Below are 57,671 nucleotides of genomic sequence, written 5' to 3' on the forward strand. Positions count from 1 at the left end.
CGTCCGGACAGGTCCGCACCGCATGCGGGAAATGACCGTTGCGACGTTCAATGTCGATAAAGGTCCGGTAACGGCCTTCGTCATGCAGCCTGGCAATCGCTGTATCGAGCTTAATTGCGTCTTCTGTTCTCATCACCACGCAGACCCTTTCATCGGCTCACTCAATGCAAACTATCGGTTGGTCACTTGTTCACTTGCCAAGTCAGCCCGGCAGCGACCACGCCGGGAAGGGCTTTTACAAACAAGTGTTTGTGAACAAATTGCACCCCTGCAATGGGGATGAATTTCCCAAGATGGTATTCAAACTCAGTACCCGCATTTCCATAGTACGCAGTCCCGGCAAACAGCGTCCAAGACTGACCAAACCGGCGGCCCAAGGTCGCCGACACCGATAGATCACCATAGCTGTTGCGAAAAATTCCAATTTCCATATCCCGTTTTGCGGTCAACCAAGACACAAACAGACCCGGGTTCACCTCTTCGAATTCTTCGTCCGAGAAATGATGCGAACCCAGCAATAGCGAAATCCGATCCGGATCTGCCCCGGCCTCGCCAACCATGAGGCAACACAACGTGCTCAATGCGGACAAGGCGATCCAGACCTTCGATCTGGACCGCATTCGCGCGTTCCTTCTCAGGACGAAAGAAGAAACGCCCGACATCAGTAGACGGCTAGACCGTATGTGCCCAATTCAGGCAATCCGCCAAGCGTTTGTTTCAGTTCAAGATCACCGTCAGGCCGGATAGTAAACACCATGACCTCACCGCGATTTCCGACCAACTGGTAGATTTCCGTGCCATCAGCGCTGACTTCGATATCACTGAAGAACAGCTTTTCGGATGGATCTTTGAAAGCGCGCGCATTCAACAATGCCGCTGTTCTGTTCTCGCGAACCCGAAAGCTGCTGATTGAACTGGATAGCGCATTTGCGGCCCACAAAGTTTTGCCATCATGTGAGATCGTGACCCAGCAATTTGCAATTTCTCCGCCTTCAACGCCCGCGCCGGTCAGGACATCGCCCGAGACCAGCGAAAGCGCTCCGTCCGATGACAGCTTGTATGTCGACAGCGATCCGGTCTGCCAGGAATAGAGCGGGCTAAGTGCGACCTCTCCACTGCCTTCGCGCAACATGAAATCCGGCGTCAGAAAGCGGGCTTCTGACATCAGGATCGTGTCGCCTGAAACCGCAAAGCCAACCGGGATCGCCTGGAACCGGTCATCGTCGTCGCGAGGCGAGGATACTTGTGAGACAGGCTGCGCCGAAAGTGACCCGTCCTGAACGCCGAAAATCTTGACCTCTCCGGTCACCAGCTCATTCACGATAACGAAATCGCCGGTATCAGAGAATGCGATGGTCGACGGGCGTGCCTTGAGATCGCGGACTGATCCGGTGACTGGTTGCAGCTTGCCGTCCGCGATACGGTACATGCCGATGCTTCCGGCACTGTTGTTCATCCCAACACCTGCAACAGCGAGCATATCATCGTGAAATGCGAGGCTGATCGGGAACTGATCGGGGGCAGGAACGCTGTTGATCACGCTCAGTGCGCCGTCTTTGCCAATCGACATCAGTGACACGGTCGCATCGCCAGGGTTGACCACTGCCAGGAAGCGGCTATCTGCGGTCATCGCAAGCGAGTTTGCGGATATCAACGGATCGTCGCCATTGGCGAGTGGGTGAGAGGGGTCTTTCTTCAGATCAGGGATTTCCAGATCTCCGGTCCCCTTGCCACCGGTGAGATATTCACCGGACATCTTGTAAACACCGGACTCGTCGGCCTGGTACCCGACAACCGAGTTCTCATCGGCCTTGTTCGTTACGACAAAGAAGCCCTTGGTTTCCGCTTGCGCCACGCCTGCAAATACCAAAGCTGAAGCCAAAGAAAGAGAGTACAGAGTTCGCATCGCGCTCCTCCCGTTTAGTTTAGTTTTTTGGGTGGTCCGGCGCGGATTTGTTGTTTCAAATAGCGCGCCAGAATTGGTCAGATTTGCTTAGTCCGTGTGCAGCACCGGATATCCTTCAAGGAAAACCCAATCCGTCTGCTTGGCTGGGACGTGGCAGGTTTTGCATTCAAACCGATAGTCGGTCGTCGTCGTGGTTTGCCGGTCATCGACGTCAAAATATGCCCATCCCCAGCCTAATCCCCACAGATCATTGCCGTCGAAGCGATTTTGCTTGTCCTTGACCATGACAAACCAGCCAGTGACATCCGTGGCAAAGGCGGCTGTACCAGTATTGTATTCGTCAGTCTTCGCTTCCAGCAGTTCCTTGATCAGAACGGCGCCATCCGGGAATGATCCAGTTTCCAGATACTCTTCGATGACGCCGGGCTGTGTGTAGACGACGTGTTGGCCCGTGGCTTCTCCTTCGTCCAGTAGCGTCCAGGTCCCAAGGACTGGCCAGGTCGCGCGAAACTCGCCTTCAGGCATGTGGATACTGCCCTCTGGTCCTACGACCCCATAGGTCGGCACAGAAAAATTCTGCGCCGACCCGGGGAGCGCTCCGATCGGGCCAATCAGAGCGAGGCACCATACAAGACGTTTCACGCCTTAGTTCCCCCGCACCGCGCGCAGTACCGGATAGAACTGCGTAAATACAAAATCCGTGTCCGCGTTGGCTTCGTGGCACGAGTTGCAGGATTCAGCCGGAAAAGCCTGCGCGGTTTGCGCATAAGGCTCTCCATCATGCCCAAAGCTGTAATAGACCCAGCCGCCTGGCTCGTCCGAGAATCGATCCGTATCTTTGACGGTCAGTTCGAGCCCGACAAATTCGCCTTGGAAATAACCGTTCCCGGACGCTTCAAAACAGGCGCCATCTTCTTCGGTGCAGTTGTCACCTTCGCGGATCATCACCAACTCCTTGGCGATTTGAGTGCCGTTTGCCCATTCCCCAGTTTTGGCGAAATGATCAAACGCAGAAGGTTCAACATAAACATTATGGAACTCGGGAAATGGCGCTTCACCATCATTCAACGCGTTGGGGGTCAAAGGTGATCCGATAAAAACCCAGCGGCGGTAATCGGTGGGAACATTGACTGACCCATCGCTGTTAAAAGTGGCTTCGGCAATGGCATCTGAGGAGGATTGTGCAAGAACGGCCCCGGTCAGTGCAGTGGCGGCAATCCCGATCGCGGCGGCAAATTTGGTTATTTTCATCAGAGGGGTCTCCTTTTTGGCTGACCCCAAAGTTAAGTCCCCCATTCATTCATTATGGTTATAAAATACATAACCGATGCTCCAAAGACTTTTGGATATGAGGACACATGGACCTACGCCGTATTCGATATTTCCTTACTCTTGCGCGCACGCTGAACTTTTCCGAGGCCGCGCGCGAACTTAAGGTATCGCAACCCGCCCTGAGCAAGGCGATCCAGCAACTTGAGTCTGAGGTTGGCGGCTCTCTGATCCGCCGCGAAGGCCGATTGACCCATTTGACACCATTGGGTGAGCGCATGCGCGCCTCTTTGCAAGATGTCGAGGATGCGGCGCTGCGCGCTGAACAACTGGCATCGCGCCTGTCCAATTCCGAGATGACGAGCATTCGGATTGCCGTGATGTGCACGATCGATCCTGGAATGGTGGGGCAATGTCTGGCGCAGTTTCAGCAAAAGCATCCCAAGCTTGGAATACAGCTGATGGATTTCACGGCCACATCGATTCAGGAAGCGTTGCTGCAGGGAAAAATCGACGTCGCAATTATCGGCAGCCCGGTCGAAGCTGTTCCGAGGCTGCGCACCTACGAGCTGTTTCAAGAGAAAATGGTCGTCTCGTGCGGGCTACAGAACCGGCTGGCCGCGCGGGAATCCATTCCGCTGAAGATGATTGCCGAATTTCCCTATATCGACAGAATGCGGTGCGAGTTCCGCGACATGATTTTGTCGATAGCGGACAAAAATGATATTGACCTCAACATCGTCGCCAGCAGCGAGCGCGAAGACTGGATCAAATCGCTACTATCGCAAGATCACGGAATTTCAATCATGCCGTCAAGTTCCGCAAAATCGGCCGGATTGAAATCTGTTGCGTTGCAGGATCAGGATCTGCTCAGATCGGTCTATCTTGCGATACCCAGTGGGCGAGAGGACCAAACTGCTGTCCGTGCATTGGTCAGCTACGTAAAATCCTATGACTGGAGTGGAAACCAGTTGCAGAACGAAATTGTTTGAATTGAAGAAGTCGACCTTTTCGTGCCGATGATATTGAAAATGCTATCGAAATGTTTGGCGGAGATCACGTTTCTTATATCTGTTTTAAAGAAGAACTTTTTCAACGCTGACGAGATCCTATTTGCTGTCTCGTTCGATATCCAAGGATGATCGTAAGCGGACTTTCGAAAACAGAAAACGGAATACCATGCGCTCTCAGTATTAGCAGGCGCCAACTGCCAAAAGCTTGCGACAGCTCCAGTTGATGCATGTCACGGGTTTGCCGTTTCCGCGATCAAGGCTGGTTTTGCTGAATTGTTTCCGGCAGCCAAGTCGCTGGGTATCGCAGCGACGGGGGTTCACAATTCTTACAATGCGGCCAATTTGGGATATCACACAGGTGTTCTATCGCCTTCGGTCTCGTGTTTGCAATTCGTGGTCCTCTGTCTCCTAAACGTAAAGATGGACCTGTTCGGTTGGTAAAGCTCAGCTAGTTCGATCACGCCATGCTGAACCATTGATTTAGCAACATTCTCACGCAACAATTCCCGAACGAATTGAAAAGGCAATCCTCGGTGACAGCACCATTTTGTCTGATCCAAAAAACTCAGCGATTGTAAATGCTCGCTACGACCATCATGTTGTACAACATCAACTTGGCATGTCTTCAGGGTTTCCAGAAACTGCACTCATACGGTCGTAATTGTCGATCACCCAGTTATCCAATGCGCTAATCACCGTTGCCAATGAATGGCCCAAGGGTGTCAACCGATAGTCCACCCGCGGCGGGACTTCACCGTAATCATGACGGTCAACGAGGTTATAGTGTTCCAGCCGTTTCAACGTCTGGGTCAGCATTTTTTGCGATATCCCCTCGATCCGTCGCAAAAGCTCGGCGTTGCGTTGGGGGCCTTCCAACAGCAGCGGCACAACCAGCAACGACCATTTGTCACCAATCACTGCGATAATTTCGCGTGAAGGACACAAGGCGGCATATGGATCCGGTTTGACATCAAACATTTGTTATACCCCGATAGGAACCAAAAGGTGCGTACTTTCCCAAGCGTACCCAGAACAATAATTAGCTTACAGGCTGGCGCAACCAAATTCGCTCAGAACATGTGCAAGCCAGATAACAACCTGCTGAGCACGAAACACCTACGCAAATGGCCGTCACAAGATCGATTGGCCGGATGGAGAAGAACATGGTTCAAATTACGAGAAGACAAGTTCTGGGTTCCGCCGCAGCTGCCGCATCCGCAGCTGTGCTGCCTGCGGCGGCTTCGGCCAAAGCGCCCTTGGCGACTGGTCAGGCCCCTGGCTTCTATCGCCGCAAGGTAGGCGACACGCAAATCACTGCATTGCTTGATGGATACATCGATGTAGCGCACGGCTTTTGGGTCGGCATCGAAACCGCAAAGGTGGAAAATCTGGTGGCCAAGGCCGGTCTGCCTGCAAATGACGCGATCCGTATCGGCATCACATCTTATCTGATCAACCAGGGTGATCGCCTGATATTGGTTGATACCGGTTCGGCCGATTTCTTTGGACCGACCGCAGGTAAGTTTCTGTCGGCTCTGGCTGCGGCTGGTTATACCCCCGATCAGGTGGATGACATCCTGATCACGCACATGCACCCCGACCACACCGGTGCGCTGGTCGAAAGTGGCGCAATGGTATTTCCCAACGCGCAAATTCACATTTCAGGAACCGAGTTCGACTATTGGACCTCGACCACGGAACAGTCGAACGCCCCGGATTTTGCGAAACCATGGTTTGATGCCGCGATTGGCGTCAAGAAAGCCTATGGCGATCAGATCAATGTGTTCACGGGCACTTCTGACGTGATCCCGGGTTTCACTCCGGTTCCGCTTTATGGCCATACACCGGGCCATACTGGATATCGCCTGTCGTCGGGTGGCGAAGATCTGTTGATCTGGGGCGACGCCTGCGGCGTGGCGTCGGTTCAGTTTGAACACCCGGAAGCGGGCCTTGCGTTTGATGTGGATGGTGCAACCGGCAAAGTCACCCGCGCCAAATTGCTGGACATGGCCGCAGGCGAGGGTGTTCTGGTCGCATCCGCTCACCTACCTTTCCCGACCTTTGGCCGTGTACTCCGCGCAGGCGATGCCTTTGACTGGCAACCTGACGAGTACCGCTTCGAGGTCTGATAGGGCATCCTTCGTCGAATGCCGAAATCTTACAGTTGGAGCGAGCCTTGCGCTTGCTCCAATTTATTATCGAGGAACCGAGAGTGAGCAGCATTCCAAGTCGCGGCCTATATAAGGGTCAATGGCACTCGGACCTGAACGTCGTTCCAGATCGCAATACAGATAAACGCGTGGACGACGCGTTCCGTCAAGGCGCGATTGACGGGGCCTATTGGCTGCGCAAACCTGGTCCGAATTGTGAGGTTGTGATTGCCTATCGGTTTTGTTGCAAAGATTTGAGCCCATTGAGTTGTCATCCGTTACGTCCAAATGTGCGAACGCGACCCGTGCCCGCGTTTCTCCCAGCCCCTGCAGCGCAGCCCGGCCGCGTTCTTCTGAGCGCGCAGTCAGGTAAACGATATTGTCAGGGTTCAACCGGTTGGCAAGTCCTTTGGCCAATGCCAGCCTCAGACTCTGATTTGCACGGGCTACGACAGCAGTTTTGGACATAACGGATGCTCCTTACGCGATGCTCAGAACCAGTTTCCCGGTGGTTTCGCCCGCCTCAAGCCGGCGATGCGCTTCGGCGGCTTCGTCCAGCGGCAGAGCTGTGATCTGGGGCCGCAGAACGCCTTGGCCCAGCAGGTCGAATACCTTGGCCAGATCAGCGTTGAACGCGTCCGGACGGTTCGCGAAATAGGTGTAGATATCCGAGACACGCACCGCGACCGACTTTTGGAAATGGGCCGCCAGGTCTTCTCCGAACGTGCCGGCGGGCGGGCCGGCGAGGAAGCCAAAGAGGACGACTGTACCCAAGGGGGCCAGCGCGCTCAGGTCGGATTTCAGCGTTTCGCCCGAGATCGGGTTCAGCGACAGGTCAACGCCACGGCCCTCGGTGAGTTCCAGCACGCGCGCGGCAACATCTTCCTTGCGATAGTCCACGACATGGTCCGCGCCCTGTGCTTTCGCGTAATCCAACTTGTCGGTGCTGGCCGAGGCAATAACCGTCATGCCCAAATGCTTGGCGATGTGCTGGATCATGGTGCCGACCCCGCCTGCTGCGGCATGGACCAGAACTGACTTGCCTTTGGCCGCGCCGCCCAGGTTGACCAGCATGTGATAAGCGGTCATCGCGTTCACCGGGATCGAGGCGGCGGTCTCAAAGTCGACGCTGTCGGCGATACGGGTGACATAAGGCGCGCCGATCACCGAAAAGGTGCCATAACCGCTCGCCCCGATCGGGCCCATCCAGGTAACACGGTCGCCAACGGTGAACCCGTCAACGCCTGTGCCGATCGCTTCGACAACGCCTGCACCTTCGACGCCGGGCACATGCGGTAGCTCTGGCATCATGCCTTCGGGCATTTCGCCACGGCGGATAATGGTGTCGATAAAGTTGACCGCAGCCGCGTGGTTGTGAATCAGGACCTCTCCTGCACCGGGAACGGGTTTGGGCTGATCCTGTTTGGCCAGAACTTCGGGGTCGCCGGTCTCGGGGATGACGATTGCGTAAGACATTCCTGAACTCCTTGTTTCGCTTTGAGCGGAAGGTAGCAATTGCCCATTTGTATGATAATATCCACAAATGGCATTCATCTTCTCACAGGCGGGATAATGGTTTACAACGATCTGGCGCTATTTACATCTGTCGCCGAGAACATGGGATTTTCCGCAGCGGCCAGCCAGCTGGGCATCCCGCTCAGCCGGGTCAGCCGCAGAATTGCCGAGCTTGAGGAGCATCTTGGCGTAAAACTTTTTGAACGCACCACTCGACAGGTCAGATTGACCGAAGAAGGCAGGCGTTTGCTGGACCGCTGCAAGGACCCGATCGAAGCGTTGCAAAACATCGTCGGGCTGGCGGATGACACGCGCGTCCACACGATCCGGGTCACGGCGCCATCGCTTGCGGCGCGCACCACGATTGGTCCACAGTTGCTGGAGTTTGCGCAGGCCAACCCTGATGTGAAGTTTGAGCTGACGACTACGAATGCCAACCTCGACTTTTTCAGGGACAATATCGATGTGGCGTTTCGACTTGGACCTCTGCAGGATTCCACGCTTGTCGCCCGCAAATTGTCGACCGTATCCTACTATTTCTGCATCAGTACAGATCTGGCTCAGGAACTTGACCTGAATGGTCCGATTACCGCTGAACGTCTGGCACAACTGCCTGCGATCACATCGCGACAGCCCTGGTTGCTGGAAGATGGCGGTCAGGTCCGCCCGGTGAATGTTCGGCATGAGCTGGATGACCTCGAATTGGCACAGGTGGCGGCACTGGGAGGCATGGGCGTCGCGATGTTGCCGCAGTCGCTTGTGATCGAAGGGCTGCAAATTGTGCCTCTGATCAACACCGCCCCCGTCGCGCGGGATATGTTTGCCGTTTATCCCAGCAAGCGCTTACTGCCGGAAAGAATTAGAAATCTCATAAAATTCCTCGCCGCGGAATGAGGGCGATGATACCGGCGCGCATTAAACACATGGCATCCCAAACCGATCCATACCAGTGTTCTGCTGCGTCTTCATCGCGATCAGATCTTGGCGATATTCGGCCTCGGTTTTTTGGGTTACCCTTGCCGAAACCGATTTCGGAACTTCTGACTGTTAGGGAAAATTCGAAGAGCGTGTAGTGCCTTCTCAGCTGGTAAAGTGCGCGTGGCCATTGAAGACAGCCAGAAATGATCGATGTTGGTGCAGTCACTCAGCGTGCCATTGATGTTCTGAAAACAAACGATCGGGGCAGCTACACCATCCCGACCGGCGGTCTTTATTCCTATCAGTGGAACTGGGACAGCGTGATCTCCGCACCGGGAATAGCCGCATTTGACCTCGACCGTGCCTGACAAGAAATCGAGACGCTGATGTCCGGGCAATGGGATTGCGGTATGGTCCCGCAAATCCTGTTTCATGAAAAAGCAGATGGGTCTTTCCCTGGGTCCGACGTCTGGGATTGCCAGGGGTTGGTGCCGTCATCAGGGATGTGCCAACCCCGTGTTGCTGTGACCGCCGCTCGCCTGATCTGGGAAAAGGATAAGGCATTTGGCCAAAGCCGGATGGAAGCCCTGCTGCCCAAACTGCGCGGCTGGATTGACTGGTTCATGCGGTGGCGATTTGACGATAAAGGCGCGGTATTCACCAGACATCCGTGGGAAGCAGGCCGTGACAAAGCATAGGACTGGGACAAGTCCGCCACCCGTATCGATACCTCGGGTGTGCAGTGTTACACGCGGGAAGACACAAAACATGTAAACAGCGCGCATCGTCCGACCCAGAAAGACTATGATCTGGATGTTTGGCTTTTTCAGATCGGTCGCGATGCCAGCTGGGAAGACAGCGCGATTACCGAGAAAACACCCTTTAAGGTGGCAGGCCCGTTGATGACTTTCATCACCTTGCGCGCCGTGCGGGACCTGCATGCTTTGTACGAAGCGCTCGGCCAAGACACGAAGCAATTGGCCGAATACATCTCGGTGCTTGAAGCCGGTGTCAAAAGCCTGTGGAATCCGCAGATCCAGGCTTATGATGCGCGCGATGTCGAAACCGAAGAATTCGCGGGTTCGCTGAGTAGCGGGTCATACCTGTGTTGGTATACGGGCGTGGACCGCCCAGAAATGCGCGACCAGTTGCAAAGAGCTCTGTTGGGCACATAGAGTCCAATCGCCAGCTATGACATCCACGGCGTTTGGTTCGATTAACATTGTTATTGACGCGGTCCGACATGGCCCTGCATGAATCTGTTGATCGGCATCGGACTGGCAGGCATGAAGGCACCAGAAGAAGCAAAGCTCCGGGCCCGTATCCGAGAGCTCGTGGCAGCGCAGGGGTTCTCAGAGTATTTCGACCCCAGGACCGGGGCTCCAGCAGGGGGCACATCTTTCTCGTGGACGGCAGCGGCTTGGCTGCAATGGGCAAGGCATGACGCATGATCTGCACCTAAGGATGCCGCCAAAAGGGCTGTGTAGCACTCTGCTATCCTGAATGCTTAGGATATTCGTGCCGGGGCAAATTGATCCGAGCCGACGCGATCAATGCCCTGAGGGTCTTTTCATGCTTCGTCCCGTTCAGCGAAATATTGCCGTGTTGATGATGCGGATTTGAAGTCTCATCGGCGCATTTGAACTGTTTTATTTCGTAGCCACCGAGCGATATTTCCGTAACCTTGTCGATCCCGTTTTTTTTGAGCCAACACAAGCTGAATTTCGTAATATGGGCGAGCCTGGTCGCGAGATTCCACAGGATACCTGCAAAATCGATAAGCGGTTCTGCATAGTAGGCGATTGTAGGGCGGCAATACCAGAAGCGGCGCGGGCCTGCCTGAACGGCGCGATTGAAGCACTGATCCGGCTAATCCGCCAGTTTCGAGGGCTGGATCAGGAGATAGCTCGCCGCGCTGTGAGCAATGAATTGTCGCGCCGATTGATGACAGTGCCGCGTATTGGGCCGTTAATCGCTACTGCGCTAGTGGCCCCTTCACCGCCACTAAAAAAATTTCGCCGTGACCGCGATTTCGCTGCATGGCTCGGGCTGGCTCCGATGTGGCATTCTACAGGGGGAAAACTGCGCCACCGGTCAACGACAAAGATAAGAGAACGTTTGCTGTGGCTGACGGCCATTGTTCCAATTAGTTGCAACACGAACAACAAACCCTTGCGGGCTCCTGAAGCTGTCAACCCAGTGGAAAACAATCCATTCAATCACTGGCAATCAAGTTGGGCAACGCAGTTGAGTTTGATCAAGGTAGCGACATTCAAATGTGACAAGTGGAAATTGAGCCTGCGGTAAGACTTGGATGGCTTCCCAAACATTAGCTCGCCCATATCGAATATTTTGACTGTGTAAACTAGTTCATTTAAGCTATAGCTTTCATTTCATACTGTACTCGCATAACTGTGTTTGGCGGTTTTTTGTGTTTTGTTGAGGAGGCTTAAGATGCGTTTTGCAACTATTGCTACTTTTGGTTTTTGTGCTGTTTCAGTTGCCGGATGTACCACGCCCTGGTCGCAGTCCGAGGCCATAGATACACCGGCTTCGGTTCCGCAACAGACCGTTGTTGAGACCTCAAAACCAGCAACAACTACGACCTCCTCGTCTGCTACAACTTCAAATCTTTCCGGTGAGGAACGAGAAGGAGGTGGCGAATCCGATGGTGGCGGTGGCGAATCCGACGGCGGCGGCAGCGGTGGCGGAGCTGGTGGCGGCGGCGGCGGAAGCTGGGGCTAAGGTTGATCTGAAAGGATCGGTAGATGTTTCTGCGTGTGCTCAAAACGAAATCCGGCCAGGTTTTGGCCGGGCTTATTGTGTTGTTTCTAAACACCCAATTGTTGCTGGCGCAGACTGTAGCTGTAGGCAAACAGTCAGACTTGGCCTCGGTTCGCGTGGCCATTGTGATCGGCAACCAAAACTATACGACCGTCGGAGATCTGACGAACGCGAGGAAAGATGCACAAGATATCGCGGATATGCTGCGCGAATTTGATTTTCGCGTATACGACGGGTATGACCTGAGCAAACGCGAGTTCGAAGACCTTATCAGAACTGCAATCTTGAATATTCCCGATTCTGCTGATGTGCTGTTCTACTATGCCGGACACGGTATTCAGATCGGTCGCCGGAATTATCTTCTGCCCGTGGATGCGAAGTTTGAGAGTGTTTATGATGTTCCCTTGGTAACCATGACACTGGACCGCGTAATAGACGCTCTTTCAGCACGCAGCTCCGCCCATGTCGCGATCCTCGATTCATGTCGTGACAATCCTTTTCACGACCTGAGATTGGCTGCTGACCTCGACGCCAACCTGTTCGAGACCCGGGAAGGTTTCGACGTCTTCAAAACTCCACTGAACTCACTCATTGCCTATTCAACATCACCCGGCGCGGTGGCTAGCGATGGCGCTGAGGGCCAGAATAGCCCTTACACTGCGGCTATTCTAAAAACCGCACAATCCTCTCCTTACGAGAACATCCAGCAACTGTTTCCCGTCATTCGGGAGCAGGTCCACATGTCCACGGCGGGCAAACAAATCCCTTGGGAGAGCTCGACTCTGGTGCGCCCGTTCTACCTGGCGCAACAAAAAACGGAGACGGATCAGGAGCCGGTGTCAGACGCACCTCCCAAATCGTTGAGCTTAAGTCAGCAATTCGACAAAACTGTCCAAGTGACTGAAGATCTGAAACAGCAGCTTGGAGATGATATTCTAAGCTTGCGCCTTGTTAATACTCCGCAGCGTGGCGTCGTCAGCGCAGATAACCAATCGTCGAACAGACTTCTCACTTACTCTCCGGAAATATCTGACACGCGGGCAGTCGAGGTTGTTGATACCGAATTCAGCGACACGTTCTCGATCGAAGCTGTCACAGCGAGTCAAACGAAACATCTGGTGGAGGTCTCGTTGCAGCTGGAGCTGAACGCCTGCGATTTGGAGGCTGGAGATGCGTTGGACTTGAATGGGGTTGGCGTTTTTCGACTCCCGAATGAGTTGAACATCCCCAAAGGCTTGGCGGCCTGCACGCAGGCAGTCGCAGAGTATCCTGGAAACGCGCGTTTCTTGTATCAACTCGGACGCGTTCAACAGGCGGCGGGTCTCGTTCCGGATGCATTTGACAGTATCTCAGCCGCCGTCGATGGCGGCCATATCCGCGCGAAATATGCCTTGGCAACGTTGCTGGAGACGGATCGCATTGATCGCGCTGTGACCAAAACGCCTTATGATCCGGAAAAAGCACGTATGCTGCTGGAAGAGGCCACCGCTGAACAGGATCCTTACGCGATGCACAGTCTTGGTAAGCAATTGCTTCGGAAAGGGCAAACAGAGGTTGAAAAGCAGCGCGGATTTGAACTTTTGGAGCGTTCCGTCGAACTCGGCCACACATTCTCAATGAACGAGCTTGGGCTCTATTTCCTGCGCGATAAATCTGATCACTATATCCCTGAGCGCGGAATGCGCTATCTGCGTGCGTCAGAATTGCGCAAGGACATCTATGGCTACGATAACCTTGCTTACGTTTCTTTGCTCGGGCTTGGTGGCAATCCGGTTGAGTTCAACAAGGCCGAAGAGTATTTTCTGGCCGCAGCTGAGGGCGGACATCCGACTGCACCTGCTAGCATCGCCCGAATGATTCTCAATGACCAACTGCAAGGCAGGTCGAGCGCTGAGGCGCTGGATTGGTACGACAAATCGCTGGAACGCGGTGATGCGTGGGGTGGTGCGAATGGTGCATACATCATTTTGGATGGGCAAGTGGCCAATCGCGGACCCGCCGATGCTGCGCTGCGTGCTGCCAAGGCCGCTCTGTTGCCAAATGAAGAGCCCGCTGCGCAGGCAAGGGCGCAATTAGGCCAAATTTCTCAAGCGGACCTGAACCGCGCATTGCAGATGGCGATGAATGAGCTGGGAGAAAACATTGTCGTAGATGGCCAGATTGGACCAGCAACCCAGCTTGCGCTGGAGAATGTGAGTGCCGAGTTCGGAGTGCCCGTTCCATTTGCGGCGACAACTGACCCCGCTGAAAGACTACTGCTTGCAGCACGCATCTACTGGGCACAAAATCCGGTCCGCTTTGATTTGTTCTGAAAGTGATCAACCAAGAAACCCACGCTTTGGAAATGATTGCGTTAACTGTGCCGAACAGTAGATGTCTGAATCTATGAAGCAGCAGAAAGGCCTTCGCGCATCAGACTTAATTCGAAGGACACATTGGGGTCATATGCGAAATCCGCCAACAGACACCGCGGTTGAATTCCACGGTCTAAATCTGTTGGTCCGCCCCGCGGCGCTGGCATTAAAAAACAAAATGTTCAATCCAAGTCTTTGCAACCGGTCCAGCACATACGTTAACGTAGCGGCATGTACTTGATGCGCCCGTTCCCTAAGAAAATTTGGGTTTTGAGTTTTGCTGCCTTCTGGTTGGCCCTGGTGACCACGCAGGCTCAAGCCTCGAACCGCGTTGCTCTGCTGATAGGCAATTCCGACTACGCGGTTTCTGACATGGCGCTGCGCAACCCGGTGAATGATGTCACTGCATTGGCCGCAGCGTTGACTGAGCTGGGGTTCAGCGTAACCGAAGCAACCAACCAGAACGCAGAAACGATGCATCGCGCATTGGATCAGTTCGGCGCTGATGCGAAGGGCGCCGAGATGGCCGTGTTTTTCTATGCTGGTCATGGTGTTCAAATCGGTGGTGAGAACCACCTGATCGGTACGGATTTCAACGGCAGCGATCTTGATGCGCTTAGAAGCAGTTCTTTGACGTTGGATCGCGTGCGTGATGTGATCTCCAAAGCGGGGCCAAAGGTTGGGATCCTGCTGCTGGATGCATGCCGGAACAATCCATTTTCCGACAGCGGTCTGGTGGCACAGGGGCTGGTGCGCATGCAGGGTGGCGCCGGTCTGCTGATTGCATATGCCACTGATCCTGGCAATGTGGCGTATGATGGCCTTGGTGATAACAGTGTCTTTACGACAGGTCTTCTCGAACATATTGCAACCCCAGATCTGGACGTGCGTCTCATGCTTGGGCGGGTTCGCCAGCAAGTTGTGCTGGAGACAGGCGGTCGTCAGATACCTTGGGTGGAAGAATCCGTACTGGACGAACACAGCTTAGCGCCGGGTCTATTCCAAGAGGAGCCGCTGGATCCAACCACTGCCGACCTGGCGCATTGGCGTAGAATTTCGTCAAGTTCGGATAGTGCGGTCTTCGAGGAATATCTGCGGGATTATCCCGATGGGCTGTTCGCCGATTTCGCGCGCGATCGGATTACCGCTTTGGCGCTCCACTCAACCGGCTCATTGGCTTCTTTAAGCGATTCACTGCACGAGGCGAATTCGGAAAAGCTGGCTAACGCTTTGATAGCTCTTGGTCATTTGAACGATGGCCAAACGCGGGACCTTAGCCCGGCATTGGACAGCTATCGCCGCAGTTTACCAGCGCAGGAGACCGCCTCGGCCGAACGGCTTTACGAAGATGCGGCGCAGTTGTCGATATTTCTCGCCGCGACCACTTTGCAACGGCTGCGCACGGATATTATCGCGCTGCGCAGTGTCGAGCGTACGCTTAGTATTGCCGAAGATGCGCTTGGACAGATTGAGGATATCGCCCGTTCGAATTCAGACGCTTTACCTGTGCTGCAACAGGCGCGAAATGATGTCTACGAAATCTATCGATCCCGAGGCATTATTCTGCGTAGGCTGGACCAAAGCCGCAGTTATTACGATGAGGTGTTGACGCGCTCTGTCGTTTTCTTTCCATCCGACATTGATAAATCGATTATCAGCTCGGTGTCGGGATCAAACCAACTGGGCGGTGGTACCGCGCAACTGAACAATGACGCTGCTCTTTTCCTGCGCCATGTCGCGCAAGAACAGGACAGCAGAAAAGGGAGTTACCAATGGCTAGCCGATCTCATACCACCCGAATAAGCGCTGCACTGCTTGCGGTATCGTTGGCCCTGTCTGCCTGTGGTGACACCAGCACATCCACCGCGCCTGTGGCCGGTGCAGGTGGTGCAACGCAAGCCGAAGCCGATCTTGCCAAACAAGCGGCTGCGATGCAGAAGACCATTCTGCAAGGTGCAATTGCCGGAGGTGTCACCGGCGGGGCGATCGGTTTCGGACTAGGTGGCAGCGATGATGCCGGTACTGGAATATCGATTGGTTTGGGCGCAGGGGCACTGGCGGGAACTTATGTAGCTTTTGTCCAACGCAGCTATGCAGGGCGTGAGTCAAGGCTTAGGCAGATCAAAAAGGATCTGGATCGCAACGCATCAGAAATGCAGACGACTATTAATGTAATGAACCAAGTTCTGGCAGCCCAAAAAGCTGAGCTTGATGCGCTGAACGCGCAGGTTGCTTCGGGGACGGTTGATCAGGCGACGCTGCAGCGCGAGCTGACCGAGGCAAATGGTAATTTGGCTCAGATGGAACTGGCCATCGATGGTGCAACCAAGCGTCAAGCTGAGTTCGCCGAGGCACGAAACCTGACGATAGCCCGAGGTCAAACTGCCTCGCCGATAGATGGCGATCTTGCTGCTTTGTCTAATCAGGTCTCCCAAATGCGCAGCATCGCTGGCGATCTGGCCTCATCGATTTAAGGGGCGCACATGATGATCCGTTTTGCAGCTTTTTCATGCTTGATTCTGGCCGCGTGCCAAACGACCACCGACCCCGCTGACGGCGGGTTCTTCGCTGGGGTATCAGGCATAGCGACTGGCGCCTATGATGACCGCATCACAACCGCCGAGGGTGAGGTCGCCACGGCCCAAGCACGCAACGAAGCCCTGGCTGCGCAAATTCAAACCTCTGAATCAGAACTGGCACAATTGAAGCTTGGTATTCTGCAGCAACGTGATGCGCTTGAAGGTGAAGACCCCGCCACAAGGAAGCGGATCGATCGGGTTTTGAACAGCAGCCCTGCCGGCGCGACCCCGGACGCCAAACTCGCCGCTTTGCAACGCAGCATCGCCGAGGCCCGTGCACTAAGCAACGATCTGGCAAAACTGACCAATTGACGCTGGAGCGATGAGCAATTTTGTCCAGCCGTGCGATCAGTGCGCGAAATCTGTTTCGGTTCAGATGCTTATGCTAGCATAAGCATCGGTCATTGGTCGCGCACCCACCACGAGACCCAATACCAATTTAGTTCCATGCGAGATCGAGCGTTTCACGGCCCGAAGAGCCACTGCGGTTTGTCGTTTGCCCATAAATAGCTACTGGAAAAGCATACCGCGGAAAAACCTGCACATAAGGTTTGACATTGTTTGGGGTATGAGGCCTTTTTATTCAAAAGGCAGCGGATAGTACGCAGAGTTATTACCAGTTTCCTGACCGTGTGAACAAATTCATACACACGATCTCGAAAATTGGGTTAATCGGTGCGAATACAACAACGACAAGCTGACAGGCAAAAGGTTATCGGGGACAACATGGACCTATCTTCATATCTGGAACCCAGGAGCGACGAACCTCCCAGCGGAGAAAATCTAGAATATGATCCGGCATTTACCGATCTTGAGATCGCGGCACAGCCTGGCGAAGAACGTCAGATGGGTGACGAAGTTGTCGCCGCCGAAGAGCAGGATTGGGGTGATGTCGAAGCCAAATCACTTGCCGTCATGGACAAAAGCCATGATTTGCGCGCCGCAGTTTATCTGGCTGAAGCTGTTCTTCACACCAAGGGATTGCCCGCTTTCGCATCTTCGTTGGGTTATGTGAAATCCCTGCTCGAAGATTTTTGGGAAACCTGCCATCCCGAGCTAGACGAAGATGATGGTGATGCGACCATGCGGATCAATGCGGTGCGCGGGTTGGCTTCGTCGGATCGCATGGTGCGGGCGTTGCGCCGGACCGGCCTGACCGACAGTCGCATGTTTGGCAACATGACTCTGCGCCATCTGGACGTGGCAGAAGGCCGGATCAACATGCCACCGGACCTGGAAGATATTCCTGACGCAAGCAGTGTCGCGGCCGCCTTCAAAGATACCGATGAAGAGGTTTTGTCGGCCAATGCCGATGCGATTGCCTCTGCGCTAGAAGATGTGTCTGGGATCGATGCAATCTTTACCGACAAGACGCCAGGGGAAGGACCTGATCTTGAACCGCTGACCGCAGCCCTAAAAAGCATCAAACAGGCGCTTGCCCGCTATGCTGATATCGGTGAAGAGGCGGCTGAAGAATTGAACGAAGATGCAGTGCCCGTCCGAACGGCGGCGGCTGCGCCCTCAGGCGGAGGGGCGATTAACTCCCCCGAGGATGTCACAATGATGCTGGACCGCATCATGGACTATTATGCACGTTGCGAGCCTTCCAGCCCGCTGCCCATTTTGCTGGAGCGCTCCAAGCGCCTTGTTAATGCCGACTTTCTGACAATTATCGAAGATATGGCGAAGGAAGGTTTGGATGAGGTGCGGCAAATCGGTGGTCTCAAGCAAGACGACGATGATGGATATTGATCCGTTCCGGCTGCCCGGAATACCGGATCAAGATGATAAACTGATGGATGAATCGAGGAGCATCAGATGGCTGACAGTTCACAAAAATTCATAGCCCGGAATAGGGCTCCGAGAGTTCAGATCGAATATGATGTTGAGCTGTACGGTGCTGAAAAAAAGGTTCAACTGCCCTTCGTTATGGGTGTGATGAGCGATCTAGCGGGTAAATCCGAGGTTGAGCAACCGGCCGTTGCTGACCGTAAATTTCTTGAGATCGACGTCGACAATTTTGATGATCGAATGAAATCAATGGCCCCGCGCGCGGCCTTCACGGTTCCGAACACTCTGACAGGCGAAGGCAATCTGGCCGTCGATATTACCTTTGAAAGCATGGACGATTTCAGCCCTGCGGCGATTGCGGCAAAGGTAGAGCCGCTCAAGGAACTGCTGGATGCCCGTACTCAATTGTCCAACCTTATGACGTATATGGACGGTAAAACCGGGGCCGAAGATCTGATCGCAAAAATCATGCAGGACCCGTCGCTGCTGAAGACACTGGCAGCCCAGCCCAAGCCGGGCGGCGACTCTGCCGAGGAGGAGTAAAAGATGGCCGAAGAAGAAGCCAAGGTAGAAGCCGCAGAAGGCGCAACAGCGTTTGGATCTTCCGAGTTCGAAGAACTGCTGCAGAAAGAATTTCGCCCAAAATCCGATCAGGCGAAAACCGCTGTTGAAAGCGCGGTCAAAACGCTGGCCGAACAGGCGCTGGCGAACACCGGTCTGATCTCGGACGACGCGCTGCGTTCGATTGAAGGCATCATTGCCGAGATCGACAAGAAGCTGACGGAACAGGTCAACCTGATCCTGCATCATGCAGACTTTCAGCAGATGGAAAGCGCGTGGCGCGGTTTGCATTACCTAGTGAACAACACCGAAACCGACGAGATGTTGAAAATCCGCGTGATGAACATCTCGAAGAAAGACATGCACAAGACCCTGCGCAAATTCAAGGGCACCGCGTGGGACCAATCGCCGATCTTCAAGAAGCTCTATGAAGAAGAATTCGGTCAGTTCGGCGGCGAACCTTATGGCTCGCTGGTCGCCGACTATCATTTCGACCACAGCCCGCAGGATATCGAGCTGTTAGGTGAGATGTCCAAGATTGCTGCCGCCGCGCACGCACCGCTGATCACTGGCGCCAAGCCAAGCCTGTTCCAGATGGACAGCTGGTCGGAACTGGCCAATCCGCGCGATCTGACCAAGATCTTCCAGACCCCGGAATATGCTGCCTGGCGGTCACTACGTGAAAGCGAAGATTCCAAATATGTGGGCCTGGCAATGCCGCGCTTCTTGGGCCGTCTTCCCTATGGCTCGAAAACCGAACCGGTCGAAGAGTTCGCATTCGAAGAAGACACCACCAGTGCCAACAGCGATAGCTATAGCTGGGTTAACGCAGCTTATGGCATGGCGGTGAACATCAACCGGTCCTTCAAGGAATATGGCTGGTGCTCACGTATTCGCGGCGTGGAAAGCGGCGGTACCGTCGAAGGTCTGCCCGCGCATACATTCCCAACCGATGACGGTGGAGTAGACATGAAGTGTCCGACCGAGATTGCAATCTCGGACCGGCGTGAGGCAGAGCTGGCCAAAAACGGCATGATGCCTTTGATCCACCGCAAGAACAGCGATTCTGCGACCTTCATTGGCGCGCAATCGCTGCACAAGCCTGCGGAATATGACGATCCGGACGCAACTGCGAATGCTAATCTGGCCGCACGTCTGCCCTATCTGTTCGCAACCTGTCGCTTTGCGCACTATCTCAAGTGCATGGTTCGCGACAAAGTCGGGTCGTTCAAAAGCCGCCAGGATATGGAATCCTGGTTGCAGGACTGGATCAACCAATATGTCGATTTCAACGCTGACATTTCAGCCGAAGCTGAGAAAGCACGCAAGCCATTGGCATCGGCTGAGGTTGTGGTTGAAGACGTAGAAGGGAACCCGGGCTACTACACGTCCAAGTTTTTCCTGCGTCCGCACTATCAATTGGAAGGCCTGTCAGTCTCGTTGCGTCTCGTTTCGAAACTTCCGTCAGAAAGAGCGGGATAAATCGAAAAAAATGGTGGCGAGTGAAGTGTTTCACTGCCGCCCGAATCACAGTTTCGTATACCGATGACACAAACTTTAGAGGAAGACCAAAATGGAAAACGTATTTGTAAAGATTGACGGAATCCCGGGTGAGGCGCGTGAGAAAGCGCACAAGGAGTGGATCGCATGTAAGTCATTTGCATGGGAAGTCGCCCGCACCCTGGACATGTCGGATCTGGGCACCACACAGCGTGGATATGCCAACGCAAATTTCGGCAAGATCAGCATGTCAACAGAGCTGAGCAAAGCGTCGCCGAAGCTGATGACCTATGTCGCGTCAGGTAAGGCGACAAAGGAAATGGTGATGCACCTGTGCCGGTCAGGTGATGACGAAAAGAAGGGCATGGAGCCTTATCTGATCATCACCCTTCGGCATGCGATCATCGACAGCTATTCTGTTGACGGTGGCGAAGACTCGATCCCGTCGGAAACCTGGACCATCGCATATCGCGGCATTCAGATTCAGTACAAAGAGGCTGACTTTGAAACCGGCAAGCTTGGCAGCCCCAAAGAGTTCCTGTGGAACTTGGAAACCGGCGACGTCAGCTAAATCTCTTACATCTTATGGTCTCGGCGGTATTGGCCGCCGGGGCCTTTGCACTCACTCCATCCTGACTGCGCGAGGATAACATGACGCCGGAAGAGCATCTCAAATCAGGCGATCTGGCGGCCACGTTGGCCACGCTGCAAGACGATATCCGGGCAAATCCCGCAGACGCCAAGCTGCGAATTTTTCTGTTTCAACTGCTTTGTGTCATGGGCGATTGGAAACGCGCAATCACGCAGCTGAAACTCAGCGCGGAAATGGATGAATCGGCCACGATGATGGCCAAGACATATCGCGAAGCGATCATCTGTGAGGTCTACCGCGAGAAAGTATTTGCAGGTGAAAAAACCCCGATGATTTTCGGTGAGCCTGAGGAATGGCTGGCTCATCTGATCGAAGCACAAAAACTGACGGCTGGAGGGCATTTTGATCAGGCCGCCGAGTTGCGCGCCCGAGCTTTCGATGCCGCACCTATGACATCGGGCACCGTGAACGGTGAGGCGTTTGAATGGATTGCCGATGCGGATATGAGGCTGGGACCTGTCCTTGAAGTCATCGTTAACGGCCGTTACTTCTGGCTGCCTTTTGCGCAGATCGTGCGCCTTGAAATCGAGGCACCATCCGATCTGCGCGACGCGGTCTGGACGGCGTGCACGCTGACCGTTGCAAGCGGTGGAGAGGTCGCCGCGCTGGTTCCGACACGTTATGCTGCGACCACCGAACGAGGGGATGATGCAGCACGTCTGGCACGGGCAACCTCATGGGTTGATGCCGGGTCTGAGACATTCGTTGGCCTTGGCCAGCGTCTGCTGACCACCAATACGTCGGATGTCGCCTTGCTGGACATCCGCGAACTGGTATTGGACGTGGCCGTGGAGGACGGGGAAGCGGAAGGAGATGGCTGAGAAGACACTCGTTGAACGCCTACAGCCTTCGTTGCTTGACAGACTGACCGATGATGCGCCGGATCAGATGAAAGAAGGTCGCGATGCGCGTGTCATCAATGTCGGACGCCTCAGAGAGATCATCCAGCGCGACTTGTCCATGTTGCTCAATACCACGGATCAATCAGATCTGATTGATGAAGACGTTTATCCATACGCTGCAAAATCCGTATTGAATTATGGTATCCGAGAGACGTCCGGGTCATTCTCGACTTTGCGTCAAGCACAGCGCATCCAGAAATCAATTGCCGATTCAATCGAGGTTTTTGAACCTCGGATCATGAAAGGCTCGGTCGCGGTTGATTTACGCTCGGAAAAACGATCAGGCGAAATGCATGTTGAGTTTGATATTCGCGCCGTAATGTGGGCACAGCCGATGCCGTTGGAGCTTTATCTGCGTAGCAGGGTTGATGTTACCACCGGCGAAGTCGCAATTGAGCGGAGTTAGACGCCATGGATACGCGGCTGCTAAAACACTATGAAACTGAGCTTGCCTTCCTAAGGGAAATGGGTGCCGAGTTCGCCAACGCCTATCCAAAGATCGCCTCGCGGCTTGGGATGGAAGGGATTGAGGTTGTCGACCCATATGTCGAGCGTTTGCTGGAAGGTAACGCCTTTCTGGCTGCTCGGGTGCAGCTGGAACTTGAGATGCAGTTTCCAGCCTTCACCTCGAACTTGCTGGAAATTGTTTACCCGCATTATCTGGCCCCGACACCATCGATGATGATTGCGCAATTGGAGCCGGATGTGGGCAATGCCGCGCTCAAAGAGGGCTATCCAATTGCTCGTGGCACAGCTTTGCGCGCCCGGCTCGCCGAAGATGAACAAACCGCCTGCGAGTTTGCAACGTCGTCAGACCTGACCCTTTGGCCGATCGAGATATCCGAGGCTGAATACATTGACGGTCGCGGAGAGCTGGTTGCCGCGGGTGTTGCGCGCGACACCGAAGCGCGTGCTGGTATCCGGCTCCGTCTGAACCGCACGGATGGCGAACCGATGGCAGAACTGGAGATGGATAGCCTTGTTCTGCATCTGGACACGCAAAGTGGCAAAGCTTGGGGGCTGCATGAATTGCTGTCCATTCAGTGTTTTGGTCTAACCGGGCGGTCCACCGACCGGCGCGCGGATTGGACGATAAGCCTGCCCGACTCTGACGTGATTCCAAAAGGATTTGAACGGGATGAGGCCCTGTTGCCGATCCCGCGCCAGTCTTTCGATGGGTATCGCCTGTTGCAAGAATACTTCGCGATGCCGGAACGATTCCTGTTTGTCGAACTGACAGGGCTGAAACCTGCGCTCAAGAAATCGGCTGGCACGGATGTCGATATTTATATCTTGCTGAAGGACGGTATGCGCGACGTGGCGCCCGCGGTGACTCCCGCAGCCTTTGCCCTGAACGCGGTACCGGCTGTAAATCTGTTTCACCGCCGCTGCGACAGGGTGCATATCACGCAGATGGACACCCAGCACCATGTCGTGCCGAGCCGAACGGCGGGGCTGGATTACGAGATATTCTCGATTGAACGGGTGACAGGCATTCGGTCGGATGAAGATGGTGACATCCCATTCCGCCCCTTCTACAGCGATACCGACCTGACTGCGGCAGGTGACAATCACCCGGCCTATTATACCGTTAAACGGCGAATGCGGCAGCGGAATGAAAAAGAGCGTCTGCGCGGTGTTCGAACCTCGTATCTGGGGTCCGAGGTATATCTGACCTTGGTGGACCGCTCCGAAGCACCGTATCCCGGATCGTTGGATCAGCTGGCGGTCGAAGCGATGTGTTCCAACCGCGATTTGCCAATGCTGCTGGCTGCTGGTGGGGACGATGTATTTCACCTGCCCGATGGTGGGCCAGTCAAGACCGTGCGCACTCCGGTGAGTCCAACGCGCCCGCATGCCACTTTGGCGCAAGGCGACGCAGCGTGGAAATTGATCAGCCATCTGAGTCTCAATTACCTGTCAATCGCCGGAGACGGCAAAGAGGGTGGGGCAGGCGCACTGCGCGAGCTTTTGGGCATCTATGCTCCTTTGGGCAACCGCGTGACCGAAAAACAGCTGGAGGGCGTCGTTTCAGTTAGCAGCCGCCCCATCGTGCGGCGCATGAGCGACGAGGTGCTCAGCACCGCAGTGCGCGGATTGGAGATCACCCTGGGCTTTGATGAGAGTTTTTACGAAGGCACAAGCGTTTACGTATTGGGTGCGGTGTTGGAGCGCTTCTTCCGCAAATACACAACGATTAACAGTTTCACGGAAACGGTGCTGAAAACCGAACGACGAGGAGAGATTGCCAGATGGCGACCGGCAGCCGGCCTGGGCAGGATCATCTGAGCTTGCTTGCCGCGCTAGCGGCCGACCCTGAAAGGCATCATGTCTTTCAGGCGCTGAGGGTGATCGAAGCGCATTATTCAGATGCGCCAAGGCTGGGGGAATCACGCCGTCCGCGTGAAGATCGTGTGCGATTGGGGCAGGATGTTTCACTAGCGTTTCCCCCGAATACCCTGACGCATTTCGAACCTGCGACGGAAAATGCACCTGGTAAACTCAACAACCTGTTTTTTGGCTTCTTTGGGCCACAAGGCCCTTTACCACTGCACCTGACCGAGTTTGCACGTGATCGGCAGCGCAATCATCGTGATCCGACCTTTGTTGCCTTTGCCGACATGCTAACCCACCGGTTCATGAGCTTGCTTTACCGTGCCTGGGCGGCGGCGGAACCAGCGCCTAGTTTTGATCGCGGCGATGATCCGTTCGAGCAGCGTGTGGGGGCCTTGGCCGGGTTCAAAGGCGAGAGTTTTTCCAATCGAGACGCAATGCCCGATATGCTGCGCCGCTTTTTCGCGGGGCATCTAGGGTCGGGGACCAAGACCGTCGAGGGTCTGATTGCAATCGTGTCAGACTATTTTGGCGCTGAGGTGCATGTTCAACAATTCGTCGGATCTTGGCTTGAGCTAGAACCTGACGATACCTGGCAACTTGGTGGGCCTGCGCGACTAGGGCAATCGACCAGCATTGGAAACAGCGTTTGGTCGCGTTCTGCCAAGTTCCGCATTCGCATCGGGCCTTTGTCGTTTGAGGATTACAAACGCCTTTTGCCAGGTGGTGTCTCACAGCGTCGACTAGAAGCCATCCTTCGCAACTATGTCGGAGATACGCTGGATTACGAAGTCAATCTGGTGTTGGCCGGTGACGAGGTGCCCCGCGCCTCGTTGGCTGGGACCACGCAGCTGGGTCATACAAGCTGGATCAGAACCCGAGACGACCCGGACAAAGACCGTCCGGATGCAGATGATCTGGTTCTTTATCCCGGATACGCAACACAAGAATTCGAGGCCGAAGAACTGGCCCACTCTGAGAGGTAATGAAGATGACGGAAATCAGCCGCGTTTCGCTGTTTGGCAAGTTGAACAAGCTGGGCTACCAGGCAATCGAGGGGGCCACCGTATTTTGCAAGATGCGAGGCAATCCCTATGTCGAAATCCAACACTGGCTGCATCAAATACTGAACGGCCAGGACAGTGATATTCACCGCATCATCCAGCACTATGATCTGGACCCAGGGAAAATCGCGTCGGAACTGACCCGTAGCTTGGATATGCTGCCGCGCGGGGCATCTTCGATCTCCGACCTGTCTGACCATCTGATGGACGCCATGGAGCGTGGCTGGGTTTGGGGCTCGTTGCTCTATTCGGATAGCAAGGTGCGAACCGGATATCTGATCTTAGGCATGCTCAAAACGCCTGCATTGCGCAACATTCTGGCCAGCATGTCGCCGGAACTGGCCAAGATTGGCGCCGACGATCTGGCCGATAATTTTGCTGAAGCAACCGATGGTTCACCCGAAGATTCGTTGGGTGCACAGGACGGCTCGACCGTGGGCGGTGGCGCAGAGCCGGGTGAGGCAAGCGGCGCGATGGCCCCGGGCGCGATGGGCAAGGGAGAGGCGCTCGAGCAATTCTGTACTGATCTGACCGAACAAGCACGCAATGGTGAGATTGATCCAATTGTGGGTCGGGATGAGGAAATCCGCCAGATTGTCGATGTGCTGATGCGTCGTCGCCAAAACAACCCGATCCTGACGGGTGAAGCGGGCGTTGGTAAAACCGCCGTGGTCGAAGGTTTTGCTCTGCGGATTGCACGGGGTGACGTGCCCCCGGCGCTGAAGGATGTGCGCCTGCTGGTGCTGGATGTGGGCCTGCTACAAGCGGGCGCTTCCATGAAGGGTGAGTTCGAAAACCGATTGCGCCAGGTGATTGACGAAGTGCAGGCCAGCCCAACTCCGATCGTGATGTTCGTGGATGAAACGCACACATTGGTTGGAGCAGGGGGTGCGGCCGGAACCGGTGATGCAGCCAACCTGCTGAAACCGGCCTTGGCACGCGGCACTCTGCGTACGATCGGCGCTACGACTTGGGCTGAATACAAGAAATACATTGAGAAAGACCCAGCACTAACCCGTCGCTTTCAGGTCGTCCATGTGGAAGAGCCGGACATTCCGAAAGCGGTTTTGATGATGCGTGGCATCGCTTCAATGCTTGAAAAACACCACCGCGTTCAGGTGCTTGACGAAGGGATCGAAGCAGCGGTTACACTTTCGGCTCGTTACATCCCTGCACGGCAGTTGCCGGATAAGTCCGTCAGCCTGCTGGACACTGCGTGCGCGCGCGTCGCCGTATCTCAGCACGCGGTGCCAGCTGAGGTCGATGACAGTCAGCGCCGGATAGAGGCACTGACAACTGAACTGGAGATTATCGAACGCGATGAGACCGCAGGCTACGATGTGGCCGACCGCCGCGAAGCAGTGAATGCCGCGAAAGAGGCGGAAGAGGCTCGGCTGGCAGAACTTACCGAGCGGTGGGAAGCCGAGAAGAAGGTGGTGGAAGAAATCCTGAACCTGCGGGCCAAGTTGCGTGAAGGCGGGCAGGAAGTTGAAGGCACCGGCACAGCAGAGGGTGAAGCCGCGACCGAGGAGGCTGAGGCGCAACCCATTGACCGAGGTGCCCTATTGGCCGAGTTGAAGGCAAAGAACACCGAATTGGAAGAGTTGCAGGGCGATAGCCCCCTGATCTTGCCCATCGTGGACCATCAGGCTGTCGCTAGCGTGGTCGGCGATTGGACCGGTATCCCGGTCGGTCGAATGGTTAAGGACGAGATCGAAACCATCCTGAACCTTGAAGAACGCCTGGCTAAACGCGTGATCGGCCAAGACCATGCGATGAAGATGATCGCCAAACGGGTTCAGACCAGCCGCGCCGGGCTCGATAATCCGAACAAGCCCATTGGTGTATTCATGCTGGCGGGCACCAGTGGCGTTGGGAAAACCGAAACCGCGCTGGCGCTGGCCGAGGTGCTTTATGGCGGAGAGCAAAACGTCATCACAATCAACATGTCTGAGTATCAGGAGGCGCACACCGTCAGCAGCCTGAAAGGCGCGCCACCGGGTTATGTCGGATATGGCGAAGGCGGAGTGCTGACCGAAGCGGTCCGGCGCAAGCCCTATTCGGTGGTTCTGCTGGATGAGGTCGAAAAAGCTCACCCCGACGTGCACGAGATCTTTTTCCAGGTCTTCGACAAAGGTGTGATGGAGGACGGCGAGGGACGCGTAATCGACTTCAAGAACACGCTGATCCTGCTGACTTCTAATGTCGGCACAGAGATGATCATGGATATGTGCGCGGACCCGGATCTGATGCCGGAACCAGAGGGTATGGCCAAGGCCCTGCGCGATCCACTTTTGAAAGTTTTCCCACCCGCCCTGCTTGGGCGGCTCGTGACGATCCCCTATTACCCGCTGAGCCCCGAAATGTTGGGCGAAATTACGAAGCTGCAATTGGGGCGCATTCAGAAACGCGTTCAACAAGCGCATGGGGTTCCGTTCGAATACTCTGACGCTGTTGTCGACGAAATCGTCAACCGGTGTCAGGAGTTGGACAGTGGCGGTCGCATGATCGATGCCATCGTCACAAACACAATGTTGCCGGATATTTCGGCTGAATTCCTAAAAAGAATGATGGAAGGCCAAGAAGTTAGAAAAGTCGTGATCAATGTCACAGACGGCGATTTCACTTATGGGTTTGACTAAGGGCATCGCATCAAAGCGGGTCGCAAACCAATTGAATATCGCCAGTAGAGGGAGTCCTTAAATGGCAAAAACTACAGTAACCAAGCACAAGTTCTACGTCGTTGATCTGATCCGGTCCAAGCCAAAGCTTGAATATATCGAAATTCCAAAATACCGGGTCGATGTCGAATTTGAGATTACGAAATCAGGCAAACTTAAGAAACCTGATCCGGTTCCCTCGACTGCGCTGAAACGTCTGGAAGACGCCGGCATGAAAGTGCTGGATAACTACGAAAAGACTATCACTGAAGAAGCAATCAAACTCGACAAAAAGGTCGGTGATTTGATGAAGACGCCCGGGAAAAAATCCCAGGACGAAGCCGAAAAGCTGATCCAAGGCGTAAATCAGTCGATCAAGAACGCCATGGCCTCGGCCGAAGGCGCGGCCAAAGTGGCGATCGAAAAGAAGCTGAAAGAAGAGGCCAACAAAGACAAGCTTCTGAAAGAGGCACGTATCAAGACTACGGTCAAGGTGTCGGTCGGTGTCATAAAAATCGGCGGTGCGGTCGCGCGGCTGGTTGCGACATCGGGTGCGGATGCGATGGCCTACAAGACAATCGCCAAACAGGTTTATTCGCTTGGCAAAGAACTGCAGCAACAGCTCAAGGGTGAGGAAAAACTGCGCAAGGACCTGTACAAAGCAATCCAGAACTACATGAAGCTTCGCGAAACCGCCATCATGCAGGCGGCTGAGCGTCAGGGTATTACGGATACTTCGGGAATCTCTCCGAAAAAACCCTTGGAAGCGATCAAAAAATTTACTGCCAAGGCAGTCGCGATGGGAGAGGAGGTCACAAAAGGCAAAGACCCCAAGACTATCGCAAAGAGCATGCTGGATTTCGCGGCGAAGGCAGTCAAAGGCAAGGCGGATGATGCCAAGAAAGCGCGCGAGAAATACCGCGAGCATACGACGAAGACCCGTCATAAAGTCGACAGTCTTGGCGGTTCTGCCGACAAGCTCATGAAGGCAGCAAGAAGCTCTAAAACCCTTAAGGAAGGCATCAAGCTGGGTGCCGAGTGTATGAACGTCAAGCGTTCGGCCAGCGCGCTGGCCAAGAAACTGGAAGATCGAGAGAGCTTCTTGAACGAGATGAATGCTCTGATGGAAGGCAATGGTCTGAAAGTGGATGACACGGCGATCATCGACAAGATCAAGGCTCTGGACAAGAAAACCATCGCTTCGGAAGCCAAGGACATGTTCACGAACATCAAGACCGTGAAAAGCATGATCGACAATATCAGCGACGCCGTAGGCTAAGCTGGACCAATAGCGCCGGGCGCGTCATCTCTGCGCCCGGCATAAGCAAGACGACAGGAGGTCAAGTTGGAAACCGGTATCGAGAAGAGCGAAACGCTCCGCGACACCGTGCGTGCGTTTGTCGAGCGCAAGGCGGTAACCAACACCATCCTGGGCGTGATTATCTTTAACGCGATCACTCTTGGGCTGTCGACCTCATCGTCGATGCAGAACAGCATCGGTCATCTTCTTGTCGTAATCGACAAGGTTGTGCTGGGCATTTTCGTGGCCGAGCTACTGCTGAAATTTTATGCCTATCGTCTGAGTTTCTTCAAAAATGCCTGGAACATCTTTGACCTCGTGGTCGTCACACTGGGCCTGTTGCCCAATCGCGATGGCCTGTCGGCGCTACGGGGGTTGCGGGTCATCCGTGCCATGCGCCTGCTTTCGGTCATTCCACAGATGCGCGCGGTGGTGCAGGCATTGCTGGACGCGCTACCCGGCATGGGTGCCGTGATTATCATGATTTCAATCGTGTTTTATGTCTTCGCCGTGATGGCAACGCTGATGTACGGCCCGGACTTTCCCGAATGGTTCGGTACGCTGGGGCGTTCGCTATATTCCCTGTTCCAGATCATGACCTTGGAAAGTTGGTCGATGGGTATTGTCCGCCCGGTCATGGAAACGCACCCGACGGCCTGGATATTCTTTGTGCCCTTTATCGTCATCACTGCCTTTTCGGTGCTCAACCTGTTCATCGGTCTGCTGGTGAACACCATGCAATCTGCCGTTGAAGATGAAGCGGTTGAGGAGTTTTCCGTGTTGCGTGACCTTGTGCGCAGTGAAACCGACATAGTCGACGATCATGTCAAGGAACTGCTGGTCGAGGTGAAAGCCCTGCGTCAGGAAGTGGCAGAATTGAAAGGTCAGGCAAATGGCTGACAGTTCGCAAAAATTCATTGCTCGAAATCGCGCGCCACGAGTCCAGATTGAGTATGACGTCGAACTTTACGGTGCTGAAAAGAAAGTACAGCTGCCCTTTGTCATGGGGGTGATGAGCGATCTTTCTGGCAAGTCCACTGTAGAAACGCCCAATGTTACAGATCGCAAGTTCTTTGAGATCGACGTTGATAACTTCGATGACCGGATGAAAGCCATGGCACCGCGGGTCGAGTTTTCGGTGCCCAATACGCTGACCGGTGAGGGCAATCTGGCGGTCGACCTGACCTTTGAAAAGATGGCTGATTTTAGCCCGGCTCAGATCGCGGCCCGGATCGAACCGCTGCGCAAACTGCTTGAGGCGCGGACGCAGTTATCGACGCTGATGGCTTATATGGACGGAAAAACGGGGGCTGAGGCGCTGATCGAGAAGATACTCGCCGACCCCTCATTGTTGAGTGCACTTGCCGACAGTGCGGTTCCGGACCAGGACCATGATGCGACACTGAATGCCCTGCGCGCAGAAGCGCCCGAGGATGCGCCTGGCGACACTTCGGTTGATGATGCCCTGGCGTCGCTGCCCGAAGTTCAGGTTGAAACCGCCGAAGAAAACAAGATTGAGGATGTTCTGGCTTCGGTTCCAGAGATTGAAACGTCCATGGAAGAGGATAGCTCTTCTGAGATTTTGTCAGATTTGGCCTCGAGCGCGCCTCAGGAAGACTCGCCCGACACTTCGGTTGCGGATGCGCTTTCATCGATTCCCGAAACCTCTGCTGAAATGGAGCATGATGAATCTGCCGATGTGTTGGCGGAACTGGCAAACAGCGCTCTGGATGAACCTGAAGAAGGCGAGACAGTCGATGACGTTCTCTCTGCGATATCAGAGGTCGCGGAACCCGAGGACGAAGACTCATCTGCAGATGTACTTTCCGAGCTTGCCGAAGCTGCGCCTTTGGATGAAGGCGAAGACAATACGCTAGACGACGCCCTGTCTTCTTTGCCTGAGCTCGAAGAGCTGGCCGACGAGGATCAAAGCGACGATGTGCTCGCAGAGCTTGCGGAGTTGGGTAATGACGATAAAGCAGAGGACACCAGCATTGACCATGCATTGTCGTCGATCCCGGATGCGCCAGAGATAGATGAAGATGACGATCTGGACGACCTGTTGGCAGATCTCGCCGAAGCGTCTCCCGATGAGGCCGACGAGGATGAGGTAATCGATGACGTTTTAGCGGCTATGCCTGATGTTGAGGAGGCCGAAGAAACGGACGAGTCTGACGATATCCTGAGTGATCTTGCCGATAGCGCACCTGACGAAACATCGGACGAAGACGATGAATTGGATGCGTTGCTGTCTGATCTAGCCGAAGCGTCTCCCGATGAGACCGACGATGATGAGGCGATTGATGACGTCTTAGCGGCTATGCCTGATGTTGAGGAGGTCGAAGAAACGGACGAGTCTGACGATATCCTGGGTGATCTTGCTGATAGTGCACCTGCTGATACATCGGATGAAGAAGATGACTTGGATGCAATGCTGTCTGATCTTGCCGAGATGACTTCTGATGAAGCCGATGATGATGAGACAATCGATGACGTTCTTGCGGCCATGCCCGATGTTGACGAAGTCGAAGAAACCGAAGAATCCGACGAAATTTTGAGTGATCTCACGGACAGTGCGTCTGACGATACATCCAATGACGAAGATGATTTGGACGCGTTTCTGGCGGATTTGGATACACCCTCGGCAGACGAAGAAGGTGACGACGATCTCGATGATTTTCTCAACGAGATTTCTGTGAATGAGGCCGAGTCAGAGGATGATCTTGAGGGTCTGTTGGACGATCTATCAGCGGAAGATATCAGCGTTGATGATCTTGATGATGTGCTGAGCGATGAGAGTGATCAGTCGGATTCCACTGACGAGGATTTGGATCTCGAAGGCTTGTTGGATGAGACCGACGACACAAGCGAATTAGATGATCTGGATGATTTGCTAAGTGACATCGACGGTGATGAAAGCTCTGACGATCTGGATGACTTGCTAAGTGATCTTGATGAAGGCGGCAGCGAAGACAAGGCCGAAGAGGCCGAACATGATGGCGAACCAGTTCTAGCCTACGGCACAATGAGCGCCGAAAGGCCCGATCCGGAGCGTTTGAAACGCACACGGTTCCGTCTGGCAATATTTGGTGACTTTTCGGGCCGTTCAGCCAGGGGACAGATCGAAACCGGTAATGCGTTGGCCGCACGCAAGCCGATCCTGTTGGACCCGGATACGGTCGAGGATGTTATCAAGGGTTTTGCGACCAAGCTGGTTCTGCCGCTCGGCAAGGACGGGGCAGGGATCGAGGTTGATCTGAAAGAGCTGGACGATCTGCACCCTGATGAGCTTTACGAAAAAGTTGAGTTGTTTGACGGTCTCGCAGGTTTGAAAGGACAGCTCAGCACAGGGGCAACGGCGGATCATGCCGCCAAGCAGCTGATCGCATGGGGCGAGGAATTTGGGCAGGCAGTAGTGCCGCCGCGCAAAAGCTCGGGTGGAAACACAGTGCGCGCCGACCTGAAACTCAGCGATTTTCAGAGATTGATTGGCGATACGACCGGAGAGCTGGCCCAAGCTTCGCCTGTGGAAGATCTGCTTAAGCGTGTCGTCGGTCCACATATCCGCCAACTCCCCAGCCCTGACGTGTCAGCGATGCAGGCTGCAGTGGATGACGCGCTAAGTGCGGCGATGCGGATGGTGTTGCACCATCCCGAGTTCCAATCGGTTGAGGCGCAGTGGCGCAGTCTCGATCTGATCGCGCGCAGCATTGAGGACGACGATACGCTGGACGTGATCCTGTACGATGTGTCGGCCGAAGAGATAGCCGCCGATTTGGCCGCCGGGGATGATCTGGCTGAGACCGGTTTGGTGCGCTTGCTGACAGAAGAGCCTTTGGACGAGGAAAACGGGCGTGGTGGATATTCCGCATTGATCGGTCTTTACACCTTTGAGGAAACGCCACCCCATGCCGAGTTGCTGGGCCGGATCGGTCGGGTCGCTGCCCACGTGGACGCACCTTTTATCAGTGCCATTACTCCGACGTATCTGGATATCAAGAAAGAGGACCGGCATCCGCTGGTTGTGAAGGCCTGGGATACGTTGCGTGCTATGCCCGAAGCGGGACATGTAGGGCTGGCTTCTCCGCGGTTCCTTCTAAGGCGGCCATACGGAGCGAAAACTGAACCGATCTATGAGTTTGATTTCGAAGAATTCACCGAGTCCGAAGGCTTGCGCGGGATGCTGTGGGCCAACCCGGCAGTTCTGGTGGCTGTCCTGTTGGCGCGATCCTTCAAACAGAATGGAAAAGCGATGAACCTGGGTTCGGTTATGAGCCTTGGTGGTATGCCCTATTACTTTGTTAATGACAGATATGGCGATCAGGTCGCGCTACCCTGCACCGAACGCAACATTACGCTGGATAAACACGAGCACTCGGTCCAGCGCGGCTATATGCCCCTGCTGTCGGTGAAAGGGCGGGATGAGATCAGGCTAGGCTCGTTCAATTCCGTTGCCGGTCAGGAAATTCTTGGGCCATGGTCAGGCGTTCCGGCTCCGGCACCTTCGCCCGATGTGCCGGATGCACCGGATGAGCTCGAGGTAGACGAAGCGCCGTCGGATGATGACTTTGATCTGGATGATCTAGGTCTGGACGATGAGCCCGATCTGGACCTTGGCGATGATGACACACCGGATCTGGTTGACGATGATTTCGATTTGGATCTTGATGATGACGACTCGGGCGGTCTGGACGGTTTCCTCTCGGCGTTCGGTGACGACACCGACGAAGACGACGAAGAAGAATTGGATCCCGAACTGGCGGCGCTATTGGCCGATCTTTAACCGGGGCCGTAGTGGGTAATAGGGTTTGAAAGGAAGAACGATGGCGGACAACAAGCAGCCCTTGAGTATGCAGACAAGCTTTGGCGGTGATCCCGACGACTGGGTTATCCGCAAGGCCATCGTGAATGAGCAGACGGGCCGCCTGAGCGAGATTCGCGTCGAGGCTTTGTGTAAAAAACAGGACGTCAAATTGCAGGATCTTCTGGGCCAGAGCATGTCGATCGTGTTGACTGATGCGGCAGGAGATACCCGCAGTTTCAGTGGTATTGTTGCCGGTGTGACCAAGCTGGCCCTGCGGGGCGGATTGGTACACCTGTTGTTCGACGTTCGGCCGTGGTTCTGGTTGCTGACAAAAACAACAGACTCGCGCATTTTCCAGAACATGACCGTCATCGAAATCATCCAGAAGATTATCGGTGAACATGGTTTTGGCGCGGATCTGCAGAATAAGACTTCGGAGACATACCTACAGCGTGAGTACACGGTGCAATATCGTGAATCCGATTTCGATTTTCTGTCGCGCCTGATGGAGCAGGAGGGGATCTATTACTTCTTCGATTATCCGACTGTTTCGGAAGAAAAACTGGTCTTGTGCGACTCCAAGTCAGCCCACAAATCGCTGCCCAGGGGTTCGACGTTGGATATCATTGTCGGGTCGGGCTCTGACCAGAAAACCGATGATTCCATCACAAGCTTCCAATATGGCGAACGGATCAGTCAGGGCTTGGTCGAATTCAATGATTGGGACTTTGAAAAACCCAATGCCAAGCCGACCGTCCGGGGGAATGGGCAACTGTCGCAGAAGCATTCCTACAAGAAATTGGAACACTATGATTACCCCGGACATCACCGAAGCAATACCAACTTGGGGAAAGCCCACGGAACTGCGTATATGGACGGTGAAGAACAGCAGTCGCGTCCGGTCAGTGGCACCAGCACTGTCTGGCGTCTGGCAACGGGTTACCTGTTTAAGGCTGGCGAACGTGATGATGTGAAAGGCTTTGAGTATCTGATCAAAGGTGCAACGCATTACATGCAGGCAACTGACGCTTACGACGACACAGCCCTGACGCATGAGGGCACAAGCGTTAATATCGTAACAGACGTGGACAACTATCTTGAGTTTCCCGACTACGCACAGGACATTTATGCGTCCAGTTTCGACGCGCTGGACAGCTCGATCCATTGCCGGTCGCCGCAAGTTACCCCCTGGCCGGAAATTTCCGGTCTGCAAACCGCGATCGTAACCGGGCCAAGCGGCGAAGAGATATACACCGATAAATATGGCCGTATCAAAGTTCAGTTTCATTGGGACCGCGAAGGCAAAAAGGACGAAAAGACAACCTGTTGGGTGCGGGTGGTCACGCCTTGGTCGGGCAAGAACTGGGGCATGATCCATATTCCTCGTATCGGTCAGGAAGTCGTAATTCAGTTCGAAGAAGGGAATCCTGACAGGCCCATTTGCACCGGAATGCTGTATAATGCCGACACGATGCCGCCTTATGCGCTGCCCGCAAATGCAACCAAATCGGGGATCGTGACACGGACCAGTAAGGAGGGCAGTACCAAGACTTTCAATGAACTGATGTTCGAGGACAAAAAAGACGCAGAACTTGTCCGCTTTCAGGCTCAGAAGGATCACGAGAAGCTGGTTAAGAACAAGTCCACCATCACCATCGGATATGACGAGCTGGACAAGGGCGGCAATGGCGGCGATGGCTGTTTGAGCCAGGTCGTCAAGAAAAACGTGGATGAGACGATCAAAGAGGGTGACCACACATTCAAAATCGAAACCGGAAGTCAGACGGTGGAAATCAAGACGGACCAGACCGAAACGATCGAAGGCAAGTCCACCCGCACCGTGACCGGAAACAACACGGAAACTATCAAAACCGGCAACAAGACGACGACGGTGAATACGGGCAACATCCAAGTAGATGCCAAGTCTGGTAAGATAACCGTAACAGCGATGCAATCGATCGAACTGAAGGTCGGCTCATCTTCGATCAAGCTTGATCCGACGAGTATCACCGTCAAGAGCACGATGATCAAAGTTCAAGCCAACGCCAAGCTGGACGCAAAAAGCCCGATGACGACGGTGAATGGCGACGCGATGCTTACCCTTAAGGGTGGGCTGACCATGATCAACTAGAGGCGCGAAACGATGAGTGAACGATTTGTTGGAATGACCAAGACTCAGCAAGTGCCTGCTGCGCGGATGCTGGCCGATGCCCATGCACGGTTAAGCACAAAACTCGACGCTCCGGCCAGTGCACCGTTGGAGGCCGTGCTGGGCGAGCTTGACGAGAAAGAGGCCTTTATCGACATATTGCGCCTTTTGGGTGTTGCTCTGCCGCCACGCGAGCGCGTCTGGTGGTCATGTCTGGCTGCACGTGATTATGTGGGCGAAGCGCCTGAAAACAACACACCGTCGCTGGCTGCGTCCGAGGAATGGGTGTTCCGCCCGACCGAGGAAAACCGCGAAAAAGCAGAGGAAACCATTGAGCTGGCGGACCCTGACGATGAAACGGTGAACTGCGCCATGGGCGTGCTATATTCGGAAGGGACCCTGGGAACCGGTGATTTGGCGAACATGCCAGCCCCGCCGGGTGCGGCCGAAATCCTGGCTTTTGCGATGAATGTTGTTGCGATGGATAACCATGATGGCGATTTTGACGCTTATGTACAGTTGCTGATTGATCGCGGCGTCGATATTGCTCGGGGGGGGAATGGTAAACTGGATCGCGACGCGACCGGTAATGAGGCAGAGGATTAGACATGGGATTTCCGCAAGCTCGTGTAACTGATTTGCACGCATGCACACTTCCGGCTCCGCCGCCAGCGCCACCGCCACCTGCGCCTGTGCCAATGCCAATCATGCCGCCCTGTTGTCCAACTGTTTTGGTTTCGAAACTACCAGCTGCACGCATGACAGATCTGGCTACCCCGGCATTTCCGCACCCTATCTTAAAGGGATCCGCAACGGTGTTGATCAGCAAACTTCCAGCGGCGCGTGTCACGGATACCTGCGCCTGTGGTGGCGTGATTTTGCCGCCGTGCTGCCCCACCGTTCTGGTTGGAGGATGAAGTCACACGTATGACGGTCACACTAAAATTCCAATCCACCGGTATCGTACCGGGCGACGGGCGCCCGGTATCGATGCAGGGGGGCTCATTGACCGTTGGGCGCGGCCCAGCCAACGACCTTGTATTGCCTGACCCAGAGCGGACCTTGAGCAAGAACCACTTCGTCATAGAGGACCACAACGGCAATGTTGTGATCGTGGACTTGTCGACAAATGGCACGTTCCTCAACTACTCAAAGATTCCATTAGGTCGGACTCCAACGCCCCTGAATAATGGCGATGTTCTGACTGCAGGTGGCTACGAAATGGTGCTCGAGATCGGGGCTGATCTGCCAAGCTTTGAAGAAATGATCCCGCCACCTGCGCAGCAGGCAGGCGTCTCGCCAGGGCAATCTCAGAATGCCCCTGATCCGTTGTCACTATTGGACGATGCAGCGCCCGGCGGCGATTTTCTGGATGATCTGCTGGGCGGGGATGCAAAAGGGCCGGGACAGATTGCGACGCCGGATCCAATGGATGAGCTGCTGCCGCCGCTTGATGATGACGATCCTTTCTTCGCGAAACCGAAGGACGTGCATCAGGACATGGGCGCCAGTGATCCGATGCATAATCCTTCGCCGACTGATGCATTTGCGGCACCAAAAGCCGAAGGGGGTGCAAACCTGATCCCCGATGATTGGGACGACGATCTGTTGTCGCCAGCCGGGGGATCGGCATCTGATCCGTTCGCGGCGCCTGAACCAACAAAGCCTGAACCTGCGCCGCCACCACCCGTGAAACCAATTCCGGGCGGGCAGGCTGGTGGACAACCGTCTTCAACACCCATCCCTAAACCGCCTGCGCCTGAAGCTAAGTCACCCGAGGTGCAGCCTGCTGTTCCAGCCACTGGATCAACCGAAAACCAGTTGGCGGCGCGTGCATTGCTAGAAGCACTGGAAATCGACGATTTGCGGATCGACGATACGGATTTGCCCGCCACAATGGGGCGTATGGGCCGCGTTATGCGTGTAATGATCACGGGCTTGCGGGAAATCCTTATGACCCGCACCTCGATCAAATCTGAATTCCGTATTGAGCAGACGATGATCAATGCGGGCGGGAACAATCCGCTCAAATTCTCGATCAGCCCTGAACAAGCCATTGAAGCTTTGGTCAAACCCAGGGTCAAAGGTTACCTGGCAGCCGAAGAAGCCACTGAACAAGCGCTGAACGATATCAAAGCCCATGAGGTTGCGATGGTTACCGGCATGGAAGCGGCGCTTAAAGGCGTGTTGGCCCGATTGGATCCCGAGGTTCTGGCGCAAAAAATTGAGGGTTCCGGCAAACTTGGGTCACTTTTGAAGGGTAAGAAAGCCCAGTACTGGGAAGTCTACGAGAAGATGTATGCCGATATCTCGGATCAGGCAGAGAACGATTTTCATGATCTCTTTAGCCGGGAATTCGCGCGAGCCTATAAGGAACAGCTGGAAAAGCTGAAATAACGTCCGGCTAGGGCGACAAGAGCAAGGGAGGGCAGCCATTGTCCTGGGACAGCAAAGTGCTTTGGACCGAAGGGTTGTTTCTGCAGCCCCATCATTTCCAGCAGGCTGATCGGTACACCGAAGCTTTGGTGGCTGGCTTGGCGCGGCGTGTGACACCATACGCCTGGGGCGTCAGCGCATTGGAGATTGATGACGAGGTTCTCAAAGTCGGGCAATTCGCGCTGAAATCCTGTTCGGGTCTGACTCCGGACGGGCAGGTGTTCCGAATGCCACAGGCCGAAGATCACCCGCCTGCGTTGGAAGTGCCCGAAACCATAAAGGATTGCGTTGTATACCTGACTGTCCCGCAGCGAAGACAAGGTTCGTCCGAAGTTGATTTGAGCGGTGCTGAACAATCGGTCAGCCGCCTGCGTCCGGCCGAACAGGAAATTACAGACGTGATGAGCCAGCAAAAGAAGCCGGTCACTCTGGGCGTCGGCAAGCTGAGGTTACAATTCGCTCTTGCGGTCGATGATCTGGCTGACAAGCTGGCCATTCCAATTGCCAAGATTATTGAAGTGCGACCGGACAAGGAAATCATTCTGGACCGCGGCTTCATTCCTTCGGTATTGGATGTGCGCGCCGCGCCTGCTTTGGCGGGCTTCATGAACGAGCTTGAGGGTATGTTATCCCACCGCATGCAAACTTTGGCCGGACGCTTATCCGAAGGCGGGCCAGCTAAGGGGGCGGCTGAAATTTCAGATTTCCTGTTGCTGATGGTGATCAACCGAAACCTGCCTCTGGTGCGTCATTTTGCGAATATCGAAAATGTCCATCCTGAGCACACCTACCGTGTGTGTGCAGCTTTAGCCGGTGAACTGGCGACTTTCATGAGCGCAGAGAAAGAAGCGGTTCAGTTCCCAGCCTATCAACATGATAGCCTGACGGACAGCTTTGCGCCGGTCATCCGAACTTTGCGTCAATATCTCAGCTCGGTTCTGGAACAGACTGCGATCTCAATTCCATTAGAGCCACGCAAATACGGCATCAGCGTGGGGGTGATTGCAGATCGCAAGCTGATCGGAAGCGCGGGTTTTGTGTTGGCAGTGAATGCCGATATACCGGCGGAAGATGTGCGGCGTCACTTTGCGGGGCAGGCCAAGACAGGGCCTGTCGAAGAAATCCGTCAGCTTGTAAACTCGGCTTTGCCGGGGATCACTTTGCGCCCACTGCCCGTGGCTCCGCGACAAATACCCTATCATTCGGGCGTGGTTTATTTCGAGTTGGACGCAGCCAGTCCCTATTGGAGTAAGATGACCACTTCGGGGGGCATCGCGGTCCATGTTTCTGGCCAGTATCCAGGTCTGGAGATGGAACTGTGGGCAATACGCAACCAATAGGTGTCAGTGTGACACCGAGTTGCGCAGAAATATTGATAGGCAACCCAACTGGGTCACTTTTTGAGTTGGGTGCCGTGTAGGAACAGGTCAAACGATGTCCGATAAAGATCCATTTGCCGAACCGGACGATACCGACAAAACGGTGATCCGACCCAACCCGGGCGGACGGCGTCAGGCTGGGGGTGCGCCGCAACAACCTGCGCCTCCGCCGCAACCAGCTGGATATCCAGACCCGATGCAGCAGCCAGCGGGACCTGCGATGAGTGGGCAGGCCTTTGGGGTTCCACCGACCCAACAGCAGCAGTCGCAGCCCCCTGCAGGTGGAGGGGACGATGTTGCCGTTACCGGTATGAACCGCCTGAACGCCTGTGCTGCACCTCTGTTTTCGCTTGTAAGCCGAATACGCAACCGGGCGCAGCACATGGATCCTGACAAACTGCGCCAAAGCGTTGTTGCCGAAGTTCGGAGCTTTGAAAACGCAGCCCTTCAAGCTGGTATTCCAGCGCAGACCGTCAAGATCGCACGATATGCGTTATGTGCAACGCTGGATGACGTGGTTCTGAATACGCCTTGGGGTGGGCAATCCAGTTGGGCAACGCAGTCTCTGGTTGGTACGTTTCATCGCGAAACTGTGGGCGGAGACCGGTTCTATGATCTGCTGGCGCGACTCGAACAGGACCCGGCTAACAACATCGAATTGCTCGAGTTTGTTTATATGTGCCTGTCCTTGGGATTTGAGGGCCGCTTGCGTGTTGAGCAGGGGGGGCCAGACAAGCACCTGCAGATACGTCAGGGTCTTGCGCGCATCATCCGGGGTCAACGTGGCCAGGTGGAACGTGATCTGTCACCGCATTGGACCGGAGCTGACAAACCCTATCGCGCGCTCAGCATGTGGAAACCGGTTTGGATCGCATTGGGTGTAACCGCGCTGTTGTTGATTATCGAATTTGGTGGGTTGTCCTACCTTCTGTCGAACAAGACCGAAAACTTGGTAGGGCAGATGTCGGTTATTGACGCAGGTCCGGTGACTGAGCTGCAGCGCCGCGCGCCTCCCCCTCCGCCTCCCCCTCCACAGCCGCAGGTTGAAAAGGTTGTTGAATTCTTGAAGCCCGAGATCGACGAAGGTCTTGTCGAGGTTTTCGAGAAAGGGAACACATTGATCATCCGTATCAAGGGATCGGGAATGTTTGGGTCTGGTTCGGATCACCTACAGGACAAGTTTCAGGAACCCGTTCGCCGCGTAGCGGTTGCCCTGAACGCAGAGCCCGGATCTGTAATTGTGGCGGGCCATTCCGACAATGTGCCGATCCGTTCATCCCGGTTCCCGTCCAACCTTGCGCTGTCGTTGGCGCGGGCCAAATCGGTCATGAAACAGATGTCGGGCGAGATGTCCGATCCTAATCGCCTTAGCGCTGAAGGCCGTGCAGACAGCGAACCTATAGCCGACAACTCAACCCGCGAAGGTCGGGCGACCAATCGCCGGATTGAAGTCTTGCTGGTCCAGGAGGAGAACTGATGCGGTTCCTCAGACTATTGAAGTACGTATTTCTGTCGATCTACACCGTACTTTTGTTCACAGCCACGGCCTTGTCATTGTGCCTGTATTTCTTTGGCCCGCTGATCGGTTCTGATGAGTGGCGCCCATTGGCTGGGGTGGGTACACGGCTGATCTGGTGCGGCGTCATCTACTCGATTTCTCTCATCATTGCGTTGATTGTTTTCTTTGTCCGCCGGCGCCGCGACAAGCAACTGACCGAAGAGATTACGGAATCCGTCAGCGATGGCGGTGACATGATCGATAGCGAGATCGCAGAACTGCGCGGCAAGTTGAAAACGGCTATGGCGGCTCTTCGCAAGTCAAAGAATGGGCGGCGTCATCTGAATGAGTTGCCGTGGTATGTAATGATTGGCCCACCGGGTGCGGGCAAGACCACGGCGATTGTGAATTCGGGCCTGAATTTTCCGCTTGCCGACGAAATGGGTAAAACCGCAATTGGCGGGGTAGGCGGCACGCGAAATTGCGATTGGTGGTTTACCGAAAACGCGGTTCTGATTGACACGGCCGGACGATACACCACACAAGAGAGCGATGCGCAGGTCGACAATGCGGCTTGGGTGGGCTTCTTGAATCTGCTCAAGAAGTACCGCAAACGGCAGCCGATCAACGGCGCGATGATCGCGATTTCGCTTTCGGATTTATCCCTGCAGGATGAGATCACGCAGAAAGAGCATGCCAAGGCAGTGCGCCGCCGTCTGGAAGAACTGCGCGAGAAACTCGGCGTGCGCTTCCCTGTCTATATCCTGTTCACGAAGGCCGATCTGATCGCGGGTTTTGCAGAGTTCTACGACAATCTTGGCAAGGAAGATCGCGAACAGGTCTGGGGATTTACTCTGCCACTGGATAAATCGAAATCGGAACAGTCCCCGGTGGCTGCATTTGACGACGAGTTTTCCCAGCTTTTGGGACGTCTGAACGCACAATCGCTCGAACGGATGCAGACAGAGACCGATCCGCAACGCCGGGCTTTGATTGCAGGTTTCCCGATGCAGGTCGCCTCGGTTCGTAAAGTGGCGCATGAATTCTTGACCGAAGTGTTTCAGGATAGCCGCTATCAGCATCGCCACATGCTGCGCGGGGTGTATTTCACCTCTGGTACGCAAGAGGGAACGCCGATTGACCGTTTGATGTTGGGCATGGCCCGGACATTCGGGATCGGGCGTCAGGCTATCGGTTCAGGGCAGGGGTCGGGTCGGTCCTACTTTCTAACGCGCCTGTTTGATCAGGTGATCTTCCGCGAGGCTGGTCTGGTCAGTGCAGACGACAAGGTGGAACGCCGTTACAAGATCACCAAATGGGCTTCCATGGCAGCCACCGTTATTGCCGCGATCGGTGTTGGTGCTTTGCTAGTGCGTAGTTTCATGGGCAACTCCGATCTGATCGCCGATGCGCAAGAGGGTGTGTCGGCCTATCAAGCCGCTGCCGCGACGCTGCCGCCCAGCCCGGTTGGAGATACCGATCTGGTGCCGGTTGTTCAGGCGCTTAATACGTTACGCGATCTACCTGCCAATCCAACGTTGTCTGACCCGGACCCGGAAACGCGCCTGACCTATGGGCTCTATCAGGGTGACGTAATCGGGACCCAGGCGGCGCAGACCTACCGTGCCGCGTTGAACCAACGTTTTCTGCCTCGGTTGCTGCTGCGTCTTGAGGAGCAGATGAGCGCCAATATCAACAATCCTGATGTTTTGTACGAGGCTCTCAAGGTCTATCTTATGCTGGGATTGCAGGGGCCAATGAACCCCGAATTAGTCAAGGAATGGATGAATATCGATTGGTCGGTTTCCTTCCCCGGACCCACGCGAGAGGAATTCCGCGCTGATCTGAATGACCATTTGGACGCAATGCTTGGCCAGCCAATGCAAGAAGTTGCGCTTAACGGCCCGATGGTCGATCAGATTCAAGGTATCCTCTCAGAACTGCCGCTGGCGCAACGGGTATATAACGGCATCGTTTCCAGCCCGGCTGCAACCGCATTGCCAGATTGGCGGATAACCGAAGTAGGCGGACCGGCCGTTGGCCGCGTTCTGGTGCGGTCCTCAGGCAAGCCACTGAACGATGGGATCGAGGGGATATTCACCTATAAGGGCTTTAATGATGTTTTCCTTGGCGAGGCCATCGGCGTTGCCAAACGCGTGCAGAAAGAAAGCTGGGTTCTGGGGCCGCGTGGTGAGGCGGAACAGACCGAGCAGGCATTGGCCGCGCTCAGCCGCGATGTTCTGGACCTTTATTACAACGACTATATCGCACGCTATGACGCGATGCTTGGGGATATAGACATCGTACCCATGGAAAGCCTCAGCCACGCGGTAGAGGTCACCAACGTACTGTCAGGACCAACTTCGCCTATTGTGAATGTTCTAAACGCGATTTCGGATGAGACCAAGCTGACGGAAAACCGGTCGATCTTGGGGGGGAACGAAGCCCTGAATGAGGGGCTGTCTGACGCGGCCAGTATCGAATTGCAATCTGCAACTTCGGTTCAGACGCAGATTTTGCTGGAGGCTCTGGCGAAATCCAGTGGTGCGGGATCGTCGGAACCGGTGCAAGCACCCGGGCAATATGTTGAAGATCGGTTTGACTGGTTGCATCAGTTGGTCAACCAGCAGGAAGGCCAGCCTTCGCAATTGGATCTTTTGATTGGTTCACTGACCGGTGTTTATCAGGAACTGAACAAGATGTCCTTCAGCGGCGTTTCGGGCGGCCAGACAGGTCAAGCTTTGCAGCAATTTCAGCAGGAAGCAGCCCGCATTCCCGGCCCAATGGAACGCTGGGCTGTACAAATCATCGACGGCTCGTCGGGTATCACCTCTGACAGCACCCGTTCTTCGATCAATGCGCGGTGGCAGGCGAATGTGCTTCCGTTCTGCGAACAGGTCGTCTCGGATCGCTACCCGTTTAATCGTCGTTCGGGGGCTGATGTGGCCATGGGCGATTTTGCCAGGCTGTTCGGTCCGCAAGGTCTGATCGATACGTTCTTTATCGATAACCTGGCCAAACACGTGGACATGCGCACGCGCCCATGGTCGTGGAAATCCGGTGTGAATGAAGCGGATCTCGGTATCAGCCAAGCGGTTCTGACCCAGTTCCAGAACGCTGCTGAAATCAAAGAGGCATTTTTTGCGGCCGGTCCGCAGCCGCAGATTCAATTCCAGATCATGCCGGAAGCACTTGATCCGAAGGCCAAGGGTGTAACGCTTGAGATTGACGGTCAGTCGCTGGAATTCCGCCACCGGGGTGGGTTACCGTCGCCGCTGGCTGTGACTTGGCCGGGCTCAGTCGGTTTGGCACGGGTCAGCTTTGAACCAGAAAAACGCAATATCGAAAGCGTGCTGTCGAAGGATGGGCCGTGGGCTTGGTTTCGATTGCTGGATGCGGCTGAGGTGCGGCGCACCAATGTCTCGGACCGTAAAAAGGTCATCTTTAATGTCGGTGGGCGTATCGCGATCTTCCAGCTTCAGTCTGGATCGGTCATCAACCCGTTTGCCCTGCCAGCGCTGCAAAAGTTCAGCTGCCCGAAGTCGTTCTAATGCAGCAGGCCGGATTTGGTGCTTTTGGTAAAATGCCCTCGGTCGGAGACTTTTTCCGGATCGCGGTGCCGTCGACCTTTGTTCAGCCGTGGGACACGTGGATCCAGCGCTGCATGTTGGAGACTTCGCAAGCGCTGGGGCAGGATTGGGATGCCCATTATATGTCAGCGCCGATCTGGCGGTTTTGTCTTTCGCCGGGGTTAGCCGGACCACAAAAAATGCTGGGGGTGCTGATGCCCTCGGTAGATCGTGTTGGAAGGCGCTTTCCTCTGACGCTTGCGGCGACGGTTTCCAACGAAGGTTCAGCGATTCTGGCACATTTTCGCGCCGTCGAGACTTTTCGAAAGTTGGAAGACCTAGCTCTGGCTGCGCTTGAGGACGACATGACCAAAGAAAAGCTGAGCGAAGAGCTTTCTGATCTGGTGGTGCCTGTGCAACAGCCCACCGCACCGGTCCGGTCGCTTGGCGCAACCACGATAATGACGCGAAGCGAAGTTTCTGACAGCGTGCTCCCCGATCTGGCCGCAGGATTGTTGTCACAAAACTATCGCAGCCCGAGTGTTTGGGGCACCGAAATTGGCGGGGTGCCCAGGATGATGGTCTGCGAAGGTTTACCGGATGGACCAAACATGCAAGGCTTGTTCAACCTGCACTCTGCTATGTGGACCGAGGCCAAACCAATATGAATTCAAGTCGCCGTGTCCGGTACAGCGCTCGCAGCCATGTAGGCCTTAGGCGTAAAGTCAACGAAGATGCGGTGCTGGCATTGCCAGAGGAAAGCCTGTGGATGGTGGCCGACGGGATGGGTGGGCACGAAGCAGGTGATTATGCCAGTCGATTGGTCGCCGACATGGTAGCTGCGATCCCACCGGGTCTGCCGCCTTCGGACCGCCTGACTATGTTGCGTGACGTTCTTCAAAAGGCACATACCGTGATCCGACAAGAGGCCGAAGCACGTGGCGGTGGAACCATCGGCACGACCGTAGCATGCATGATGCTGGCAAATGGCCACTTTGTTGGTCTTTGGGCCGGTGACAGTCGAATCTATCTGTTGCGTGACGGCAAGATCCAGATGTTGACCACAGATCATTCCTTAGTCGCAGAGCTTGTCTTGGCCGGGCAATTGACCTGGGACGAAGCGGAACAACATCCTCAGTCCAATGCTATCTCACGCGCCGTCGGTGTCGGCGACGAACTGGAACTGGACAAAATCCGGGGCGAGGTCCAACCGGGCGACCGATTTTTGATATGTTCAGATGGCCTAAGCAAATACGCCACATTTGCCATGCTCGAAAAAGCCCTCTCCGAAATGCCGATCGAGACAATTGCCGATCAATTGGTACAAGTCGCATTGGACGGCGGCGGAGCCGACAACATCTCGGTCATTGTGGTAGATGTTCTTTGACCTAGGAGAAGGTCGGCAATTGTGGAAGAGGCGGCGGGGACGGCAATTGCATCCCTGCAAGGCGGTCTTTTATAGGTTCAATCTCGAACGCACAGGGATCACAAGGTCCCACAGGTAGACCGCTCAGCGATTTTTTCATTTTCGCCAATGCTTGTAATGTGGGCAGGATAGGTACAGCTGGTGCCGGAACGCTCATTGACGTGGCCAGATTGATCGCGCCGCTTTGGGCGACCTGCGCGCCTTGTGTCACCTCATCCAATTTCGGAAGGGCGTCGAGTTGCATCTGTAGTCCCTGTGCTTCGAGCGGTATGGGAATGTTGAGCTGCGCCATATAACTGAGCATTGCATTGATCCGGGCAATTCCGGCTGGAGTCAGCGCATCCGGACCAAACGCCTCCTGTATCGTTGTCATGTCCTGCATTTGGTCCATCAAAGCGTTTATTTCATCCATGGATACCGGAAGGTTTGGAACCGGAATCGTCGATAACACCCCCAACTGGCTATAAAGCGCTTGCATCAGATTCGGATCAGACACGGCCGGAAGCCCCAGTGCTTGCGGTGCCGCTGCAGCCGGTGCAATGAGTGACAACTGACGCGCCAATTCAAGTTTTGGCAACGGTAAGGCAAACGGGGGCATTGTGATACGCGGCAGGTTGGCGGCGAAATTTAGTGCAGTCGAACAGGTGCCGCGGGACGTCGCTTCACCTGCCTGCATTTGCCCTTCAAAAGAATAATCCTGCCCGGACAGCGCCATGGGACAAATACCCTGCGCCCTGAGCGCCAGCGTCATTTTTGCCGCCAGTGTCAGATTCTGCATCTGGGGCCCCGGTATTTGAGGCATTGCTTGCGCTTGAGGCAAAACAGCCTTCGCTAGGCTCAGCACGGCTTGCTGAATTTCAGCAATCAAGCCGCGCGGATCAGACAAGGGCAAGCCCGTTGCGGCAAGCTTCATCATCAGCGAGATCGCACTTCCGCCATCTGTTGGCAAAACTGGCGGGAGTGCGATGTTAGGGGCATTCGCGGCCAAATTGGCCTGCATGTACATATCGGGTGTCATTGCGGGCAGCATCGCAGCCAGCTTCATGTCCGCTCGGGCCTGTGCTTTGGCTGTGCCCTGCAATCCCAGCAGCGTCGAAAGTTTCATCATCTGCTGCGGTACTGCCTGAACCGACAGATTTGCACTGGGTTTCGTCGCTGTCAAAGACGTGAGGTCGGGATTGCAGAAACACACCATGTGCCCAAAGCGCTCCGCTACTGTTCCAAGGTGGTCAATATGCGACTGTCCAAAGACATGATCTGTGTTTCCACATTTCTGTCTTGTTCGCGCAGTGCCTCAGCATATCCCGCAGCAGATTCTGTCGTAGGGCGCAGAGTGTCAAAAAGCTGATTATCTGTGTGGAGCACTATTACCTTGCTTTTGCCGAGCGTGCTGTCATCGACCTGAAAGGCAATGCCTCCATTTTCTTGGCTTTCAGGTATCGAATAGGCCACGCGAACGGAAACAGGACCGGTTTCGCCGTTTCGCAGCGCCGCCACTTCATTTTCCTGACGGGATACGTTGGGCAATAGGTGGAAGACATTTCCCGATACATCCAACACGGACACAGAAAGATATCCGTCCAGAACATCCGCTGGCAAATCTACATCAATCACAGGGTTCTGACCCACTATAAAATCGCCAGACGGGTTGGGGGCGTTGTCCTGTTCGCCGTTAAAAAATGCGATCGATATATCGCTGGACGGAGCAGATGGCAGATAGTTTTCGATCAGGCAGAGCGTTGGATTCAACACGGAAACCTGCTGAAGGTCCACTGGGCGAGCTCCCGCTAGTGCTCTGATTGCAGTTTGCAGTCCGGTCAGACTGTCCTGAGACGCCAGAGTACCACTGACGCGAATGGGTGTTTCGAGCCCGTAACCAGTGACTGGAGCGTCGATCAGGGACAGTTCGCCGCAATCGGCCAGCCCCGCCAGGATCGGACCTATCTCGGAGGCAGGCAGGAAGAGCGGCTCAAGCTCGATCTCAGCCGTGCCCTGCAACCCGGTTGGTAGACCTGCGGAATAAAGTTGTTCCAGTTCCGTATGCAGTGCTTCGTTGGTGGTCTGGCCGGTCAGTTTGGCGTCATTGCCGTTCACTACGAAACGCCATTCATCCAGATCCATGGCAGCATCAATCACGTCTGATACGGCGTTGCCCCAAGTCTCGGATATGTCGCCCGAGGCCAGAGTCAGATCGACCTCTCCCCCCTGTTCCACAATATCCCCTGTTATCATATCGCGTGTGGATTCGGATGGAACAAACCCCACGGCGCGCGCGGGTAGGCCCTCACGTTTGTCAGCGATCAGAGTATAGGGTGCCGCCACGGGGTATTGCGGCCCCAGAAATCCATCAAATACACCGCTGGTATATCCGCCGATTCCGACACCAGCGACCGCAAGCACGCCTATCACCGCCACAAGCCCGCCGCGTGGCTTTCCGGGCTGTTCGACTTGTACTGGTTCTGGCTTTGATTTGGCTGGCGTATCAGCAGGGGTAGGCTGTAATGAGGACGGGATGGGGTCAGGTGTCTTGCCTTTGGGTACAATCACCGTCGCATCGTGATCTACATCATGTCTTTGTATGGCAGCGGTATCGGATCTTGCCGAGGCAAGCGCCCGCAATACATCGCTGGCGGTTTGATACCGGTCTTCCGGATCGGGCGCGGTCATCTTGTCGAGGATCGACCTCAGCGGTTGTGGCACGCCTTCTGTATCTAACGGGAGCTTTTTGCTTTCGACAACTTCCAGCAGGTTTCGCCCTGCATCCGCCTTTTGCCCGCGAAAATTGGCCAGCAGCAGGGCGCCCAACGAATAGATATCGGTGCGCCGATCCGTCTTCCCCGACAATTGCTCGGGCGCGGCATAGGCGTATTTCCCAGCGAATTCACCCCCGACGATGGTTTCGGCCCCGGGATTGGTGTCTTTGGCAATCCCAAAGTCAATAATCACCGCCTGCGCCGGATCACCATCGCGCAGGATGATATTGTCCGGGCTCAGATCCCGATGAACGATGTTGCGCGCATGGGCGGCTTCCAGCCCCTCGCACACCCGTTTGCAGACTGTCAGCACGTCCACTGCTGACATCGGACCTTCGCTAAGCTTGTGATCGAGGCCTGGTCCGTCGACATAGTCCATCACCAGATAGACATGCCCATCGGATGTGCGGTTGTTTTCCGAGTAGCGCACCACCGCATCATGGCGGATGTCTCGTATCTCTTCCTCGCGCGTCAGAAGAACGAGATAGTCTTCGTTGCTCGAAAACTCGGCCTTCAGCACTTTCAGCGCAGCAAGCCGCCCCGAAATTTCGGAGCGTGCCCGGTATACATCAGATGTGCCGCCCCGCCCGAGGATCGCTTCGATCCGATATGTGTTATTTACCAGATCACCCGGCTGAAACAGGTCGCCTGCGCGGGATTCAGTCATGCTGCCCTCGAATTGCTATAGTGAGCTGATTATAGATCAGCCGAGGGCTTGGAATTCAACACGGCGGTTCTCATCCGCCCGCGGATTGTCCTTATTTAGTGGCTCTGCTTCACCAACTCCCAGCACCTCAAGCCGCTCATCAGCAATGCCGCAATCGCCCACCAGGAAACGTTTTACTTCCTTGGCACGCAGCAGAGACAGATTTTCATTGTATTCGGCAGAGCCTGCACTATCGGTATGACCAATAATCTGGAACACATTGACGTCTACTGATTTCATAGCATCGCAAAGCGAGGCCAACTTGGGCTTCTGATCGTCGCGCAGCGCTGCAGAGGCGAAATCGAAGCGTACTTGAATATTCACCTGATCCTCTGCCGCAACTGGCTGGTATTCGGCGGGTGCAGCCGCAACCGTTGTTTCGACAGCGGTCTCATCGGTAGTGTCTGCGCCTGTTGACGGCACAATGACCAGACCACGGGTTTTTTGCTTGTTGAATGCATCGGTGATTTCATCAGCAGTCAACTCGGTCGACTGCGACAATGATGCTTGTGCTGAGCATATAATTGCAAAGGCTGCGGCACCGATGAATTTCAAAGACGAGTATTCGGACATTTGTCTCAATCCTTCCATGTTCGAGGCGAGGTTACCTTTGGGATCAGTATGCGACAATGAAGAAAGTCACACTTGTGAACTACAATTATAAGGCAATGTCGTGACAACCTGTCTGCCCGCTTCTAAGTTAATGTCGAAAACAAGCAGGAAACAGGAAAAGCTTAGGAAATGCGCGTCGTTCCAGCGATAATACTGGGGTTATCGATCATTCTCGCCCCGGTTCTTTGGTATGTCTTCCCAATGATTTTTTCTGTTGAGGACAACTTCGAAGGACCCGCTATCGATTCTGGTGCGCGGATCGAAATCGAAATGCTCAGCCAGCAAATAGAAGATATGCGGAATCAGATTGAGCAATTGTCCTTGGAGATATCGCGCTCTCAAAGTGGTGGGCAGGTCCTGCAGCCGAATGCCGATGGTGCGGATGACTACGGATATGACAGCAGCACACCGAACGAAATCATCGACGCCTATGCGCAGGTCGTCCTGATCGCGAACCGCAATAATGTGAATCACGATCTGAAACTGGCGAGTTCGTCTTTCTTGAAAGAAACATTCGGTTTGCCGCGTGAAGATCTAACTGACAAATGCCAGTCGATGACGAACCCGAGGCTAGAGGAAAAGCTGGTTCTGGAAGAAGTCGGGCCAGTTCGTGTCCGCATGCTGAAGCCAGCGGTTGAATCTTTACGCACCGTTTTCGAGAATATTCGTCGCACCGATCCGGACCTTTACGCGCGCATCAACACCGCCGGATCGCTATGCGTGCGCCTTATTCGCGGAGCAACGGGCTCGGCCTCGGCGCATGCCTATGGGTTGGCTGTAGATCTGAATATCGATGGTGTTTTGGATACATTGGGAGATGGCAAAACACAGCTTGGGCTCACGATACTCGCTGATTTCTTCCGCGAGGAAGGTTGGGTCTGGGGGGCCGCATGGGGCCGTGAGGATTCGATGCATTTCGAAGTCAGCCGTAACAAGATTGAGGAATGGCTTGAGCAAGGATTGCTATGATTTGGTGAACAACTGAGCCTGTGTGGCAATTCCAACAGGCATCAGCCAATCTTTGATTGTTACTTGCATTTGGGCAACCAGTGGTGCTTTGCTTACGACCGTTCCGTTCTGTGAATGCGGTCGGATAACTGAAGAGGCTGTCTCGACCGATGAAATATGTTCAACGATGTTTTTTGCTTGCGGGGCTTGCAGTTGTCAGCGTCATCAGCATTGCGCAGGTCGCTCAGGCGCAGAGCGCATCCAATCTGGCACCGTCGACATTTCAACCTCAGAATCAACGTAGTACCGGGCCAGTTACGGTGGCGCGCGATCCCGGGGCGCCAGTCCCTGAAGGGGCGGATAGGCTATTTGTAACGGTTGGGCGAGTGCAGATTGAAGGCGCGTTGCCTCAGATGAATGAGGCAAACGAAGCATTTATCGAAAGGCTTACTGGTAAACGCGTCGCCGTGTCGGAAGTTTTTGCGGCGACCAACCGGTTGGAAAGCGCCTATACAAATGCCGGTTTTGTTCTAAGCCGCGTGGTACTGCCGCAACAGACGCTAAGTGATGGCGGCACCCTTCGTATCGTGGTGATTGATGGGTTTATCGAGCGGATAGACACGCAAAAAGTACCTGCGCAGGCGCGCGAACGTGTCGAGGCGATGACCCGGCCCTTAATTGGGAAACGTGGCATCAAATTGCAACAGATTGAACGCGCGCTATTGCTAGCGGGCGATACATTTGGGATTCGCCTGGCTTCAACTCTGTCCCCGGGTGATGCTGACGGCGCTACAATTTTGACTTTGGATGGACAGTTCAAGCAATACACTGGCTCTTTCGGTTTTGATAATACCTTGTCTGACGAACTGGGGCCGTTGAACTTGAGTCTGGGGCTAGAGGTCAATGGCGCGCTGAGCTTAGGTGAAACCTTCTATTTCCGTGCTGGTGGCGCGCCCGCGCGGTACTTTTCGGATGACGCAAAATATCGCATCCTCGCCGCCGGTGCAGTTTTCCCGATTGGATATGATGGCCTGACCTTCAATGCCGAATACACATCGAGCAAAGCCCGTCCGGACGCTGAACTCATTCCCAACGAGAGCGAGTTTGAACGGCTGTCTCTCAGGCTGTTTTATCCGTGGGTCCGTTCGCGACGTTACAATTTATCTTCGCAGCTTATTTTGGACCGGGTCAGCGATTCCCAAGACATTCTGATCGGCTCGTCTAAACTTCCGGTTTATGACGATGATCTCAGCGTTCTGCGAGCAACTTTGGACGGCTCTTGGACCTATGATAACGGCTCGTTCTTGCAGGCAAGTGCGATCTTATCCCGTGGGCTTGATGCTTTTGGTGCCAGTGCTTCGGTCGGGCCAGATGATGCGCCATTGTCCCGGCAAGGGGCCAGTGCTGAATTCACTAAACTTGTGCTGTCGGGTCAGTATAGCAGGCCGTTGAATGCGAACTGGTCGCTCAGTCTGAATGGCCGTGTACAGTCAAGTTTTGGTGACCCTTTGGTGACTTCCGAGCAGTTAAGTGTCGCGAGTTCCGGTGAGCTGTCCGCATTTGACGCTGGCGACTTGCGGGGTGATGATGGTTGGGTGGTGCGTGCCGAATTGGGACGCTCGCAACAGATTTTTGTGGCAAACTTTCCGCTGATATTCAAACCATACGTGTTTGGCGCATATAGTGAACTAGGGATTGAGCAACCGACCTTTTTTGAGCAAAGCACCACAAAGGCGTATGCTTATGGTCTGGGCATAGATTTGTTTACGATTGAAGACTCAACCTATCGGTCTGGGTCAGTACGAGTTGAATATGGGAGAGGTGAACGCGATGACCTTGGGGAAGACGGAAATCGGTTCAGTATCATTGCAAGTCGCCGGTTTTGAGCGCGTGATCGCCTTGCCAAGGGGTGCTCTGCTGACGGCCACTGCGTTTTTGTGGGGCACGACGGCGTTGGCGCAGTCTCTGCCAAATGGTGGCACGGTAGCCGCCGGTGATGTGACCATCTCACAACCCAGCAGTTCCGAGCTGAACATTTCTCAAGGTTCCAATTCTGCGATCGTGAATTGGAATGGGTTTTCGATTGGTTCGGGTTCGACAGTGAATATCAACCAACCGGGCCAGAACAGCGCGATCCTGAACCGGGTGACGGGCGATACGACCAGTCAAATCCATGGTCAGCTGAATGCGAACGGTCAGGTATTTCTGGTTAATCCGAATGGTATCTTCATTGGCCCCGGTGGTCATGTGAGTACATCGGGATTTGTCGCTTCGACGCTGGCCATTTCGGATGATGATTTTTTGAATGGGCGCTACCGTTTCGAAGGCGATGGCAATTCTGCCTCGGTTGAGAATGCCGGAACAATCTCGGTCGTACCTGGCGGTTACGCAGCGCTGATCGGTGGACGCGTCTCCAATTCAGGACTGATCAGGGTGCCTCTCGGCAAGGTCGGGCTGGGTGCCGGAGAGAGTGTGACACTTGATGTGTCCGGTGATGGATTTCTGCAAGTTGCTGTGCCGTCAAAAAGTGATGACGAAGTAATGGAAGCGCTTGTCTCCAATAGTGGGCGTATCGAAGCGGATGGCGGTATTGTGCATCTCAAGGTGGCCAGCGCGCGCGATGCGGCCCGTCAGGTGATCAACATGTCAGGTGTGATCGAGGCACGGTCCGTAAGTGGCGTGTCCGGTGCAGTTGTATTGGGTGGCGACGGCGGAGCGGTAGATGTCAGCGGTCGGATTGATACATCAGCTCGTGCAACGATTGTCGAAACATCACTTCGCCCTGTGCTTCGGCCTCAGGACGGTGGTTCCATTACAATTACTGGCGAAGCAATTGCCCTTGCTGGTGCGACGTTGGATGCCAGTGGTGAGGACGCTGGCGATGGCGGCTTGATCCGTGTTGGTGGCGATTACCAAGGTGGCGGCGACCTACAACGCGCCAGCACCACAACCGTGGATGCTGATTCAGTTATTTTGGCTGATGGTGGTGCCGAAGGGAATGGTGGCAGCGTTATCGTTTGGTCAGACGATTACACGTATTTTGCGGGCAGGAACTCTGCCCGCGGAGGCGATATTGCGGGTGATGGTGGTTTTGTTGAAGTTTCCGGCAAACTGACGCTGAGATACAGTGGGTTAACGGATACACGGGCACCAAATGGAAGTTGGGGAACATTGCTTTTGGACCCCAGCAATATCGATATTGCGGATTCGTCCGTCGTTCCAGACCCTGCCAATATCACAGTCTCGACGACGGGTTTGCAAAACAACTTGGAGCTGGGAGATGTCATTCTGACAACGACCGGTACCGGGTCGCAAACAGACGTGAACGGGACGATTGATCTGGGGGGGTCTGACACGCAGGTCGGAAACATCAGGATCAGATCCGCCCTGAGTTGGAGTAGCGCCTCGGATCTGACGCTGATTGCTGATAACAATGTTGAGATCAACGCGCCTGTGACTGCTTTGGATGGTGGCCTCATCATCGATGCGGATGGAACCATTACGACCAGCTCAGGTGGGGCGGTCAATGTAGGTGCGTTTTCCTTGCTGGATGGAGTTTGGCAACAGGTCGGCAGCACGATCCCGTCATTCGCAGCGGGTGATTTTAGCATCGCAGCAGGTGCAGGATTCCTGCGCGCGTTGGGTGGTAGTGGCTCAGCAGGTGATCCGTATCAATTGACTGACGTTTTCGGCCTTCAGGGTATCGGCAGTACAGGTTTCGCGGGGGATAGTTATGAGTTGGTAAACTCCATCGATGCCTCTGGCACAGCAGGATGGTCCGGAGGCTTTGACCCAATTGGTTTTTTTTCTGGCTCTTTAAACGGCAACAGATTCACCATCAGCGACTTGTTCGTTGATCAGGGTGGCGGAAGCGACGCTGCTATGTTTGGTCTGATCGATTCGGGTGGTTCAGTGTCCAACCTTTCGATCACAGGCGCGGACGTCAACGGTGCGACCGCAGCCATTCTTGCTATCAGCAACGATGGGACAATCAGTGGGGTTTCGGTTGACGGTTCGGTAACCGCCCAAGACGATGGTGGAGGGTCCTTCGCGGCTGGTTTAGTTGCCGTCAATTTCGGCACAATAGAGGACAGTTTTTCAACTGCTACGGTAGAGGCCATCTTACCAGTTGATGCCTTTAGTAGTTTCTTAGGCGCGGCTGGACTTGTTGGAACGAATGTAGGAACGATCACTCGCTCGAATAGTTCCGGAGATGTCATACTTACAAGTCAGACAGGTACAGGTACGGCAATAGGGGCCGGTCTGGTTTCAGAGAACGCCAACGTTATTTCGGATTCCTACTCAACATCGAGCATTACGGCCAATGGCATTGATGATTCTGTGACCATCGGTGGACTGGTTGCCTCAAACGACACCGACCCGGATTTTGGAACCACAGGTGCGATTGAGCGCAGCTATGCGACAGGAGCGATTTCTTCTACCGGAAGTGCTTCGACCGTGTTCGGCGGGTTGGTTGCAGAGAACGTGGGTTCTGTGACCGGGTCTTATTGGAACACCGAAACGACTGGCCAAGCCACAAGTGCCGGAGGTACTGGCCTGACGACCGCGCAACTGCAGGATACGCAATCCTTCTACGACCTGGCTTCCGCAGCGGGTTGGGATTTTACAACGACTTGGGCACCTGGAACTGGCAGTTCAAACCCTGCGAACTACACGACGTCGCCGGTCGTTTTCGCGATCCCGGATGACGTGGTCGTTGCGGAAGGCGCGACGTCGAGCGCGACGACGTCAGGCACAGTGGTTGGCGGTCCGTCTGTATTCCGGTTTGGCCCGACCTCTGACTCGCTGAGCACCTCATCGGTGTTCCGGTCGCTTGATTTTGCAAGCACCTCACCCGGTACAACATCGTTTACGCTTGGCACCAGTTCCCTAACCAGTTCAAGTGGGCAGATCTTCAGCGTTGCAGCGCTATCCGGAAGCGCGCTGATCGTGGACACAACCGATCCCGTCATCCCCGTACCTCCAACTCCGACAATCGAAATCACCCCAACGGTTGATACGACGATAACCGGAGGTGGTGGAGGCACTTCAGTCACTACAGTCGCCGACGCTGAGGCCGCTCTTGGAACTGTTGAGAACGCTTCGCAGGAGTTTGATGGCGAGATCTCATCCTGTGAAAGCAGCGGTGAAAATGTCAGTGAATATCTGGCGTGTTTGGCTGATGCGATGGATGAATATGCATCCGACCTGGATGGGATCGTGAAAGGTTTGCCACCGGGTCTGGAATCGGTGGGCGATATTATCCGCGGTGCCAGCGCTGGCATTCGCCAAGTTGGTGAAGACGCCAACCGACGTCTGGCGTTGGCCACGACAGCCGAAGAACGCGCAGCCATTCGTCGCGATGCTGTTCAACAGGCCCGGCGCGAAATTCGCCAGGCACAGCGCGAAATCCGCAAAGCCATCACATTGATAAGAGCAACCGACCCGGAACTTGTCATGATCCAGAACCAGCAGGTAGAAACGATTGTGGCGGCCGTCGGACAAGCTGAAATCGGTCTGACGCGCGCTATCGGCCTTTAGATCCGACGGAGAAACATACCTGTGTCCTTGTCCCGATTTCTTACGGTCATCGTGTTCACGTTGGTCAGTGCTTGCGCAGCTTTGGCCGACAAAAGGGTGGCGCTGGTCATCGGTAACTCCGACTACGTATCCGTGGGCTCATTGGATAATCCTATTAACGACGCCTCAGATCTGGCCATCGCGCTTGAGGGGTTAGGTTTTGATGTGTTTCTGGGCACAGACCTCACGCGCGACGAAATGCTGTCGCTGGCCGAGACTTATGGAGCGACGGCTGCTGATTCTGACGTGTCCCTGCTGTTTTATGCAGGGCATGGGTTTCAGGTGGGCGGGCGGAACTATCTGGTCCCGGTTGATGCGCAAATATCAACGCCAGAAGACATCCCCAATCAGACAGTTCCGATGGAGGAATTTGTCAGCCGCATGGAACGTTCAGACGGAATTCGTTTGGTTTTCTTAGACGCCTGTCGTGACAATCCGTTCGAAGGAACAGGCATTGATCTTGGCGGCGATGGGTTGGCACGTGTAGGCAGCGCCGCAGATTTCATGTTTGCCTATGCTACGCAACCGGACAATGTGGCTTTTGACGGTACAGGTCGGA

The 57,671-nt window shown here is 54.8% G+C and carries 44 protein-coding genes and 3 pseudogenes (1 of these 47 running past the window's edge); 37 read left to right on the forward strand and 10 right to left on the reverse strand.

The features are described 5' to 3' along the window. The 5 genes and pseudogenes from ACR0NN_RS04695 to ACR0NN_RS04715 all read right to left on the reverse strand — a co-directional run. Positions 1-133, reverse strand: a pseudogene (locus tag ACR0NN_RS04695) (5-aminolevulinate synthase); the annotation flags it as partial. A gap of 49 nt (positions 134-182) precedes the next feature. Next, on the reverse strand, positions 183-620 hold the full coding sequence (locus ACR0NN_RS04700) for a hypothetical protein (RefSeq protein ID WP_170725605.1): 438 nt from the start codon (positions 618-620) through the stop codon (positions 183-185). A 41-nt stretch (positions 621-661) separates the two neighbouring features. Continuing rightward, positions 662-1,906: a beta-propeller fold lactonase family protein gene (locus tag ACR0NN_RS04705; protein WP_480684004.1), complete on the reverse strand. Its 1,245-nt coding sequence runs from the start codon at positions 1,904-1,906 to the stop codon at positions 662-664. A gap of 87 nt (positions 1,907-1,993) precedes the next feature. Then, on the reverse strand, positions 1,994-2,548 hold the full coding sequence (locus ACR0NN_RS04710; protein WP_480684006.1) for a cytochrome P460 family protein: 555 nt from the start codon (positions 2,546-2,548) through the stop codon (positions 1,994-1,996). Between the two features lie 3 nt (positions 2,549-2,551). After that, entirely contained in the window at positions 2,552-3,157 is a 606-nt protein-coding gene (locus ACR0NN_RS04715; RefSeq protein ID WP_170725614.1) for a cytochrome P460 family protein, read from the reverse strand. Positions 3,158-3,264: 107 nt separating this feature from the next. Here ACR0NN_RS04715 and ACR0NN_RS04720 point away from each other — a divergent pair, with 107 nt between their 5' ends. After that, positions 3,265-4,167, forward strand: coding sequence for a LysR family transcriptional regulator (locus ACR0NN_RS04720; protein ID WP_170725618.1), 903 nt, complete (start codon positions 3,265-3,267; stop codon positions 4,165-4,167). Between the two features lie 630 nt (positions 4,168-4,797). Here the strand turns inward: ACR0NN_RS04720 and ACR0NN_RS04725 are convergent. Continuing rightward, complete coding sequence (locus ACR0NN_RS04725) at positions 4,798-5,166, reverse strand: winged helix-turn-helix transcriptional regulator (RefSeq protein WP_170725621.1); 369 nt, start codon at positions 5,164-5,166, stop codon at positions 4,798-4,800. A 185-nt stretch (positions 5,167-5,351) separates the two neighbouring features. Here ACR0NN_RS04725 and ACR0NN_RS04730 point away from each other — a divergent pair, with 185 nt between their 5' ends. Beyond that, on the forward strand, positions 5,352-6,317 hold the full coding sequence (locus ACR0NN_RS04730; protein WP_480684009.1) for an MBL fold metallo-hydrolase: 966 nt from the start codon (positions 5,352-5,354) through the stop codon (positions 6,315-6,317). 501 nt (positions 6,318-6,818) lie between these two features. Here ACR0NN_RS04730 and ACR0NN_RS04735 read toward each other — a convergent pair. Then, a complete protein-coding gene (locus ACR0NN_RS04735; protein ID WP_170725631.1) occupies positions 6,819-7,814 on the reverse strand; it encodes a quinone oxidoreductase family protein in 996 nt (331 codons plus the stop codon). A 96-nt stretch (positions 7,815-7,910) separates the two neighbouring features. Here ACR0NN_RS04735 and ACR0NN_RS04740 point away from each other — a divergent pair, with 96 nt between their 5' ends. The 31 genes and pseudogenes from ACR0NN_RS04740 to ACR0NN_RS04890 all read left to right on the forward strand — a co-directional run bounded on the left by ACR0NN_RS04740 (position 7,911) and on the right by ACR0NN_RS04890 (position 46,474). Continuing rightward, entirely contained in the window at positions 7,911-8,747 is an 837-nt protein-coding gene (locus ACR0NN_RS04740) for a LysR family transcriptional regulator (protein WP_170725633.1), read from the forward strand. Between the two features lie 227 nt (positions 8,748-8,974). After that, a complete protein-coding gene (locus tag ACR0NN_RS04745; protein ID WP_480684011.1) occupies positions 8,975-9,139 on the forward strand; it encodes a hypothetical protein in 165 nt (54 codons plus the stop codon). Positions 9,140-9,145: 6 nt separating this feature from the next. Further along, positions 9,146-10,222: pseudogene (locus ACR0NN_RS04750) on the forward strand (MGH1-like glycoside hydrolase domain-containing protein). A 280-nt stretch (positions 10,223-10,502) separates the two neighbouring features. Beyond that, positions 10,503-11,078 (forward strand): transposase, encoded by a 576-nt coding sequence (locus ACR0NN_RS04755; RefSeq protein WP_170725641.1) that lies wholly within the window; start codon positions 10,503-10,505, stop codon positions 11,076-11,078. A 147-nt stretch (positions 11,079-11,225) separates the two neighbouring features. Then, positions 11,226-11,516: a hypothetical protein gene (locus tag ACR0NN_RS04760; RefSeq protein WP_170725651.1), complete on the forward strand. Its 291-nt coding sequence runs from the start codon at positions 11,226-11,228 to the stop codon at positions 11,514-11,516. 23 nt (positions 11,517-11,539) lie between these two features. After that, the gene (locus ACR0NN_RS04765; RefSeq protein WP_170725662.1) at positions 11,540-13,867 is read left to right on the forward strand and encodes a caspase family protein; all 2,328 of its coding nucleotides are present in this window, start codon (positions 11,540-11,542) and stop codon (positions 13,865-13,867) included. A gap of 273 nt (positions 13,868-14,140) precedes the next feature. Beyond that, positions 14,141-15,712 (forward strand): caspase family protein, encoded by a 1,572-nt coding sequence (locus tag ACR0NN_RS04770; protein WP_170725663.1) that lies wholly within the window; start codon positions 14,141-14,143, stop codon positions 15,710-15,712. Further along, the gene (locus ACR0NN_RS04775; RefSeq protein ID WP_170725671.1) at positions 15,682-16,383 is read left to right on the forward strand and encodes a hypothetical protein; all 702 of its coding nucleotides are present in this window, start codon (positions 15,682-15,684) and stop codon (positions 16,381-16,383) included. Before ACR0NN_RS04770 ends, ACR0NN_RS04775 begins: the two co-directional genes overlap by 31 nt. A 12-nt stretch (positions 16,384-16,395) precedes the next feature. Next, positions 16,396-16,800 carry a hypothetical protein gene (locus ACR0NN_RS04780; protein WP_170725676.1) on the forward strand — a complete coding sequence of 135 codons (405 nt, stop codon included), beginning with the start codon at positions 16,396-16,398 and terminating at the stop codon, positions 16,798-16,800. 414 nt (positions 16,801-17,214) lie between these two features. Beyond that, positions 17,215-18,240, forward strand: a complete 1,026-nt coding sequence (gene tssA, locus ACR0NN_RS04785) for a type VI secretion system protein TssA (RefSeq protein ID WP_170725687.1) — start codon at positions 17,215-17,217, stop codon at positions 18,238-18,240. A 66-nt stretch (positions 18,241-18,306) separates the two neighbouring features. After that, on the forward strand, positions 18,307-18,822 hold the full coding sequence (gene tssB, locus ACR0NN_RS04790) for a type VI secretion system contractile sheath small subunit (RefSeq protein ID WP_170725703.1): 516 nt from the start codon (positions 18,307-18,309) through the stop codon (positions 18,820-18,822). 3 nt (positions 18,823-18,825) lie between these two features. Continuing rightward, entirely contained in the window at positions 18,826-20,322 is a 1,497-nt protein-coding gene (gene tssC, locus ACR0NN_RS04795) for a type VI secretion system contractile sheath large subunit (protein ID WP_480684016.1), read from the forward strand. Positions 20,323-20,413: 91 nt separating this feature from the next. After that, positions 20,414-20,911 (forward strand): Hcp family type VI secretion system effector, encoded by a 498-nt coding sequence (locus ACR0NN_RS04800; RefSeq protein WP_170590837.1) that lies wholly within the window; start codon positions 20,414-20,416, stop codon positions 20,909-20,911. A gap of 80 nt (positions 20,912-20,991) precedes the next feature. Further along, the gene (locus tag ACR0NN_RS04805; protein ID WP_170725734.1) at positions 20,992-21,813 is read left to right on the forward strand and encodes a type VI secretion system accessory protein TagJ; all 822 of its coding nucleotides are present in this window, start codon (positions 20,992-20,994) and stop codon (positions 21,811-21,813) included. After that, positions 21,806-22,300 carry a type VI secretion system baseplate subunit TssE gene (gene tssE / locus ACR0NN_RS04810; RefSeq protein ID WP_170725737.1) on the forward strand — a complete coding sequence of 165 codons (495 nt, stop codon included), beginning with the start codon at positions 21,806-21,808 and terminating at the stop codon, positions 22,298-22,300. Before ACR0NN_RS04805 ends, tssE begins: the two co-directional genes overlap by 8 nt. Before the next feature lie 5 nt (positions 22,301-22,305). Next, on the forward strand, positions 22,306-24,183 hold the full coding sequence (gene tssF / locus ACR0NN_RS04815; RefSeq protein ID WP_170725750.1) for a type VI secretion system baseplate subunit TssF: 1,878 nt from the start codon (positions 22,306-22,308) through the stop codon (positions 24,181-24,183). Beyond that, positions 24,147-25,214 (forward strand): type VI secretion system baseplate subunit TssG, encoded by a 1,068-nt coding sequence (gene tssG, locus ACR0NN_RS04820; protein ID WP_170725754.1) that lies wholly within the window; start codon positions 24,147-24,149, stop codon positions 25,212-25,214. The genes tssF and tssG overlap by 37 nt, the downstream gene beginning before the upstream one ends. Before the next feature lie 5 nt (positions 25,215-25,219). Further along, the gene (gene tssH, locus ACR0NN_RS04825) at positions 25,220-27,934 is read left to right on the forward strand and encodes a type VI secretion system ATPase TssH (protein ID WP_170725758.1); all 2,715 of its coding nucleotides are present in this window, start codon (positions 25,220-25,222) and stop codon (positions 27,932-27,934) included. A 61-nt stretch (positions 27,935-27,995) separates the two neighbouring features. Further along, a complete protein-coding gene (locus ACR0NN_RS04830) occupies positions 27,996-29,231 on the forward strand; it encodes a hypothetical protein (protein ID WP_170725765.1) in 1,236 nt (411 codons plus the stop codon). A 66-nt stretch (positions 29,232-29,297) separates the two neighbouring features. Continuing rightward, the gene (locus tag ACR0NN_RS04835; RefSeq protein WP_170725770.1) at positions 29,298-30,152 is read left to right on the forward strand and encodes an ion transporter; all 855 of its coding nucleotides are present in this window, start codon (positions 29,298-29,300) and stop codon (positions 30,150-30,152) included. Next, a pseudogene (gene tssB / locus ACR0NN_RS04840) lies at positions 30,145-30,642 on the forward strand (type VI secretion system contractile sheath small subunit); the annotation flags it as partial. The gene ACR0NN_RS04835 and the pseudogene tssB (ACR0NN_RS04840), both read left to right, overlap by 8 nt. A 285-nt stretch (positions 30,643-30,927) precedes the next feature. Then, complete coding sequence (locus tag ACR0NN_RS04845; RefSeq protein ID WP_480684320.1) at positions 30,928-34,035, forward strand: type VI secretion system contractile sheath domain-containing protein; 3,108 nt, start codon at positions 30,928-30,930, stop codon at positions 34,033-34,035. Positions 34,036-34,075: 40 nt separating this feature from the next. Then, positions 34,076-36,187: a type VI secretion system tip protein TssI/VgrG gene (locus ACR0NN_RS04850; RefSeq protein ID WP_170725782.1), complete on the forward strand. Its 2,112-nt coding sequence runs from the start codon at positions 34,076-34,078 to the stop codon at positions 36,185-36,187. Positions 36,188-36,199: 12 nt separating this feature from the next. Next, positions 36,200-36,811, forward strand: a complete 612-nt coding sequence (locus ACR0NN_RS04855) for a DUF6931 family protein (protein ID WP_170725785.1) — start codon at positions 36,200-36,202, stop codon at positions 36,809-36,811. Between the two features lie 101 nt (positions 36,812-36,912). Continuing rightward, entirely contained in the window at positions 36,913-37,122 is a 210-nt protein-coding gene (locus ACR0NN_RS04860; protein WP_480684322.1) for a PAAR domain-containing protein, read from the forward strand. 10 nt (positions 37,123-37,132) lie between these two features. After that, positions 37,133-38,602: a type VI secretion system-associated FHA domain protein TagH gene (gene tagH, locus ACR0NN_RS04865; RefSeq protein WP_170725790.1), complete on the forward strand. Its 1,470-nt coding sequence runs from the start codon at positions 37,133-37,135 to the stop codon at positions 38,600-38,602. A gap of 38 nt (positions 38,603-38,640) precedes the next feature. Further along, positions 38,641-39,981, forward strand: a complete 1,341-nt coding sequence (gene tssK / locus ACR0NN_RS04870; RefSeq protein WP_170725794.1) for a type VI secretion system baseplate subunit TssK — start codon at positions 38,641-38,643, stop codon at positions 39,979-39,981. Between the two features lie 94 nt (positions 39,982-40,075). Then, positions 40,076-41,497 carry a type IVB secretion system protein IcmH/DotU gene (icmH, locus tag ACR0NN_RS04875; RefSeq protein WP_170725801.1) on the forward strand — a complete coding sequence of 474 codons (1,422 nt, stop codon included), beginning with the start codon at positions 40,076-40,078 and terminating at the stop codon, positions 41,495-41,497. Then, on the forward strand, positions 41,497-45,069 hold the full coding sequence (tssM, locus tag ACR0NN_RS04880; protein WP_170725805.1) for a type VI secretion system membrane subunit TssM: 3,573 nt from the start codon (positions 41,497-41,499) through the stop codon (positions 45,067-45,069). The genes icmH and tssM overlap by 1 nt, the downstream gene beginning before the upstream one ends. After that, a complete protein-coding gene (gene tagF / locus ACR0NN_RS04885) occupies positions 45,069-45,755 on the forward strand; it encodes a type VI secretion system-associated protein TagF (RefSeq protein ID WP_170725813.1) in 687 nt (228 codons plus the stop codon). The genes tssM and tagF overlap by 1 nt, the downstream gene beginning before the upstream one ends. Beyond that, entirely contained in the window at positions 45,752-46,474 is a 723-nt protein-coding gene (locus ACR0NN_RS04890; protein WP_170725818.1) for a protein phosphatase 2C domain-containing protein, read from the forward strand. Before tagF ends, ACR0NN_RS04890 begins: the two co-directional genes overlap by 4 nt. Position 46,475: 1 nt before the next feature. Here the strand turns inward: ACR0NN_RS04890 and ACR0NN_RS04895 are convergent, their stop codons facing one another. From ACR0NN_RS04895 to ACR0NN_RS04905, 3 genes are all read right to left on the reverse strand, one after another. Next, positions 46,476-47,621 (reverse strand): hypothetical protein, encoded by a 1,146-nt coding sequence (locus ACR0NN_RS04895; protein ID WP_170725822.1) that lies wholly within the window; start codon positions 47,619-47,621, stop codon positions 46,476-46,478. A 104-nt stretch (positions 47,622-47,725) separates the two neighbouring features. Then, positions 47,726-49,933 carry a serine/threonine protein kinase gene (locus ACR0NN_RS04900; protein WP_170725825.1) on the reverse strand — a complete coding sequence of 736 codons (2,208 nt, stop codon included), beginning with the start codon at positions 49,931-49,933 and terminating at the stop codon, positions 47,726-47,728. Between the two features lie 36 nt (positions 49,934-49,969). Continuing rightward, positions 49,970-50,545 (reverse strand): OmpA family protein, encoded by a 576-nt coding sequence (locus ACR0NN_RS04905; RefSeq protein WP_170725827.1) that lies wholly within the window; start codon positions 50,543-50,545, stop codon positions 49,970-49,972. Positions 50,546-50,713: 168 nt separating this feature from the next. Between ACR0NN_RS04905 and ACR0NN_RS04910 the strand changes: the two genes are divergently transcribed. From ACR0NN_RS04910 to ACR0NN_RS04925, 4 genes are all read left to right on the forward strand, one after another. After that, the gene (locus tag ACR0NN_RS04910) at positions 50,714-51,553 is read left to right on the forward strand and encodes a M15 family metallopeptidase (protein ID WP_170725828.1); all 840 of its coding nucleotides are present in this window, start codon (positions 50,714-50,716) and stop codon (positions 51,551-51,553) included. Between the two features lie 149 nt (positions 51,554-51,702). Continuing rightward, positions 51,703-53,418, forward strand: coding sequence for a ShlB/FhaC/HecB family hemolysin secretion/activation protein (locus ACR0NN_RS04915; protein ID WP_170725832.1), 1,716 nt, complete (start codon positions 51,703-51,705; stop codon positions 53,416-53,418). Beyond that, entirely contained in the window at positions 53,363-57,073 is a 3,711-nt protein-coding gene (locus tag ACR0NN_RS04920; RefSeq protein WP_170747000.1) for a two-partner secretion domain-containing protein, read from the forward strand. Before ACR0NN_RS04915 ends, ACR0NN_RS04920 begins: the two co-directional genes overlap by 56 nt. Before the next feature lie 27 nt (positions 57,074-57,100). Further along, positions 57,101-57,671, forward strand: partial view of a caspase family protein gene (locus ACR0NN_RS04925; RefSeq protein ID WP_170725837.1) — the 5' end (the start) only. The gene runs 1,358 nt beyond the window's last position; 571 of the gene's 1,929 nt are visible here — the first part of the coding sequence; the start codon lies at positions 57,101-57,103; its stop codon lies off the right edge, out of view.

This window comes from Ruegeria sp. BA2 (assembly GCF_056539605.1).

Bases quoted from the DNA above. Each gene is read 5' to 3' on its own strand.
- ACR0NN_RS04745 (WP_480684011.1), top strand. From the start codon at position 8,975: ATGATCGATGTTGGTGCAGTCACTCAGCGTGCCATTGATGTTCTGAAA.
- ACR0NN_RS04780 (WP_170725676.1), top strand. From the start codon at position 16,396: ATGATCCGTTTTGCAGCTTTTTCATGCTTGATTCTGGCCGCGTGCCAA.
- tssG (WP_170725754.1), top strand. From the start codon at position 24,147: ATGGCGACCGGCAGCCGGCCTGGGCAGGATCATCTGAGCTTGCTTGCC.
- tagF (WP_170725813.1), top strand. From the start codon at position 45,069: ATGCAGCAGGCCGGATTTGGTGCTTTTGGTAAAATGCCCTCGGTCGGA.
- ACR0NN_RS04740 (WP_170725633.1), top strand. From the start codon at position 7,911: ATGGTTTACAACGATCTGGCGCTATTTACATCTGTCGCCGAGAACATG.
- ACR0NN_RS04900 (WP_170725825.1), bottom strand. From the start codon at position 49,933: ATGACTGAATCCCGCGCAGGCGACCTGTTTCAGCCGGGTGATCTGGTA.
- ACR0NN_RS04895 (WP_170725822.1), bottom strand. From the start codon at position 47,621: ATGATGAAACTTTCGACGCTGCTGGGATTGCAGGGCACAGCCAAAGCA.
- ACR0NN_RS04805 (WP_170725734.1), top strand. From the start codon at position 20,992: ATGACGCCGGAAGAGCATCTCAAATCAGGCGATCTGGCGGCCACGTTG.
- ACR0NN_RS04915 (WP_170725832.1), top strand. From the start codon at position 51,703: ATGAAATATGTTCAACGATGTTTTTTGCTTGCGGGGCTTGCAGTTGTC.
- ACR0NN_RS04705 (WP_480684004.1), bottom strand. From the start codon at position 1,906: ATGCGAACTCTGTACTCTCTTTCTTTGGCTTCAGCTTTGGTATTTGCA.
- ACR0NN_RS04760 (WP_170725651.1), top strand. From the start codon at position 11,226: ATGCGTTTTGCAACTATTGCTACTTTTGGTTTTTGTGCTGTTTCAGTT.
- ACR0NN_RS04765 (WP_170725662.1), top strand. From the start codon at position 11,540: ATGTTTCTGCGTGTGCTCAAAACGAAATCCGGCCAGGTTTTGGCCGGG.
- ACR0NN_RS04850 (WP_170725782.1), top strand. From the start codon at position 34,076: ATGGCGGACAACAAGCAGCCCTTGAGTATGCAGACAAGCTTTGGCGGT.
- ACR0NN_RS04800 (WP_170590837.1), top strand. From the start codon at position 20,414: ATGGAAAACGTATTTGTAAAGATTGACGGAATCCCGGGTGAGGCGCGT.
- ACR0NN_RS04725 (WP_170725621.1), bottom strand. From the start codon at position 5,166: ATGTTTGATGTCAAACCGGATCCATATGCCGCCTTGTGTCCTTCACGC.
- tssA (WP_170725687.1), top strand. From the start codon at position 17,215: ATGGACCTATCTTCATATCTGGAACCCAGGAGCGACGAACCTCCCAGC.
- tssF (WP_170725750.1), top strand. From the start codon at position 22,306: ATGGATACGCGGCTGCTAAAACACTATGAAACTGAGCTTGCCTTCCTA.
- ACR0NN_RS04770 (WP_170725663.1), top strand. From the start codon at position 14,141: ATGTACTTGATGCGCCCGTTCCCTAAGAAAATTTGGGTTTTGAGTTTT.
- ACR0NN_RS04700 (WP_170725605.1), bottom strand. From the start codon at position 620: ATGCGGTCCAGATCGAAGGTCTGGATCGCCTTGTCCGCATTGAGCACG.
- tssH (WP_170725758.1), top strand. From the start codon at position 25,220: ATGACGGAAATCAGCCGCGTTTCGCTGTTTGGCAAGTTGAACAAGCTG.
- ACR0NN_RS04775 (WP_170725671.1), top strand. From the start codon at position 15,682: ATGGCTAGCCGATCTCATACCACCCGAATAAGCGCTGCACTGCTTGCG.
- ACR0NN_RS04890 (WP_170725818.1), top strand. From the start codon at position 45,752: ATGAATTCAAGTCGCCGTGTCCGGTACAGCGCTCGCAGCCATGTAGGC.
- ACR0NN_RS04715 (WP_170725614.1), bottom strand. From the start codon at position 3,157: ATGAAAATAACCAAATTTGCCGCCGCGATCGGGATTGCCGCCACTGCA.
- tssC (WP_480684016.1), top strand. From the start codon at position 18,826: ATGGCCGAAGAAGAAGCCAAGGTAGAAGCCGCAGAAGGCGCAACAGCG.
- tagH (WP_170725790.1), top strand. From the start codon at position 37,133: ATGACGGTCACACTAAAATTCCAATCCACCGGTATCGTACCGGGCGAC.
- ACR0NN_RS04845 (WP_480684320.1), top strand. From the start codon at position 30,928: ATGGAGCATGATGAATCTGCCGATGTGTTGGCGGAACTGGCAAACAGC.
- tssE (WP_170725737.1), top strand. From the start codon at position 21,806: ATGGCTGAGAAGACACTCGTTGAACGCCTACAGCCTTCGTTGCTTGAC.
- tssM (WP_170725805.1), top strand. From the start codon at position 41,497: ATGCGGTTCCTCAGACTATTGAAGTACGTATTTCTGTCGATCTACACC.
- ACR0NN_RS04720 (WP_170725618.1), top strand. From the start codon at position 3,265: ATGGACCTACGCCGTATTCGATATTTCCTTACTCTTGCGCGCACGCTG.
- tssB (WP_170725703.1), top strand. From the start codon at position 18,307: ATGGCTGACAGTTCACAAAAATTCATAGCCCGGAATAGGGCTCCGAGA.
- ACR0NN_RS04855 (WP_170725785.1), top strand. From the start codon at position 36,200: ATGAGTGAACGATTTGTTGGAATGACCAAGACTCAGCAAGTGCCTGCT.
- ACR0NN_RS04830 (WP_170725765.1), top strand. From the start codon at position 27,996: ATGGCAAAAACTACAGTAACCAAGCACAAGTTCTACGTCGTTGATCTG.
- ACR0NN_RS04920 (WP_170747000.1), top strand. From the start codon at position 53,363: ATGACCTTGGGGAAGACGGAAATCGGTTCAGTATCATTGCAAGTCGCC.
- ACR0NN_RS04860 (WP_480684322.1), top strand. From the start codon at position 36,913: ATGCCGCCCTGTTGTCCAACTGTTTTGGTTTCGAAACTACCAGCTGCA.
- ACR0NN_RS04905 (WP_170725827.1), bottom strand. From the start codon at position 50,545: ATGTCCGAATACTCGTCTTTGAAATTCATCGGTGCCGCAGCCTTTGCA.
- icmH (WP_170725801.1), top strand. From the start codon at position 40,076: ATGTCCGATAAAGATCCATTTGCCGAACCGGACGATACCGACAAAACG.
- ACR0NN_RS04730 (WP_480684009.1), top strand. From the start codon at position 5,352: ATGGTTCAAATTACGAGAAGACAAGTTCTGGGTTCCGCCGCAGCTGCC.
- ACR0NN_RS04910 (WP_170725828.1), top strand. From the start codon at position 50,714: ATGCGCGTCGTTCCAGCGATAATACTGGGGTTATCGATCATTCTCGCC.
- ACR0NN_RS04755 (WP_170725641.1), top strand. From the start codon at position 10,503: ATGGGCGAGCCTGGTCGCGAGATTCCACAGGATACCTGCAAAATCGAT.
- ACR0NN_RS04735 (WP_170725631.1), bottom strand. From the start codon at position 7,814: ATGTCTTACGCAATCGTCATCCCCGAGACCGGCGACCCCGAAGTTCTG.